Origin of the sequence: Halorubellus sp. JP-L1 (assembly GCF_011440375.1) — an archaeon.
GTDB lineage: Archaea > Halobacteriota > Halobacteria > Halobacteriales > Natrialbaceae > Halorubellus.
Genome location: NZ_JAAOIR010000004.1, coordinates 171,075 through 228,745 on the forward strand (window position 1 = coordinate 171,075; position 57,671 = coordinate 228,745).

The following is a 57,671-nucleotide window of genomic DNA, read 5'->3' on the forward strand; positions in this document are numbered from 1 at the left end:
CTCCAGTACCTCAGAGAGATCGACGAGACCGTCTCGATGAGCGACCTCGCCGAGGAGATCGCCGCCTGGGAGAACGGGAAGGAGGTGAGTCAGCTCTCGTCGAGCGAACGCAAACGCGTGTACGTCGGCCTCTACCAGTGCCACCTCCCGAAGATGGACAGCATGGGCGTCGTCGAGTTCAACAAGCCCCGTGGCCGTATCGAGCGCGGCCCGAACGCCGACGTCTTCGATCGATACCTGGAGACCGACGAGGAGGACGAAGGGCCGGCGTGGCATCGGATCCACGCGGCCACGGCCGCGGCGAGCGCCGTGGTCCTGGGCGTGGCACTGGCCGCGCAGACGATGGTCGCCGGCCCGCTCGTCGCGATGGCTGGCCTGCTCGTCGTCGCCGGGAACGCCGGCTGCTCGGCCGCTCACTACCAGTGGGCGCGTACGGCGGCCGACGACGACGACACCTGATCTCGGGGCGTTCGACCGACGTTGCTCCTTCACCGTTCCGACCGCCCGCAGCAACGCATAGCGGCCTGTGACGGTCGCTGACAGTCTGAAGGCGCTGCATAACAAACCGTGACTGGTGACTATCCGCGGCCAGAGCGGGGGTTCGCAGACGCCGCCGCGTGAAGATACATGAGAGGAACGACCACGAACGGACGAGGCGCTGCCACCGCATCGATGCGCGCGACCGTCGACGCAGCACGGAGGCGTCGATGACGGTCGCGGAGGTCGGCGAGAACGTGACCGTCGAACCGGGTGCGACCGTCGGGTACGAGTACGACGACGACGTCGGCCCGGCGGTCCTCCTCGGGGACGCGACGGTCAGGCACGGCACCATCGTGTACGCGGACACGGAACTGGGGTACGGACTGCAGACCGGCCACAACGCGCTGATTCGGGAGCGCTGCATCGTCGGCGACGACGTGCTCGTCGGGACGAACGCCGTCCTCGACGGACTCCTGACGGTGGGCTCGAACGTGAGCATCCAGACGGGCGTGTACGTCCCGCCCGAGACCGCGATCGGGGACGACGTGTTCCTCGGCCCGCAGGTGACGATGACGAACGACCCGTACCCGCTCCGTCGGGACGTCCCGCTCCAGGGGCCGACGGTCGAGGACGGCGCGTCCGTCGGCGCGAACGCGACGCTACTGCCCGACGTCACCGTGGGCGAGAACGCGTTCGTCGCCGCGGGCGCGGTCGTCACCGAAGACGTTCCGCCGGACACGCTCGCGGTCGGCGTGCCGGCGACGCATCGACCGCTCCCCGAGGAACTGGCGGCCCGGAACGTGGTGGCATGATCCCGGTCGCGAACCCGACGTTCGGAGAGGCCGAGCAGGAGGCGGTCGCGGACGTCCTCGAATCCGGGATGGTCGCGGACGGCCCGGAGGTGCGTCGGTTCGAGGACGAGTTCGCCGCCGCGTGCGACGCCGGGCACGCGGTCGCGACGTCGAACGGGACCACGGCGCTGGTCGCCGCGCTGAAGGCGCTCGGCGTCGGCGAGGGCGATGCGGTCGTGACGACGCCGTTCTCGTTCGTCGCGAGCGCGAACGCCATCCGACTGGTCGGCGCGACGCCGGTGTTCGCGGACGTGGACCCGGAGACGTACAACCTCGACGCGGACGCGACGCGTGCGGCCGTGCGCGAGGCGGACGCCGACGGTATCCTCGCGGTACACCTGTACGGCCTCCCGGCGGACCTGTCCGCGCTCGCGGACGTCGCCGAGGAGGAGGACGCCTTTCTCCTGGAGGACGCTGCGCAGGCCCACGGCGCGCGCTTCGATGGGTCGCCGGTCGGGTCGTTCGGCGACGCGGCCGCGTTCTCGTTCTACCCGACGAAGAACATGACGACCGGCGAGGGCGGGATGGTGGTGACGAACCGCGAGGGCGTCGCCGAGGCGGCCGCGAGTTACGTCAACCACGGCCGCGGGGGCGAGGGCGGGTACGCGCACCGCGAGGTCGGGTCGAACCATCGGATGACGAGCATCGCGGCGGCCATCGGTCGCGTCCAGCTGGAGCGACTGCCCGCGTGGGTCGAGGCCCGGCGGGAGAACGCCGCGGCGCTTTCGGCTGCAGTCAGTGGCGTCGACGGCATCCATGCGCCGGTCGAGCCGGACGGTCGACGGCACGCGTACCACCAGTACACCGTCAGGTGCGAGGACCGCGAGACGCTCGCCGACCACCTGGAGGCCGCGGGCGTCGGGACCGGCGTCTACTACCCGACGGCGATCCCGGACCTCGAGGCGTACGACGACTTCGACGCGGACGTCCCGGTCGCGCGAGAGCTCGCCGAATCCGTGCTGTCGCTCCCCGTGCATCCGAACCTCTCGGACGCGGACCTCCTGCAGGTGGTGGACGCGGTCCAGAGCGCCGAGGTCGAGGCGCGATAGCCCCGATGTGGCCGTGGGAGCACGCCGCCGTCGGGTACGTCTGTTACTCTATCGTGAGCCGGCTCCTCTCGGGAGAACCACCCGACGGCGACCCCGTACTCGCGCTCGCCGTCGGCACCCAGTTCCCGGACGTCGTCGACAAGACGCTATCGTGGGGGCTCGGCGTGTTCCCGACGGGGTACGCCGCCGGCCACTCCGTCCTCGTCTCCGTTCCCGTCGGCGTCGCGCTCGTCGCCGCAGCAGCCAGGGGGACACAGCGTCGGGTCGCCGTCGCGTTCGTCTTCGGGCACTGGTCGCACGTCGCCACCGACGTGCTCGTCACCCTCCGCGGCGGAGGCGACCCGGAGTGGGGGATCGCTCTGTGGCCGATCGTCGACCGCGAGCCCTACGGCGACGACCTCGGACTCGGACGTGGCCTCGTCTACTTCGCCGAGTACCTCGCGGACGTCGCGCGGAGCGACGTCCAGACCCTCCTCGTCGTTCACCTCGGGCTGACGGCGCTCACGGTCGCGCTCTGGCTCGTCGACGGCGCACCCGGCCTCCACGCACTCGGTGCCCGCGTGCGGTGGTTCGCGCGGACCGTCCGCAGTCGCTGACCGCGACCGTAGTAGCTCGATTCCTCGCCCATACGAACGGACTACTCGACGACAGTCAGCGACTGTCGAACGCACCGGAATCGGGGGCAAGCGGTGCCGTCCAGGGGTATGCGATTCATTACTAACCGCGTCGTGGTCCGTCTCCGAAGTAGCATGGAAGAATCTCCCGAACAGGTACAGCGGCCCATGGAGTTCACGTACGACTGGTACGCGGACTTCCTCTCGGACCTCCAAGCTGACGGCTACACCTGCAGGACGTTCCACGAAGACCTCGGCGACGGCGACGTGGTGCTCCGGCACGACGTCGACCTGTCCGTCGACGCTGCCGCCAGGATGGCGGCACTCGAGGCGGCCCAGAACGTCCAGTCGACGTACTTCTTCCTCCTGTCCTCGATGCTGTACAACCCGATGCGGGGGGACGCCCGGCGGACCATCCGGGATATCTCGTCGCTCGGCCACCAGGTCGGGCTGCACTTCAGTACGCACGAGTACTGGGGCGCGGACGAGGAGCCGTCGCGAGCCGAGCTCGAGGCGCGCGTCGCCGACGAACTCGAGACGTTCGAGACGGTCCTCGGCGAGTCGACGGACGTGGTGTCGTTCCACAAGCCGCCGTCGTGGGTGTTCGGCGAGTCCTACGACGGGTTCGAGAGCACGTACGCGCAGCGGTTCTTCGAGGACGTCGAGTACGTCGCGGACTCGCGGATGCGGTGGCGTGACGACCCGCCGGACGTCGCCGACTTCTCCGGTCCCGTCCAGGTGCTCTCGCATCCGGGGCTCTGGCGCGAGGACGACGGGACGTTCCGCGACCGGATCGGCGAGGCGGTGATGGAGTCCTGCCAGACCGCCGGTCGCGAAGCCGACCGCGAGTTCCTCGGGGGGCGGTGAGCATGTACCGGGACATGACCGTCGCCGTCGTCGTGCCGGCGTACAACGAGGAGGGGTTCGTCGGTGACGTCATCGACGACTTCCCCGGGTTCGTCGACCGCGCCTACGTGATCGACGACGGGTCGACGGACGGGACCTGGGACGAGATACTGACCCACACGGAACGGAAGAACGCCGAGCACGACGGGCACTACGACGACCTCGTCGTCCCGATCCAGCACGAGGAGAACCGCGGCGTCGGTGGCGCCATCAAGACCGGGTACGAGCACGCGCTCGAGGAGGGCGTGGACGCGACGGCGGTGCTGGGCGGCGACGACCAGATGGACCCCCACGAGCTAGAGAAGTACCTCGACCCGATCGCGGACGGCGTCGCCGGGTACGCGAAGGGGAACCGGTTCGTGCGTTCCGAGGACTGGATCCACATGCCGAAGTTCCGGCTGCTCGGGAACGTCGTGCTGTCGCTCCTCACGAAAATCTCGAGCGGTTACTGGGGATCGATGGACTCCCAGAACGGCTACACCGCGATCTCCCACGACGCCCTCGAGCGCACGGAGTTCGAGGGGATGTACGAGTACTACGGGTACTGCAACGACCTGCTCGCGCGACTGAACGCCGCGGACGTGGTGGTCGCGGACGTCCGCCGGAAGACGGAGTACGCGTACCAGGAGGGCTGGAAGAGCCACATCGACTACAAGGAGTACATTCCACGCGTGTCCGCGATGTTGTTCCGGACGTTCCTCTGGCGGCTCTACCGGAAGTACCTCGTCCGGGACTACGACCCGCTCGCGCCGCTGTACGGCGTCGGGATGGCTTCGATGGCCGGGGGCGTGGTCGGGTTCGTCAACTCGCTCGTCCGTCGCGACGGCGAGGACGCGGGGTCGTGGGCGGTCGCGACCGTCCTCGGCGCGCTCGCGTTCGTGTACGCGACGCTGCGGGACGCCGATGACAACGAGGAGAACGTGGTCGTCGTCGACCCGGAGGCAGATGCGGAATCGGACGAGGTGACGCAGTCCCGATCGGCGACGCAGTCGGTGCCGGCGGCCGCCGACGGCGGCACCGTCGCGTCCGGCGACGGTAGCGATACGATCGCGGACACCGGCGGGGAGTCGGTCGCGGACGCCGACGCGCTCCCGTTCGACGCCGTGACCGACGCCGCGACGGACGGCCGCGACGCGGCCGACCTGGACCTCGACGACGACGCGGCGCTGGCGGCCGCACTCGAGGACGCGAGCGACGCCGACCACCTCGCCGACGTCTCCCTCCAGGAGGTGCTCGACGCGGTCCCGGACGCCGCGGATGCGATCCCGGACGCCGAGGACGCCACGGTCGAGAACCTGAACCCGACCGACGGCGACCTCGGCTCGCTCGACGTCTACGACGGGACCGACGCTCGCGACGAGGAACCGAGTCGCGACGACGAGGGGGCGGACGATGTCTAGCGTGCGACCCGAGCACGGCGGCGACCGCGACCCGATCACGGTCGTGATGACGGGCGCGGGCGCGCCGGGGGCGTCCGGCATCGTCCGCAGTCTCCGCGGTGCGCCGGACCGCGAGGTCGAGGTCGTCGGCGTGGACATGGACGCGAACGCGTACGGGTTCGCGCTCGTCGACGACCACGACGTCGTCCCACCCGGCGACGACCCCGAGTTCGTCGAGGAGCTCGCCGCGGTCGTCGATCGCGTGGACGCGGACGTCGTGCTGCCGCTCGTGACTGCGGAGCTCCAGCCCCTCGCGGAGAACCGGGACCGCATCGACGCGACCGTGATGGTCTCCGAGGCCGAACGGCTCGCGGTCGCGAACGACAAGGCCGCGCTCTACGGGTTCCTCGGCGACGAGGGGTTCGCGTCCGCGCCCGAGTTCCGACTCGTCGAATCGCGCGAGGCGTTCGTCGACGCCGTCGGGGCGCTGGGGTACCCCGACGAGCCGGTGTGCTTCAAGCCGCCCGTCGGGAGCGGGAGTCGCGGGTTCCGCGTCCTCGACGAGCGCGGCGACGACCTCCAGCGGTTCCTGGAGGAGAAGCCAGACGTCGCGACGACGACGCTCGACGACGTCCTCCCGGTGCTCGACTCCGGGGATTCGTTCCCCGCGCTCGCGGTCATGGAGTACCTGCCCGGCGAGGAGTACAGCGTCGACGTGCTCGCGACGGACGACGGGGCGCACGCGGTGGTGCCGCGCTCCCGGTCGCGCACTCGCGCCGGCATCTCGTTCGAGGGCACCATCGAGCGCCGCGAGGACCTGATCGAGGAAGCCGCGGCGATCTGCGAGGGCCTGGGCCTCGAGTACAACGTGAACCTCCAGTTCAAGTACGCCGCCGACGGCACGCCGAAGGTCATCGAGATCAACCCGCGCGTCTCGGGGACGATCGTCCTCTGCGTCGGCGCCGGCGCGAACCTCCCCTACCTCGCCGTGACGCACGCGCTCGACGAACCGCTCCCCGAGGTGGACGTCGCATGGGGGACGAGCATGGTCAGGTACTGGGACGAGGTGTTCACGAGCCCTGACGGCGACCGCTACCACGTCGACCCGCCGGCGTTCCGACGAACGAACGGCGAGGTGTTCGACGAGACGCCGTCGCGATGACCGGGACCGCCGTCTGCTTCGACCTCGACGACACGCTCTTCGACTACCACGAGTACGCTCGCGCCGGCCTCCGGTCCGCGGCGACGCTCGTGGAGCGCCGCACCGGCCGGCGCGTCCACGACGACCTCGTCGACCTCTACTTCGACCAGTCGGTCGACGAGGGGACGTTCGACCTCCTCCTGGAGCGCTATCACCTCCCGCGATTGGACGTCGAGATGCTCGTCGAGGCGTTCCACGACTCGTCTGGCGAGCTCCCGCCGTACCCCGAGACGGAGGCGGTCCTGGACGCGCTCGGCGAGAACCATCGCCTGGGCGTCGTCACGGACGGCCGCGGCGGACACGGAAAGCTCGACAGGCTCGGCATGCGCGAGCACTTCGACGTCGTCGTCGTCACGCCGAACGGCGACCACTCCAAGGAGCACCGCGTCGTCTTCGAACGCGTCCTCGACGACCTCGGCGTCGCCCCCGGGGACGCGGCGTACGTCGGCGACGACCCGCGCGTCGACTTCCACCACCCGAACGACCTCGGGATGACGACCGTCCGCCTGCGCCGCGGCCGCTACGTAGACCTCGACGCCCCGACCGCCGCGCACGAGCCCGACCACGAGATCGACCACCTCGGCGACCTCCTCACCGACGTCCCCGCAATCGCCACGGAACCGCGACGCGCCGACTGACGGGCGCGCACGACTCGTCGACGCCTCTTCGTCGGACCACTCGAACCAGCGCCTCGGTAGCGACTCGCATCGCCCGGACGAGACTCGTAGCGACGTCTCTCGACTCTCGGCCGCGGCCGGCACCGTATCTCGACTGGAACGTACGGCGACGGCTGCTCGAGTCGCTCGCAACCAGGATGATGGAGTCGCTCGCAACCAGGATGATGGAGTCGCTGGCGACCGGGCTGATGGTGTCGGCCGGCGCTCCCGATTGGGACACGAGAGTCGCCGTCGAACGTGGCGGGCGAAAGAAGGGGAGGGCCGAGCGTCGTCGTGGACGACGGTGGGTCAGCGGCGGCGAGCGGCGACGAGCGCGGCGGCGAGGAGTGCGACGAGCGCGATCGCGACCGAGAACCCTGGCGTCGAGTCGGTGGGTTCGGTGGTCGATCCGTCGTCGTCGACAGCGGTCGTCGTTGGCTGCTCGGTGCTGGCGGCGGTCGTCGGGGCCGACGCCGTCGAGACGTTCAGGGTGCCCTGGTCGGTGCCGGCTATCGAGAGGTCGTACGTGCCGGCGTCCGCGACGGCGTGGGAGAGCGACACGTCGACGGACTCGCCGGCGGGGACGGTGACGGTCCTGGACGTGACGACCTCGCCGTCGAGCGAGAGCGTGGCGTCGTAGGACTGCTCGGCCGTTCCGTTGTTCGTGACGGTGACGGTGGACGTGATGCGGTCGCCCGTCTGAACGCTCGTGGAGCCGACGGCGACGTCGGCGACCGTCAGCTCGGGGTCCTCGACGACGAGCGCGAACGTCGACAGCTGGTCCGTGCCAGCGACGACGTGCCCGGGCGCACCGTCGACCGAGCGCTGTTCGAGCGCTTGCCACGAGCTACTCGCGTCGTCGAACCGGTACAGCGTCACGTCGTCCCCCGTCTTCGCGTACTCGAACACCACCGACTGGAGTTCGGTCGCGTCGAGCGACGACGTCACGTTCAGGTACCTGACGGCGCGCGCGTCGCTGTCGAGCGACGGCGTGCCCGCGGGCGGTCCCTCGAGGCGTTCGAGCGTCACGTCGAACGCGAGGTCGTGCGAGGGCGTGACGATTCCCCTGGTCGACCGGACCGTCACGGACTCCATCTGGTTCCCGGTTCCCGAGAGCAGCGAGGACTCGGGGAGGTCGAGGATGACCGGCGAGCCGGCGCGAGCGTCCGTGACGGACACTCGCATTCGGTCGGCGCCGTCGTTCGTCGAGACGTCGACGCTCGGCGGGTCGGGATCGCGGACGTCGACGTTGTCGACGCGTTCGTTCGAGACCACGACCTGGTACTCGCCCGGGTCCTCGAAGGTATGCACGAGCGTCACCGTCCGTTCGGAGAGCCGGTCGACGGTGATCGTCTTCTCGCCGAGCAACTCGCCCTTCGAGGTGAGGTACGCCGTGTACGATCCCTCGACGATGCCGTCGTTCCGCACGGTGAGGTTGAACGCGACCGGGTCACCGATCTCGACGTCGGTCCGGTTCGCGCTCCGGTCGACTGCCGAGACGTCGGGGCCGACCTCCAGTTGCGTGGAGCTCTCGCTCCCGGACGACTCTTTGGCGTTGGTCGCCTCGTACACGGTCTCGGCGACGTGCTTCATAGCGTCGTCGGCGTCGGTGTGCACGTCCATCCACTCGCCGCCGGTCATGTCGGCGTACGTCTTGAGTTCGTTCGTCGTGGAGTTGTCGCACGGCGGCGAGTGCAAGTGACAGCCGCTCGTGGCCGGGTCCGAGGGCGAGAGCGTGACGAACGTCATCCCGCTCAGTCGACCGATCGCTTGGCGACGCGCCGTGGCGTCGCTGTCGTCGTCCTCGTCGGTGACGAGCACGATCACGCGCTCGGCGTCGTCGCGGAACTCCATCTCCGTGGCCGTCAGGACGGCGTCGGACGCGCGTTCCTCGTCGCCGCTCGGCTCGAAGATCATCGCCCGCTCGATGGCGTCGAAGTCGTCGGTGAGCGGCTGGCGGACGCTCGCGCGCTTCGTGTACGTCACGAGCCCGAAGCGGGCGTCGACGCCGCGTTCGGTTAGCGACCGCTGGAACGTCCGCATCTCGTTGGCGAGCTTGTACCGTTCGTCGTTCATGCTCTGCGAGCGGTCGAAGACGAACACGACGTCGACCGCGTCCGACGCGGCCGTCGTCGATTCCGTCGAGTCGTTCGCGTCGATTGATACGTCCGGGCGGTCGTCGGTCTGTGCGTGCGTCGCGACTGTGGGATCGACGTCCGCCGGGGTCGGGCGGGCGTCGGCGGCGACGGCTGCTGCCGCGGCGAACGTCGAGGTGACGACGAGGACGGCGACGACGACGACCGCGAAGCGCGCAGGCAGCGACGTTCGAGCGAGTCCACGGGTGGACTCGCGACCGCGAGTCTGGTCGGATGACATGCACGTGGAAGACGCTCCCACAACCACGTTGTAACGGGTAACATACCGGTCAGGACGTGTCACAGAGCCGTCGATATGCCGCGCCTATCGGTCGGTATCGGTCACGGCGGGGTCTGTTGGGTTCGGCGCGGGTACCGTCGCTCTCCGGAGCGTCGTCGTGTGACCGTTCCACGCCGACGGCGACCGGCGAGCGGCTAGGCGACGAATAACTATGCGCGCAACGGCGGTGGGTCCGACAGGACGTCGACCGTCCCTGGCGGATCGTGGGTCGACGCCGTACAGGAAACGATGAGAGTACACGACACGCGCGGACGCGGTGGTCTGAACACACGCGGACGCAGTGGTCCGGACGCACGCGGACGCGGTGGTCCGTAGGGATGGCTGGCTTCGAGAACTTCACGGAGCGACTGGCGTCGATCGTGAGCGCGCGCGTCCTGAAGCTCGTGGTCACGTTCGTCTCCACGCCCATCGTCGTCCGCCTCCTCGAACCCTCCGGGTACGGGGACTACGCAGTCCTCCTGTCCGTGTTTGCCGTCTTCATCCTCCCCGTGAGCGCCGCGGTGACGGAGGGCGTCCAGAAGTACGTCGGCGAGGAGCGCGCGGACGAGGTGGACTGGCAGGAGCGCGTCGTCGCGTTCTACGCGATCTTCGGGGGCGTGCTCATCGTCGGCGCGGTGCTCGTCATGCTCGCGTTCACCGCCCTCGGTGGTGCGGCGTGGCTATTCGGGGACGCGTTCACGCTGTACTTCTACCTGCTCGCCGGGCACGTGTTCTTCGCGCAGTTCCGCGCGATCGGCTACCACGCCGTGCTCGGGTTCGGGAACGAGAAGGCGACCGCGACGTTCGACGTGGCGAAGAAGCTCTTGACGATGGTCGTCGGGATCGGACTCGTCCTCGCGCTCGGCGTGGGCGTCGAGGGAATGCTCGTCGGGCACGTCGTCGCGAACCTGATCATCGCAATCGCAGCCGGCGCGCTGGTCCTGCGAACGATCGACGTCACGCGGTTGTCGCTCCCGTCGCTCCGGGACCTCCCCCTCCGCGAGCTCGCGGCGTTCAACGCGATGAACATCGTCCTCGTTCTGCTCGTGCGGTCGATGGCGCACGTCGACGTCGTCATGCTCCGCGTCATCACCGAGTCGTCGACGACCGGGTTCTACAAGGCGGCGCTGAGTACGGCCGAGTACATCTGGATCGTCCCGATGGCGCTCCAGACCGTCCTCCTGCACTCCAGTTCCGGGCTCTGGAGCGAGAACCGGACCGACGAGATTACCGATATCGCGACCCGGATCACGCGGTACAACCTCCTGCTCGTGATCCTGCTGGCGATCGGGATGGCGACGCTCGTCGACCGGTTCGTCCCGCTTTACTTCGGGAACGAGTACACTGCGTCCATCGTCCCGTTGCTCGTCCTGCTCCCCGGCGTCGTCGGGTTCGCGGCCGCGCGCCCACTGCAGGCGATCGGACAGGGGTCCGGGCGGATGCGGACGCTCGTGCTCGCCGTCGGCGGTGCGGCCGCCCTGAACCTCGCCCTGAACGCCCTGCTCATCCCGACCTATGGAATGATCGGTGCGGCCGCGGCGACCAGCATCGGGTACGGGTCGATGTTCGGGTTCCTCACGTGGTCCGCGTACCGCCTCGGCTACGACCCGCTCGCCGACGTCCGCGCGGTCCGCATCGGTCTCACCGCCGCCCTCACCACGCCAGTCGTCTGGGGCGTCGACCAGCTCGTCGCCTCCGATATACTCGCGCTCTTCGTCGTCCCACCGATCGGGCTCGTCGCGTACCTCGTCGTCGCGGTGAACGTCCGCGCGATCGACGTTGACGAGATCCTGGCCATCGTCGACCGCGCCCCCCCGCGCATCGGGGGGCCCATCAGGACCGCGCTCGCGTGGGTCGACTGACAGCAAGACGGGACGGGGATCCCTATTCGATTGACAGCTAGCCGGACCGAACCCGTCCGTAATCGCTCTATTACATTGCCACATGCGGCCCTTGTCGAGAGCGATGACCACCGTACGTGGGTTCCGGCCGGGGGACGTCGACGCGTTCCTCTCCCTCATGGAGACCGTTTTCGGCCAGACACGGGATCGCGAGTGGTTCGAGTGGAAGTACGAGCTGAACCCGTACGCAGAGGCCCCCCACATCGTGGTGGCCGAGCGCGACGGCGACCTGGTCGGCGCCCGACCGTTCCTCCCCCTCGAGATGGCCGTGGGCGACGAGACCCATCTCGCGCTCGAACCCGTCGACGCGATGGTGCACCCCGACCACCGCCGCGAGGGCGTGTTCACGGCGATGACTCGGGAGGGGATCGACCGGTACGAGGCCGGCGAGCCGTCGTTCTTCTTCAACTTCCCGAACGAGGCGGTCGCGGCGGGGAGCCGCGAACTCGGCTGGGAGAAGGTCGAGGACCGCGTGACGTACTATCGGTTCGCGGACCTCCCGGAGGTCGCGGAGCGGAACGAACTCGGGACGGGCGTGCAGCTCGCGGCGTCCGCGGTGGAGCCGGCGAGTACGGGATACTACGCGCTCCGAGAGGCGCTCGCGCCCGTGTCGGACGCGACCCCGGTCCGGCGGGATTCAGGCGTCCACGCTGCCGAGTTTGCGGCGCTCGCCCGGCGGGACGTCCCGGATCGCATCCACGCCGTCCGCGACGAGACGTTCTACGAGTGGCGGTTCCAGAACCCGGACTGGGAGTACGAGGTGTACGTCGCCGAATCCCGTGAGCCGGCGGGGCTCGTCGTCGGAACGAACGGCGACGTCGTGAAGATCACTGACGTCGCACCCGTCGGTCGCCCGGGGCCCGAGGAGGTATTCGGGACGCTCCTCCGGGCCGTGCTCGACGACCACGACGACGCGGCGCTCCTGATCGCGCCGCCGCTGGCGACGGCTGACTACTCCGCGGGGACGTTCGGGTTCCACTCCGACCGGTCGTATCCCGTCAAGCACTTCGCGACGCCGACCCGGCACTTCGTGCGGTCGCTCACCGGCGAGTGGGAACTGAACGGTCATGACCTCACCGATCCCGCCGACTGGGCGCTCACGTTCGCCGAGCACGACACCAGTTGACGAACGACCGGGGATGGTCGAGAGCGAGACGGGTCAAGTCCGAGGATCGGGCCCAGTCCGCGAACTGGACCGTTCTACAAATCACGCGAAGTCGGCCTGCGCCTCGGGGACGGGGCCGGCGTCCACGACCTCGATCTCCTCGAGCGGGTACGTCGACTGCGGGGCGGCGGGGTCGAAGAGGCCGACGGTGGCGCCGACGACGCCGAACGACTTCGTGAGGAGGAACTGAACGGCTTCGCGAACGCCGAGTTTCCGCGCGACGATCGCGAACCCGAGCGTGGACGCGGCGAGCCACGCGAAGATACCGAACCCTGTGGCGAGCGAGAGCACGCCGAGGGTCGCCCACGCGACGAGCGCTGCCTTGTAGTGCTGGCGGCGGAGGAGCCGCAGGAGGACGCGCGGCGAGTCCGACGCGTACCGAATCGCTTGCCCGACGCCGTGATAGTAGCCGGCGCGCCAGCGCCTGAACGGCTCCGAGATCGGGTCGCCGAGCGGATGGACGGCGGAGACGTGAGGCAGTCGAACGAGCCGGTAGCCCGCGGCGGTCAGGCGATAGCCGACGTCGATGTCCTCGTAGGACTGGAGGTACGGCGCCCACCCGCCGATCGACTCGAGCGCGTCGCGGTCGTAGAGCATGACGCCACCGAGCTTGTCGACGACCATCGGCTCGGTCGCATTGGACTCGTTCAGCCACCCTTCGACGCCGGCGACGTCGTGCTCGCGGAGGTAGGAGACGGCGTGCCCGAGCCAGTCCTCGGTCAGCTTCATGTCCCCGTCGACGTGCAGGACGACGTCGCCCCGCGCGACCTGGTCGCCGACGTACCGGCCGGCGCCACAGGAGACGACGTGCTCGGCGGGGATGCGCAGGACCGTGACGGGGTACTGGCGGGCGATGTCGACGGTTTCGTCCGTCGACGCGGAGTCGACGAGGATGACCTCGAAGGGCGCGACGCCGTCGGCCGCGCGAAAGACCGACTCCAGGCAGGTCGCGATGCGGTCGGCCTCGTTCTTCGCGATGACGACCACTGAGAGCTCGGGGATATCACCGGGTTCGACGGCGTCCGTGGTGCGGGCTGCGTCTGTGGTGTAGTCTGTGCTCTTGGCGGGCCGGTCGTGGGAGTGAGTGCGGTCGGTCATCGTGGATTCAGTACTTCGTCTTGCAGGATCTGGCTCCCGATGCGGCGGGTGCCGTCAGGCGTGTGGACGGTCGTGTTCTGGACGAGGATCGACGAGCGGTTGGCGATGATTGGTTCCTGGTCGGCCGCGATGACGCAGTCCTTGATGACGCAGTCCTCGGCGTCGACGAGGCGGATGCCGCCACGGTCGTCGCCGCGCTGGTCGAACCTGCAGTTCTCGAACATGGCGCCGTCGCGACCGATGAGGTTCGCGCCCCACTCGCCGTTCGCGTTCCCGGTGACGGTGACGTTCTCGAAGACGAGCGGGTCGTTGTCGTCGGCGTTCGGCTCGAACGAGAAGATGGCGGGCGTCTCGGGCGTGTCGACGTGGAGGTCGGTGTTCCGGACGGTCGCGCCCTTGTTGTCGCCGTGGAAGACGACGGCGCCGAAGCTGTTCCCGGCGTGCGGGCCGAGCTGCACGCTGCAGTCCTCGACGAGGATGTCGCGGCGGTTCCGGAGGCGGATCCCGCGCGCGTTCACGTCGTCGCCGGGCGGGACGGTGTCGACGACCACGTCGACGTTCCGCGCGGTGGACCCCGTCGTCCCGAGGCGGACGCCCGAGATGTTGTTGTTCACGTACGAGCCGCCGACGGCGTGGACGGTCCCGTTGGGGGCGTCCGGGAGCCCTGGCGCGGACGCGTACAGACCGTTGTCGGAGAACCCGGCGGCGCGACAGTTCTCGAACGTCACCTCGCCGGCGTGTTTCTTCCCGACGTAGAGCCCGATGAGTCGGTTCCGTCCGATGTGCTCGATGTTCAGGTTCTTCACGAGACCGACGCCCTCCGGGTCCCTGACGTCGACGCGGAACAACGCGATCTGGGGCTCACAGCTCCCGGAGATGGAGACGTTCTGAACGGTCACGTCTCCGTCGGCGATGAACCGTATCTCGCCGCCGGCACCTGGCTTGCTGAAGTCGAAGTTGATGCCGTCGACGAGGCAGTTGGAGACGTTCTGGAACGTCAGGTACGTCTCCTGGTCGCAGTACCCGGGCTCCGGGACGAACGTCGGACGGCGGGTTGAGGCGGCCGCGATCGTGAAGTTGTCGCGGTCCTGCACGGTCATCGGTTCGAAGCGGTACGTCCCGGGTGGGAACGACAGGAGCGTGTCCCCGCTCGCGTATTCCTCGAGGAGTTCGTTGACCGGAACGGTCCCGGACGGGTCCGCGCCCACCTCCACTGCGTTGACCACGTTGTCGTGCCGGTCGACGTGCCGGACCTCCTGCTGGGCCGGCCCCTCCTGTGGGTCCTGGTCGTCGGGTACCTCCGTCGAGGGAGGTGACCCGTTCACGTTCTCCGCGGGCCCCGGCGAGGGGTCGTCCGACCGCGCCGAATCGGTCGCGTACTGGCCGACGCCGTATCCGAGGGCACCGACGCCGCCGACGACGCCGACTCGCTTCAGGAGCTGTCGGCGGTCCATCTCGAGCGTCGAGCCGTCGGTTCCCGCGTCGGGGTCGTCGTTACGCATCCGGGAAGCGTCCCGGCCCTCTCCCCGGGTGACGGGCGCGTTCGAGTGAGTATTCGACGAGCGAGCCCGTGAGGTCGGCGACGAGCGAGCCCGTGGTCCCGGTCTCGCCGGTCGACGGCCAACTGTCCCGCGACGCTGCACCCGCTTGCGTCGCTGCACGTTCGGGAGTCGCTGCCCGTTCGAATGTCGCGGGCCGTGTCCCGGTCGCTGGAACGAGACCGGGTTGGCGAGTCGAATCGAGGAGGAGGCTGTCGAGAGCGGTCACGAGAGGAACACTCTCCAGCGGCCGCTTTGTTATGCCATCCCTATCCCCGTACCGGAGGGCACAAACACTGGCATCCCCCGTGGCTGCGAGAGGGCGACTCGGCCCCCGTTACGCGTTCGCGAGTTCGATGCGAGCCGAGTCGGAATCCAGTCGTTGCGTCAGCAGGGAACTGAGTCGCGACCGGACTGGGGCGTCAGTTCGACCGCCAGCCGTCGTACCCCGGGATGACGTCCGAGAACGAGACGTTCGCGTCCTCGCCGTACGCGTTCGAGGAGAACGACATGTTCGTCCAGTCGGAGACGTTCTCCTGAACGATCGTCTGCCCGCCCTGGTCGGTCGGGCCGTCCGGGTCGGGCGCGTTCGGGTTCCAGAACCAGTTGTCAGTGATGACGGCCTGGTCCGGGACGTCCCGGATGTCGATCGCGTGGTTCAGGTTCCCGTCGTACTCGCGGTGGACGGTCTCTACGACGTTGTTGTGGATGTCGTAGACGCCGCCAGCAGGCGGGTGCACGTCGATGTTGTGCTGGACTTCGGTCGGCCCGAAGTGATTGTACCGGCACGTGTAGCTCCCGGTCCCCTGACTCATCGCGACCGAGTGGCGGTTGTAGTTGAAGTAGTTGTACTCGATGATCGGGTCGCCGTCCTCGACGCAGACGCCGTACCCGAGTCCGGACTTGTTGTTCTCGACGATGACGTTGTGGTGGACGTGCACGCGCGACCCGTCCTCCACGCCGATGCCGTCGTACGTGAACCCGGAGATGCGGTTGTTGTCCACCTCGCCGTCGCCAGTGGCCTTGATGCCGGTGCCGTCGGACGACCCGCTTTGGTCGTCACCGGGGTGTGCGCCGCGAAGGCGGATGCCCGTGAAGCGGCCGCTGCCGCGCAGGAAGAACGATTCGTCGAGGTCGTCCGAGGAGAGGAGACCGCCCGGGGAGTCGTCCACGCCACGGTTCGACGCGAGCGTGACGCCGGAGGGGACGTCGATGTCGCCCGAGGTGATGTCGATGCGCTCGTCGCCGGGCACGAACACGATCTCGCCCGAGCTCGCCGCGTTCAGGCCGTCCACGAGTTCGGACTCGTTGTGGACGACGATGTTCGCGTCCGAGCGCGTGACCGTCCGGTCGTAGCCGCTGCCACCGCCGAGGGGGCCGTTGTCCGCCGTCGAGTCGCTCCCGCCGTCGCTGCCGCCATCGCTCCCGCCGTCGCTGCTCCCGTCGTCGGTCGGCGGTTCCTCGCCGAGCATCTCGTACGTCGTCGTCTGCTGGCCGTTCAGGTAGACCGAGAACGTGCCTTCCATCGGACTGAAGTCCCGGGGTTCGCCCTCGAACTCGAAGGAGTCGCCGTAGCCGTTCCCGGTGAGGCCCGTGACCGTCCACGTGCCGTCGGCGTTCTGCGTGATCTTGTCGTTGCGCTTCTCGGCGGAGTTCTTCCCGTTGTCGAGATTCTTCGTGATCTCGCCGGAGGCGGTGAACTCGTACTCGACGCTCCCGTCGGCGGGCGTCGTGATCGTCAGCGTGTTCGAGGGAACCTCCTGGCCGGTGAGTTCCGTGACGGTCGTCTCGTTACCGTCGAGGTAGACGGTGTAAGAACCCGTTACCGGCGTGAACTCGAGCGGTTCGCCCTCGAACTCGAGGGTGTCACCGTAGCCGTTGCCGGTGAGGCCCGTGACCGTCCACGTGCCGTCGTCGTTCTGCGTCACGACGTCGTTGTCCTCGGCGGAGTTGTCGCCGTTGTCGAGGACCTTCGAGATCTCGCCAGACGCCGTGAACTCGTACTCGACGCTCCCGTCGGCGGGCGTCGTGATCTCGAGCATGTGCGTGGTCGTCGCCGTCGTCGTATCTTCGCTGTCGTCGCCGGTCGTGAGCTCGTCGACCGTCACCTGCTCGCCGTTGAGGACGAGCGTGAACGTGCCGCTGGTGGGGGAGAACGACCGTACGTCGCCCTGGAGGTCGAACGTGTCGCCGTAGCCGTTGCCGGTGAGGCCCGTGACCGTCCACGTGCCGTCGTCGTTCTGCGTGATTTCGTCGTTACCCTCCTCGGCGGAGCGCTTGCCGGCGTCGAGGACTCTCGACGGTTCCTCCGTGGTAACGAACTCGTACTCGACGCTCCCGTCTTCGGGCGTGAGGATCTCGAGGCGGTCGCCAGCTGTCGCGTCGTCGGTCTGGTCGTTGTAACTGATGCTTACCTGGACGTTGCCGTCGACCTGGAGGTTCGTTATCGTCCCCGCGAAGTCGTACGAGTCGGTGTCGCCCGCGACCGTCCCGGACGCTGCGGCGTCGGAGACGCCGTCGTCGCTCTCGAGGCTTCCGTCGCCCGCGGCCTGGATGGCCTCGCTGACACCGACCTTGTAGGACGCCTCGGTGCTGGCGTCGGTGCCGGTGAACGAGATCCGGTTCGGGTAGGACGCCGCGGCGCTCGCACCGGCCGCCGCCACCGTCGTCCCGACCGCCGTGACGCCCGCCAGCTGCATGAGTCGCCGCCTGCCGAGTCGCCGCGAGTGATTGTCCGAGTCGGTGCCGTTAACCTCTCCATTAGGGTCCGACATACCTGGGTATCCACGACTTACCCGATAAAGCGATTTTTACGGGTATGCCACCGTTAGGGGACCGGTGCTGACCGGTTCGGCTATATTTAGTTACCAGCTACCCGCAGCTATTCTCGCGGGGGTAACAGCCTCTTACCGGCGCTAATGCTCCGTTTACGGCCGAGTAACGGGTTCATACCGGCCGTCCGAGCCCCGTGTGGGTCTTTCGCATGGAGAGCTCGCGATCGGCTGGCCCGCACCGTTCGGTGGGGTGACACGAACTCGCTCGAGGGTAGGACGGTGTTATCACGATGGTATCGGCCGGATACCGAGGGAAACAGCGCACTCCGAGCCGGAACGCGCGTCCGACGACAGCGCGCCTGCACCGACGATGCGCACCGATCGGCGCAGCGACGCCGACGAACGCATAGCGGCGGCTGGGCCATCACCCGTCGATCGCCGCCGCGGCGTGCGGTACGCGCTCAATTACTTAGGCCGCGCCACTCGCTGTCGGTCACAATGGCGATGGACGAAGACGCGACGCGCACCACGACGACGGGCCGGAGCCATCCCGCTCGCGACCCGCCCGACTCGCCGGCCGTCCGCGAGCTGGCGACCGCACTCACGCCCGTCACCGCGGGAGATCTCCTTGCCGGCATCGTCGGGCAGGCGGGCGGGCGGGGACGGGACGCGTTCGTCGACGCGGTCAAGAGTCACCTCGGCGCGTCGTCCGCCGCGACGTACTGCTCGTACCGGCGCGCGCTCGGTGCCGCGTTCAGTCGCCTCCGCGAGCACGGCGGCGCGGACCGGTCGGTGCTCCTCCTCCCGGCGTTCTGCAGTTCGGACTTCGCGGACGCCGCCGACGGCGTCGGCCTCGACGTCCGCCGGTACGACGTCGACCCGCGGACGCTCGCCGCCGACCTCGAGTCGCTCCGGGCCGCCCTCGGCGAGGACGTCCTCGCCGTCGTCGCGGTGAACGTCCTCGGGTTCGGGTCCGACATGACCGCACTCGAATCGATCTGTACGGAATCCGACGCCGCGCTCGTCGAGGCGCTCGGGTACGCGCTCGGCGCCAGCTACGACGGGCGTCCGCTCGGGACGTTCGGTGACCTGTCGGTCGTTAACTTCCAGCAGGGCAAACCCATCCCGGTCGGCGGCGGGATGGTCCTCAGCCAGCGTTCGGACTGCTCGTTCTCGGACGCCGGCCGCGAGCAGAGTGCGCCGAACGTCGCCGCGCTCACCGGGTACGCCCTCTGCTCTCGTCCTCGACCGTACTACGCGTACTCGCGGATCGCTCCCGCACTCGCTCGCGTCCTCGGCGGGACCGACGAACTCACCACCCACCCCGGGTCGAAGTTCGACGTCGCCTACGGCGAGCACTCCCCGACGATGTCGGACTTCCAGGGCGCGATCGCGGGCCGGGTCTTCGACAGGCTCCCGGAGACCCGACGCGATCGCGCCGCGACCGCTCGCGCGTACGCCGACGCCTTCGAGGGGTACGAGCACGTCCGCGGCATCCAGCCCATCGATGGACTCGAAGGGCACCAATGGGTGCGGTATCCGCTGGTCGTCTCCTCGAACGAGCTCCGCGCGGAGATCAAGCGGACGCTCGCGAAGCACGGCGTCCAGGCGCCGCTGCTGTACAACTGGCCGAAAGTCCGCGGGCGCGAGTTCCCTGGCGCGCGAGCACTCCAGCGCCGCATCCTCCCACTGCCGACGCATCCGTTCGTCGACGACGACGACGTCCATCGGATCGTCGCAATCGTTCATCACGTCGCGCACGAGTACGAGAACCGCATTTGAGATCGCAGGAGCACCCGGTAGCGACAATCTGCATGTGGCACCACTGCCGTAGGTGACGCGTTACTATTGAGTCGGTTCGTCTTCGTCGAACCATGCAAGACGGAGACGCTACAGTGGGGTCCGCGGTCGTCCCGGCCGTGAACGCCGCGCACGCGGCGGTGGTGCTTCGATCGCTCGGTCGTCGTGGCGTGCACACGATTGCAGCGGCCGAGAACGAGCACTCGCCCGCGCTCTGGTCGCGGTTCTGCGACGAACGCGTGGCCGTCCCGCACCCAGGGACCGACGCGACCGGATACGCCGCCGCGCTCCTTTCGCTCGCCCGCCGGGACGACGTCGAGACCATCGTCCCGCTCCGGGAGGAGGACGTGTACGCGCTCTCGCATCGGGCCTCCGCGTTCGACGAGCACGTCGAGGTTCTGTGGCCGTCCTCGGAGTCCCTGACGGCCGTCCACGACCGCGTGCAGCTGTTCGACGCGGCCGAACGCGCCGGCGTCACCGTGCCGGACGCGTGCCTCCTGACGGACGTGGATAGCTGGGACGAGGAACGCATCGTGAAGGGCCGGTACGCGCTCCTCGGGAACGAGTACGACGACGACTTCCCCGAGCGTCGCGTGCAGACGCCGGCGAAGACGATGTTCCTACAGCCGGGCGAGCAACCTGACGTCCAGCGCATCGTCGACCAGATGGGGCACGTCCCGATCACGCAGACGTTCGTCGACGGAACCGAGTACTGCCTGCGGGCGCTCTATCACGACGGCGAACCGGTCGCCACCTCCCAGAAGCGCCTCCTTCGTGGCTACAAGTACTCTCGGGGGCCGAGCGTCTACCACGAGGCCGTCGACATCCCCGAGTTGGAGCGCGACGGTCTCGCGCTCCTCGACGAACTGGACTGGCATGGGATGGCGTCGGTCGGCTTCATCCGCGACGCCGACGGCGAGTTCAACCTCCTCGAAATCAACCCGCGGTACCCCGCGAGCCTGCCGATGGACCTCCACGCGGGCGTCGACTACCCGTGGTACCACTGGAACCTCGCGACGAACGAAGAGATACCCGGCGAGCCCGCGTACCGACCGGGCGAGTCCACGCACCTGGTCCGCGGGGAACTCGTACACCTCCACAGCGTCCTTCGCGAGGACAACCCGATAGTCGAGCGTCCGTCCGCGCTCGGGACCGTCGCCAGCATGGCGGCGTCGTTCGTCCAACACCCGACGTTCGACCAGCTCTCTCTCACCGACCCCGGTCCGTTCGTCCGTGATACCCTGAACGTCGCCAGCAATCTCCTCCACGCAAACAGGCCCCAGTTTCCGGCGTTCGGTCGGGGACACGAGGAGTAGAGTTCGTCTCGGCGCGAACCGGCAACGCGCAGCGACTACGCCGCCGCCGACCCGCCCGCTCAGGCCGTCACGCCCCCCGTCCCCTCCCTCGGTCGCCACGGTCCGATCCGTCTCTCCCTTCGCCCTTACCCGGTCCATCCTTACCCGGTCCACCCATACCCCTGCCTTTCTCGCCACCACCCTTCTTGCCACTACCCTTCCCTGGTCCGTCTTCCGGACCGCCAGTCCCGGGGCCACCGGGTCCGCCGTCGTCGGTTCCGTGTCCGCCGGACCCTGGTCCGCCGTTCCCGGAGACGTCCGGGCACTCGTACATCCCGACGTACCCGTCGGGGATGCAGCTCGCCGACTCGAACGCGGGCGTGCCCGGCGTGTTCGCGCACCGGTGCTCGTTGATAACGTAGCAAGACGGACTCTCGAGGCGGTCGGCCCACGGACTGTCCGTCCGGTTGTACGTGACGATGCCGAGGATCTTCTCGCCGTCGTCGACGGCGTACTTGAGGACAGGGCTGTCGCCGTACTGGCCGGGGACGCGCGTCGCGGCGTCGTGGGTCGCGTACTGCTCGCGGCACTCGGTCCCGCCACCCGGAAGGGCGACGACGACCTGCCAGACTGGTGGTTTCGAGCGCGACAGCGCCGCGCCGTCCGCCAGATCCCCCGGTGACGCGACGAGCCAGACCTCGCTACAGCCCTTGAACTCGACGATGCGTTGCTTCCAGGCGCGTGCAGAACTGGCGAGGCCGCCGACAGCAGTCGCCGCCGCTGCGGACCCGGCGGCCAGCGAGAGCAGTCGACGGCGCGTCGTCGACCCTGGCGAGCCCGGAGTCGAGTCCGCGATATCGGGGTCCGAGTCGGTCCCGTTCGTTCGCGAGTCGGTCTCGTCGGTCCGCGAGTCGTTCTCGTCCGACCCTTCGTCGGTCCCGTCGGTGTTCGAGTTGGTCATGTTGTTCACAGTTGGTGCCGGTCTCGGTACGAATGGTTATGGACTCCATATCGGACGGTTCTTCTGCTCACGTCCAGGATTTCGAACGCTTCCCGATCACCGTTGGAGGGCCGAAGGAAGGTAGCTGCAGCGACGGGGACGTTTCACGGGGCGTGCGTCGCGTCGTCCTCGAGGACGCGGTCGGCGACGTCGCCCATCGTTTCGACGTCGACGAGGCCCTGGTCGCGGCGGCGGCCGACGTGCTCGACGATCGCCCGGAGTCGGTCGCGCGCCGCGTCGTCGACGACGTTGTTCGGGTGCAGCCAAAGGTGACAGACGCCATCCTCGGTCGCGGCGCGGTCGACGAGCCAGTGCGCCTGGCGGACCACGGGGTCCGTCCAGACCGTCGAGAGGACGTCGCGCGCGACGCCCTCGAACCCGAACAGGTACAGCGACGGGGGAACGGCGACGAGTCCGTGCTCGTCGACGGTCGGCTCGACGAGCGGCAGGCGGTCCGGGTCCATCACGCCGCGGAGCTTGCCGGTGACGCGAGCCAGCCGCGATCGCGTGCCAGCGCCGGCTGCGCGGTACGTGCGGAAGCCGTGGTCCGCGAGGACGTCCCGGTGCCCGACGACGTTCCGCGGGAAGACGAACGCGTCGAGGTCGATGCCGTGGTCGGCGGCGACCGCGACCGCGCGCTCGACGTCGGCGTCGGCGGCAGTCCGGGACAGGTCGTCGTCGTCGAACAGGAGGTGCGCGAACGAGTGCGACCCGATCTCGTGGTCGGCGCGAGCGGCCGCGATCGCGTCGACGAGGTCGGGGCCGAATCGGAGGTCGGGCCGCTTCGCGTACGTCGTGCGTTCGAACGCGAACCAGTCATCGGGAGCGGACTGCGTCGCGTGCCGGCCATCGCAGTCCTCGAGGAAGAGGTGGCCGACGACCGCCCACGTCGCCGGGACCGAGTGCTCGTCGAACAGGTCGAGCAGCCACGTCCAGGCGTCGCGGGCGGCCTCGACGCGCTCGACGGGTGGGTCGTCGCGGTCGGCGAACCCCCACGCCAGTTCGGCATCGAGGGAGAACACGACCGAGCCCACGCTACCGACCTCCTCCCCGGAGCGAGTTCCGGCGGCGGCGAGTCACGACAGCGAGCCGTTCCTGATGGACGGACGACGGCATTCGGTGGGGAATCGACCGGGAGTGGGTTAGTTACGGACGTCATTCCGTTCGGCTGGGGCCGTCATCGCCACGGCTGCGTTCCAAGTGCGGAATCGCACGCAAGCGCGGGGTACAGACGGCATCTACTCCGACCAAGCGGAATATAACAATACGTCCACCAGCGAGATTTCGGGGTGTGATACATCGACGAAGACGAACGGATCGGAGCGAGCAACCGACGAGAGCGTACGTGCAGACGAAGGTAACACCCAGTTACCGGCAGTGTTCGCGACTCCTTACCGACGGAAGGCGACGGGCGTCGCGGACGCCCGGCCTCCGGGGGAAACGATGACGTCACGTCGCCGCGGCAAGGAGCCGATGGCGGCGGCCGTCGTCGGTGTCGGATCGATGGGTCGACAGCACGCTCGCGTCTACAGCGAACTGCCGGGCATCGACCTCGTTGGCGTCCACGACGCCGACGCCGAGAGCGCCGAGGACGTCGCTGACGCCTACGAGACCGAGTCGCTCTCGATGGCCGAGGTGCTCGACGCTGCGACGGTCGTCTCCGTCGCCGTGCCGACAGAACACCACTACGACGTGGTGAAGACGTGCCTGGAGAACGACGTGAACGTACTCGTTGAGAAGCCGTTCGTCACCGACCGCGAACAGGGAGAGGAGCTCGCGACGCTCGCGCGACAGCGCGGCCTCGTCCTCCAGGTCGGGCACATTGAGCGGTTCAATCCGGCGACGCGCGTCCTCAAGGACGTCGTCCCGGACCTCGACCTCGTGGCGTTCGACGTGCAGCGGCTCGGACCGCCGATCGACCGCGACATCGAGGACAGCGTCGTCCTGGACCTCATGGTACACGACCTCGACATCCTCCTGGCGCTCGTCGACTCGCCCGTCGAGGAGGTGACTGCGGCGGCGAACGGCCGCCAGTACGCCCTCGCGAACCTCGTGTTCGAGGACGGGACGGTCGCGTCGCTGACGGCGAGCCGGCGGACGCGACAGAAGATCCGCCAGCTGTCGGTGACCGCGGAGTCCTGTCGCGTGAACGTGGACTTCATCGATCAGGCGGTCGACATCCACCGGGAGTCGTTCCCGGAGTACGTCGAGTCGAACGGCGACATCCGGTACCGTCACGAGAGCGTCGTCGAGCAGCCGATGGTGGAAAACGGCGAGCCGCTGAAGGCCGAACTGGAGTCGTTCGTGACCGCGGTCCGCGAGGGGACGCCGGCGGAGGTGACGCCGGAGGACGCGCTGCGCGTCCAGGAGCTCGCCGAACGCATCGAGGCGATCGCGCTCGAGGAACGGCGGGAGGTGCGGGCGCGATGACGCCGGGAGGGGAGAGCTCGGTGCAGTCTGTCGGTGAACGCGGCCGGCCGGCGTACGATCCGTCGGCCTCGGACGAAGACCTCCGAGAGGCGTTCCTCGCCGGCGACGTCCCGGTCGCGGTGTACGGCCTCGGGAAGATGGGACTGCCGCTCGCGGCCGTGTACGCGGACGTCTGCGGTGCGGTGACGGGCGTGGACGTCGACGAGTCCGTCGTCGACACGGTCGGCGCAGGCGACTGTCACGTCGACCGGGAGCCGGGACTGGACGACCTCGTCGCGAACGTCGTCGACCGCGGTGCGTTGACGGCGTCGAGCGACCCGGTCGCGGCGGCGCGCGCGGCGAGCGTGCACGTCCTGATGGTGCCGACGCTCCTCGACGGCCACGAGCCGGACCTGTCGACGGTCGAGCAGGCCGTCGAGAGCATCGGCGCGGGCCTGTCGCCGGGCGACCTCGTCGTCGTCGAGTGCACGGTGCCGCCGCGGACGACTCGCGAGGTCGTGGTGCCGGCGCTCTCGAACGCGAGCGGGCTGGTGCCCGGCGAGTTCGGCGCGGCTGCGTGCCCGGAACGGACGTCGAGCGGGCGTGCGCTCGCGGACGTCAGGGGCACGCACCCGAAGGTCGTCGGTGGCGTGGACGCCGAGAGTACGCGCGCCGCTCGCGTCATCTACGGCGAGATCACGTCGAACGACGTGCTGACGACGTCGGACGCTGCGACCGCTGAAGCGGTGAAGGTCTTCGAGGGCGTGTACCGGGACGTGAACATCGCGGTCGCCAACCAGCTCGCGCGGTTCTCGCGAGCGATGGACCTCGACGTGAACGAGGCGATCGAGGTCGCGAACACGCAGCCGTACTGCGACATCCACACGCCCGGCCCGGGCGTCGGCGGGCACTGCATCCCCGTGTACCCGTACTTCCTCGCGGGCGCGTTCGACGTCGACGCGCCCCTCCTGCACGCCGCTCGCGGCGTGAACGACGAGATGCCCGCGCACGCGGTCGCGCTCCTCGAAGCGATGCTCGACGCGCATCCCCCCGAAAGCGAGCCGGGAACGGTTCTGGTGCTCGGGCTCGCGTACCGCGGGAACGTCGCCGAGCTCCGATACTCGCCAGGGCCGGTCGTGGCGAGCGAGCTCGCCGACGCCGGCCATCGCGTCCTCGCCGCGGACCCGCTCGTCGACGACTGGACGGCGTTCGAGGACGTCGAACGCGTGCCGACGGACGCCATCGCGTCGGAATCGGTGGACGCGGTCGCGGTGCTCGCCGGCCACGACGAGTTCCGCGACCTGGACTGGGCGGCGTTCGACGCGCCGATACTGGACGGGCGGTTCGTCGTCCCCGACGGCGTCGACGCGCCGGTCTACACCATCGGCGGGAGGTGGCCGTAGATGGCCCGAGCCGACCGCGGGACGACGACTGCCACCGACGACGCGACCGGCGAGGACGTGCCGATGGACGGCGACGCGAAGACGAGCGGCCCCCCGACCGGCGACGGCGCGACCGGCATCGACGCCGAAACCGGCGACGTCGCGCCGTCGGGGAGCGACGCGACGAGAACGGGCGGCGGAAAGCGAATCCTGTTCAACGTCGGACATCCGGCGCAAGTGCACCTGTTCCGGAACGCGATCGCGGAACTCCAGGCGCGCGGGCACGAGACGCTCGTCGCGTCCCGCCACAAGGAGGTGACCGTCGACCTGCTGGACGCGTACGACATCGAGCACGTACCGATGACCGAGCAAGCGGACTCCTTCGGCGGCCTGATGGTCGAGATGCTCCGGAACGAGCGACGGCTCCTCGGGCTCGCTCGCGAGTTCGAACCGGACGTCATCGTGAGCCGACTCGCCCCGCCGCCCGTGCACGTCTCGAAGCTCGTCGGGTGCAAGAACGTCATCGTCTGCGACACCCTGAAGGGATCGACGGCGATGCGCCGGATCAATCACGCGCTCACGCTCCGCTGGGTCGACCGCATCCTCGTTCCCGATCAGTTCGAGCTCGACGTCGACCCCCTGAAGCGTCGGCACCTCGCCATCCAGGAGCTCGCGTACCTCGACCCGGAGCACTTCGAGCCCGACCCGAGCGTGCTCGCGGACCACGGCATCGACCCGGAGGAGCCGTACTTCTTCCTTCGACTCGCCGGCTGGGACGCGTACCACGACGCCGGCCAGCAGGGGCTCTCGGTCGAGGGCATCCGGGAGCTCGTCGCCTTCCTCGAGGACCACGGGACCGTCTATCTGTCCGCCGAGAACGGGGTGCCCGATGACCTCGCGCACCTCACGCTCTCGACGCCTCCCGAGGACGTCCACCACGTCATGTACTACGCGGACCTCTACCTCGGCGACTCCGGGACGATGAGCGCCGAAGCAGCGATCCTCGGGACGCCCGCGATCCGGACGAACTCCTACGTCGGGAACACCGGCGAGATGGTGTACCGGACGCTCGGGGACTACGGCCTCCTGCACTCGATCGCGACGGAACGGGAGGCGATCGAGACCGCGAAAGCGCTCGCGGTCGACCCGCCGTCGGCCGACGAGATCGAACGCCGCCGAGAGCGCCTGTTCCGCGAGCAACTCGACGTCACGGGGACGATGGTCGACGAGATACTGGCAGTCGCCGGCGCGGAGGTGACCGACGATGCCTGAGGACGCCGACGGGACCGCGTGCGTTGAGCTGCCCGCGCACCTCGTCGAGCGCGTCGAGCGACGCCTCCAGTACACCCAGTACGACAGCGTCGACGAGTACGTCGCCGTCGCGCTGGACGGGCTGCTCCGCGAACTCGACGACGCGTCGGCGACGGTTCCGTCCGAAGAGGAGGTCGAGGACGTCGACTCCGGGGCGGTCGAGGACCGCCTCGAGAACCTCGGCTACCTCTAGTCTTCGGGCCGGGAACCTCGGCTATTTCTCGTCGTCGGGGCGTGTCTCCGTCGACGCGGGTTCGACGGCGTCGTTGCCGCAGTCTGGACAGAAGTCGTGTGCGGTCGCGTGCCGGGTTCCGCAATCGCGGCAGACGTACTCGACGCCGTCGTCGCGGTCCTCGCCGTCGTCGGCCATCGATTGCTTGACCTTCTCGACTTTCCGGCCGACCTCGTTGAAGAAACCCATTCGTTCTCCACGTAGACGGACGCGAGACCCAAAAACCTCGTGGCGCGAGCGCGGCGCGACCGAGGCGGCAGACGGCCTTCTCGGAACTGGCCTGCGGTGGTGTCAGCGGTCACCGGCGGTGGCGTCAGCGATCGGCGGCAGTGGTGTCAGAGGTCGGCGGCGGTGGCGACGGTGCGGGTCGCGCGGTCGAGGCGCGCGAGTTCGTCGAGGTGGTCGTCGTGCGTGCGGAGGGTTCGGGCCAGGCGGCGGCGCGTGGCGCCGTTGCCGGCGGACGCGTCCTCGGTCTCGCGCGGGTCGTTCAGGAGGTCGTAGAGGACCTCGTCGCCGTCGTCGTCGACGAACTTGAAGCGCTCGCCGCGGGCGGCCCGGTGCCTGCCGCCCTCGCTCGAGGCGACCGCGACGTCGCTGCTCGCCGCCATCGGGTCGAACGTCCCGGTGTCCGCAACGTCGTCGATGATGTCAGGGAGTGCAGCGAGCGAGGTCGGGCGGTCGACCGACGCGCGGACGTCAGCGCCGTGGACGACGAACGGGACGTGGACGTTCTCCTCGTACACGCACCGGTGGTGGTGGCCGTAGTTGCCGTGATCGCCGAACGACTCGCCGTGATCCGAATGGACGACCGTCACCGGGTCGTCGGCGGCGAGGTCCGTCGTGATGGCGTCGAGGAAGTCGTCCGCGGCGCGGACCGTGTCGCGGTAGCTGGCTCGCGTCGAGCGCGCGACCGCCTTCGGCATCGAGTCCTCGGTGCCGCGCATCGCACCCTGAGAGCGGGCGGTGTTGTAGTACATCCCGAGTGCGGAGCGTTCGACGCGATGCTTGCGCGTCGTCACGAACGGGAAGTGCGTGTCCATCAGGAACACCCAGAGGAAGTACGGTTCCTCGAGGTCGGCGACGCACTCGCGGACGTCGTCGTAGAACGAGTCCCACTGCGCGAAGAACGACGACCCGGTGACGAGGTGCTTTGCGAGCTCGAGCGCCTTCCGGTCGGGGCTCGGGCCGAACAGTCGCTCCGCGATGCGGTCGCGGAGTCGGGTGTCGTCGCCGTCGGAGATGTCGACGAAGTGATCGAATCCGCGGTCGAATCCCGATATGGTTGACGTCCACGGGTTCGGACTGAAGCCGGCGGTGTCGTAGCCGCGCCGGGAGAGGCGCTCGGGGATGGTCTCGTACCGCGAGACGTGCCGGTCGATGGCCGCCATCCGGCGCGTCCAGTGGTCGTCGGCGACGGTGGCGTCGAGCGAGTTCGGCGGGCGGTACTCGCCCGTGAACGCCACCGGCATCGAGGAGAACGTCTGCGGGCCGGGCGCGACGGCGTTGCGGAACGCGACGCCGTCGGCGGCGAGCGCGTCGAGCGTCGGCGTGAGGTCGTCGTCGTCGCCGAGGTGGCCGCAGTGGTCGGCTCGGAGGCTGTCGATCGACACGAGGACGACGTTCGGTCGTTGGTCACTCATGGGTGTGTGGCGCGAACCGTCGCCGGTCGCTGATACGTTCGTCCAGGCGCCAACGGGGCTTTGTTAGGCGGGGCCAACCCGACAGCGGTGAGTGCGATCCAGCGTCGTCGGTCGCCGTCGAGGAGGCGTTCGGCCGCCTGGGGAGGCGTTCGGCCGCCTGGGGAGGCGTTCGGCGACCTGGGGAGGCCCTCCGACGAACTGGAGAGGTGGTAGCGAGGACGCCACGCGGACGACGGTAGGACGAGGAGTGCAGCGGGCGGCCGGCCCGCCAGTTTCGAAGCAGTCTCGTCGCAGGACCGAGATGGCGGGATTCCTCCGCGAACGGCCGCCGAACCGGTAGGACGGGAATAACAAACAGCGCGCGAAGGCACCCCTCAGGAAACGGAGTCATCAATGAATCAGGGACCGGAGTCTGCAGCGAAACGGGGAACGGAATCGTCGATGCGCGTCCTCAAACTCGTCACGAACGACGAGGCGGAGTTCTTCAGGACTCAGGTCGAGTCCATCCGCCGACAGGGGGTCGACGTCGACGTGCTGCCCGTCCCAGGGCAGCGGGTCGCGACCGACGACCGGACGGAGTCCCGGTCGATCGCGAACTACCTCCGGTACTATCCGCAGGTCCTCAGGGCGTCGTTCGGCGACTACGACGTCCTCCACGCACATTACGGACTGACGGCGCCGGCGGCGATCGCGCAACCGAACCTGCCGGTGGTGGTGTCGTACTGGGGGTCCGACGTGATGGGGTCGATGCGGCCGGTCAGTCGATTCTGTTCGCGGTTCGCGGACGAGACGATCGTCGTGAGCGCGGAGATGGCAGAGATCGTCGGCGGCGACCCCCACGTCGTCCCACACGGCATCGACATGGACGTGTTCCGGCCGTTCGACGGGTCGGTCGCGCGCGACGTCGTCGGCTGGCGCCAGGATGCGAAGCACGTGCTGTTCCCGTACGCGAAGCAGCGACCGGTGAAGGACTACCCGCGCGCGGAGCGCGTCGTCGAGGCAGTTCGGGAGCGCTTCGCGCGCACGCCGTTGACAGTCGACGCCGGCCCGGGGGCGGCGTCGACGGGAGCAGGCATGGAGGTGGAGCTGCACTCGCTGCACGACGTCGCGCACCACCGGATGCCGCTGTACCTGAACGCCGCCGACGCCGTCCTGATGACCTCGAAGACGGAGGGGTCGCCAAACGCCGTGAAGGAGGCGCTGTCCTGTAACGTCCCGGTCGTGTCGACCGACGTCGGAGACGTCGCCGAACTCGTCGACGGCGTCGAGAACGCGAACGTCGCCGACACCGACGAGGGACTCGCCGACGCGCTCGCTGACGTGCTCGAACGCGGCGAACCGTCCACGGGGCGGACCGCCATCGAGCCGCTGTCCGTCGACCGGATCGCCGAACGCATCTGTGGGATCTACGACGAGGTGGTCGCTTGAACGCCCGCGGGAACCGCGGTCTCCGACCGCGTCCCCGTGGACGTATCGCCGATTACGCCGGGAGTATGCCGGACATAACAAACCACGTGTTGGCTGTAGTCGGCGCGAGAACAGTGCCGATGTCACTCGTTTCGTCAAACCGTCGAACCGACGCTGTGGCTGCGGATCGTCAGTTCACGGGGGTGAGAGCCCCGTGAGTCACCCGAACCAGCTCGGTGAGCGCCTCCTCGGAGCGGACGTCGACGTCCGCCTCGCGAAGGTCGGGGTCGTCGCGTCCGTCTTCCTCCTCGGCCTCCGGTTGCTCGCCGAACAAGTTTTCCTCGTCGTCATCCCCGTCGCCGTCGGCGTCGCGTGCACGACGTACCTCGCGACGCACGACCGCGTGATGCAGGAGGTCGCGCTCCCGCGACTGTCCCGGTCGATCGCCGGCTACCTGCCGGCGCTCGTCGTCGCCAGCACCGCACTCCTCGTTGCCGCGGTCAGACTCACGGGCGGCCGGTCGCTCCCCGTCCTACTGTTGACCGGCGGGATCGGTGCCATCCTCCTCGTCCAGATCCTCCTCGTCGAGGACGACGCCCTCCACCCGCCGGTCGTCCTGTTCGAGATCCTCGCCGTCGCGCTCGCCGTGCGCCTCGGCGCGCTGTTCGCGGTCCCCGGGTTCGTAGGCCAGGACATCTGGGTGCACGGCCCCATCTGGGTCGAGGGCGTCGCCGCGAGCGGGAGCCTCCAGCCGCTCGCCGAGAGCAAGTACCTGCTCGCGCCGCTGTACCACGCACTCGGGGCTCTCGGCGCACTGGTCACGGGGTCGGCACGAACCGGGATCTACCTCACCGTCGGCCTGGTCGTCCCGCTGTCCGCGCTGTTCGTGTACGGCATCGGGGCGCTGTTCGTGCCCGCGCGGTGGGCGCTCGCCGCGACCGCGCTGTACGCGTTCGCCGACCAGTTCGTCCGCTGGGGCATCCACCTCATCCCGACGAGCCTCGGTCTCGCGTTCTTCCTCGGCGTCCTGTACTGCACGCTCAAGGTCGTGTACACGGACGCAGACCGCTGGGCGTCCGCGCTCCTGGTCGCGTTCAGTCTCGCGGTGGTGTTCACGCACCAGGTATCGACCGCGATCATGCTCATCGTGCTCGCCGTCGCGGTCGCCGTCGGCGTCGCACTCGACGTCCTCTCGAGCGACGGGTGGCGGCAGAGCACGGTCGGGCTCGCGGTCGCGTTCGCGGTGTCGACCGTCGCAACCCTCACGTCGTGGTCGATGGCACCCTGGACGGGCGGGGGCGCCGAAGTCGGCGAGGGTGGATTCCTCGTGAAGATGCTGCGCGTGCTTCAGATCACGGTCCTCGAAGACGCCGGGTTCCTGAACCTCGAGAGCACGTCCGAACCGGCAGCTGGACCGACGGCCGCACCCCCGCCGACGTTCCTCGACACGCTCGTCCCGTACCTCGAGCTGACGGGTTTCATGCTCCTGCTTTCGGCCGCGGTCGTCGGCGGACTCGTGATGCTGCGCTGGCAGCGTCGCCGGGACGCGACCTTGATCCTCCTCCTCGCCGGCGCCGTCATGTTCGTGTTCACGTTCGGATTCAACGTCTTCGGGATCACCGTCTTCCTCCCCGGGCGTTGGATCGGGTTCCTCTACATCCCGCTCGCGCTCGTCGCCGCCGTCGGCCTGTTCCACGTGGCGTCGCACGCGCCACGGGGGGTGCTGGTCGCGGTCGTGCTCGTGTTCGCGTTCGCGTACCCGACGACGATGGCGGTCGCTGAGAAGGCAACGCTCGACGATCCCGCGTTCGAGGACCGGCACGCACGAGCGGCGTACACGGAGTCGGAGATCGCGGGGGCCGAGACCATACAGTCGGTGCTCCCGCCGGCGTCCGCCGACCGCGTCCGCACGGACTACCCGTACTGGCGGCTGTATCATCCGGAGTCGACGCCGCCAGCCGCCGTGCTGCAGGTGGATCGGACCGGGCCGGTGACGGACGACCCGATCGTGTATCGCACGTATCAGGGGACGGGTGCGGCGTCGTTCCACTACGGTGACGACCCCCCGTTCGCGTCGACGCAGGTACCGTACGACAAGTCGACGGTGTGTCCGGACGGCCGGAACTACGTGTACGCGAACGACGACGTCCTGCTGTGTACGACGCCGGCCGACGAGGAGGTGAGCGACGGATGAGCGACTGGCGCTGGACAGCCGACCTCGTACTCGCGCTCGGCCTCGCGGTGCTCGCGGTGGCGACGTTCGCGGTTGGCGCGGTCCCGTGGCCGATCCGGTGGGCCGTCGGCATCCCCTTGCTCGTGTTCGTTCCGGGGTACGCGCTCGTCGCTGCGACGTTCCCGGAGCGGGCGGTGGACGAGGGGACGTCGGACGGCGTGGAGTCGGGGACGCCGGGCTGGGCGGTACTGCTCGGCATCGCGGTGCTCGCGAGTGCGGTCGCGAGCGCGGTCGTCGCGACGGCGTTCGCGGCGGTCGGCGCGCTCTCGCTCCTGCCGGTCGCGGCGGTGCTCGTCGGCGTCACCGCGGTCGGCGCCGGCGTCGCCGCGCTCCGCCGGTCGCTGGTCGACCCGCAGTATCGCCGCGCGCCGCTGCGTACAGGTGTCTCGTCGACGGCGACGGCGTCGCTCCCGGGAACGAGACGGCAGAACCTCGCGCTCGCGGGCGCGGTCGTCGTGCTCGTCGCCGCGGCGGGACTGACCGCGGCGTTCCCGGCGACCGGCGAGGCGTACTCGGAGTTCTACGTCCTCCAGGAGGACGACTCCGGCGACCTCGTCGCGGAGGGCTACCCGAGCGAGGTCGTCGCCGGCGAGGGCCACACGTTCCACCTGGCCGTCGAGAACCGCGAGCAGCGGTCCGTGGACTACACGGTCGTCGTGGTCGCGCAGAACGTCTCGGACGGCGAGGTGATCGAGCAGCGACGCCTGGATACGGCGTCGGTGTCGCTCGAACACGGCCAGCGGCGCGTGCTCGCTCGGGACGTGGTCCCGGAGACGACCGGTGAGGACGTCCGCATCCGGTTCTTCCTCTACAAGGGCGACGTGCCGTCGACCGCGAGCGAGGCGTCCGCGGACACGACGCTCCAGGTCTGGACGGACGTCGTCGCGGGGAACTCGACCACTGCCGACGAGGATACGACCGCACGGACCGGAACCACGGCGAACGCGATCGCGCCTGCGACCCCCTCGGCCGCGACCGCGCTAGCGGCCCACCGACCGCGCTAGCGGCCCCACCGACCGCGACCGCGACCGTCGCCTCACCGACTGCGACGGAGTAGCGATCCACGGTTACGACCGTCGCGACGTGCGGACGAGGGAGACGTTCGCATTCAGGGGGGAATGTTTATCCGTCTAATACTCGTCATTACGTCATGAGTCGAGGAAACGCCCCTGAGAGCCGTTTCGAGGTTTGAAACCAGTATGTGCAATTCAGCGACGTCGAGTGCTGACGCCCTCAGCGGCATCGAACGCAGAGAACGTATAGGGTATAATACATGACAGGCGGATTCGGAGACGGAGACGAAGAGACGTTGGACGACGCGTTGATCGCACTCCACGACCCGGCGCGACGGGCGCTCCTGTACTCGCTCGCCGACGATAGCACCGTCCCAGTCGACCCGGACGCCGTCCTCGACGACGGAGAGGGACCACCGTCGTTCGACGAGATATCGCTCCGACACCGACACCTCCCGAAGCTCGAAGCGGCCGGGCTCGCCTCGTACGTCGAGGACGACGAGGTCGTCGAGCGAACCGAGCGATTCGAGGAACTCCGACCGCTCGTCGAGTCGCTCCGCGAGTACGAGTGCGGGGACGACGGTCGCTGAGCCGCAGTCGCTATCTGGCAGCCCTCGGAGAGTCGCTACCCGACGACTGGGGTCGATTCACTCGACGGTGACGCTCTTCGCGAGGTTCCGCGGTTTGTCGATGGGGCGGCCGAGGTCGTTCGCGGCGTGGTACGCGACGAGCTGGAGCTGGACGTTCGCGAGGATGGCGACCAGGTCCGGGTGCGTCGCGGGCACGGTCAGGACCTCGTCGGCGGCGTCCGCGAGCGCGTCGCTGGTGCGCGGACAGACGCCGACGACGGGGCCGCCGCGCGTCTGGACCTCGCGGACGTTGCTCGCGAGTTTCGCCTCGTTGTTCCCGTTACAGATCGCGAACACGGGCGTGTCGGCGGTGACGAGCGCGAGCGGGCCGTGCTTGAGTTCGCCCGCCGCGAACCCCTCGGCGTGCTCGTACGTGATCTCCTTGAACTTCAGCGCCGCCTCGAGCGCGACCGCGTACGCGCTCCCGCGACCGATGAAGAAGTGTCCGGACTCGTGCGCGTGCCGGGCGGCGACGTCCGCGGCCGTCGAGGACTCGAGGACCGCCTCGACGTGCTCGGGGAGGTCCGCGAGCGCGTCCAGTCGCGCGGCGTGGTCGGGCGTCGGCGACCCCGTGACGTCCCGCGCGATGCGTTCGCCGAGGCAGACGAGCGTCGCGACCTGCGAGGAGAACGTCTTCGTCGCCGCGACCCCGATCTCCGGGCCGGCCCGGATGAACAGCGCGTCGTCGCACTCGCGGGCCGCGGTCGACCCGACGACGTTCGTGAGGGCGAGCGTTCGAGCGCCCGCGTCCGCGGCCGCCTCCAGCGCTGCGAGCGTGTCCGCTGTTTCGCCGCTCTGCGTGATGCCGACGACGAGCGTGTCCTCGGGGACCGCGGGCGGGTGGGCGGCGTACTCGCTCGCGAGGAACGTCTGCGCGTCCACGTCCCAGTCCGCGAACAGGCTCTCGCCGTACAGGCCCGCGTGATAGGACGTCCCGCACGCGACGAAGTGCACGCGCGAAACTTCCGAGAACGACCCCGCGGGGAACTCCGAGAGGACGACGTCGTCGCCGTCGAGCCGTCCCTGGATGGTCTGCCGGAGCGACGTCGGCTGTTCGTGGATCTCCTTCAGCATGTAGTGGTCGTACTCGCCCTTCCCGGCGTCCTCGGCCGCCCAGTCGACGGCCTCGACGGGTCGAGAGACCTCGAAGCCGTCGGCGTCCGTGATGCGGTAGTCGTCCGCCGAGAGGACGGCGACGTCGCCGTCCTCCAGGTAGACGACGCGGCTCGTGAACTCGAGGAACGCGGGCACGTCGCTCGCGAGGTAGTTCGCGTCCTCGCCGATGCCGAGGACGAGCGGCGACCCGGTCCGCGTCGCGAACACGGTGTCGGCGTCCTCGTGGAGCATCGCGAGCGCGTAACTCCCCTCGAGTTCGTCGATCGCGGCGCGGAACGCGGTCTCGGAGTCGTCGCCGGCGTCGAGTCGCTCCTCGACGAGGTGCGGGACGACCTCGGTGTCGGTGTCGCTCCGGAACGTGTGCCCGCGCGCCTCGAGGTCGCGACGCAGCTCGGCGTGGTTCTCGACGATGCCGTTGTGGACGACCGCGACTCGCCCGGAGCAGTCGACGTGCGGGTGCGCGTTCTCGTTCGTCGGCGGGCCGTGCGTGCTCCAGCGCGTGTGCCCGATACCGACGTCGCCGACGATGCCGCTCCCGGCCATCGCGGCCTTGAGTTCCGAGACTTCGCCCTCGCGCTTCTGTATCTTCAGGCCGGTGCCGTTCTTGACGGCGATGCCGGCCGAGTCGTACCCGCGGTACTCGAGGTTCTCGAGACTACAGACGAGCGATTCCGAGGCGTCCTCGGTCCCGACTCTGGCGGTGATTCCACACATGAGCGATCAGCGTCCCCGCTCGTCGGCCCGCGAGCGGTGGCGCGATTCGGGCGCGTGGCGATCGTTGTGGGTCGGAGGGACGGGTGCGTGGCGGTCCTGGAGGGCCGTACGCGGGGTCTCGGTCGGATGGAAAGGTGAGCTTTGCATTCGTTGTCACAACCTTACTGGATACCGGGAGAATGGTTGAGACGGGCTTTGTTATGCATCAGTTGGATGCCGGAACCGACTCTCCGTCTCGGAGTAGCCGTCGTGTACTCGAAGACGGTCACGGTGGGAGATTCGCGACGCTATACGTCGACTGTTACCGTTTACCATTACCGCGTCCGGGGGCGGTCGGTGCCACGAGTTCGCTGCGTGGAGGGTAGCGGTGAGCGTCAGGAACTAGCGCTGATAGAACACGTCAACTGACGAAGTGGTCGCGGCCTGCCGTCCGTCGGTTGCGTCGACGATCGCGATCGGTCGGCCGCGTCATCGCGAACGCCGTCGCTCGCGGTTCGCGAGAACACGTCAGGGACGCGTCACCGCCAGTCGTCCAGGTCGACGACGACCCCTTCGTCCGCGACGACGAACGAGTCCTCCTCCATCATCGCGTCGTCGCTCGGCAAGAAGAGCAGCTGCCCGTACTGTTCGGCGAGGACGACCTCGACGTCGAACGGGCGGTAGCCCAGGTCCCGTTCGAGGTCGGGGTCGTCGTCGACGGCCTCCCACGTCCGCTCCAGGTCGGTCATCTCGACCACACCCCCGGAACCCACGAGTCGGTCATCGTCGACCGGGCCTCCGCCAGTGCGTCGAGGCAGTGCCTCGGGTCGTTCGTCCCGGTAACAGTACCTTACTTGATCGATCGGGCCACCCACAGGGGTCCGGGGCGGTACGAGATGTTTCGGCTGACACCATGGGTGAGTAGCGATGGACTAGGTGAATAGACCTTTCCACCAGTTCCCTGTCCGAAAGTACCGCTCGGTTACCATTCGGTTACGGATTGGCGTCGTCTGATGGCTAGTAGTCGACGTGTTCGCCACGAACCGTTTACCGAGCGCTGGCCGCACGCAGCGCGGTAATTCGACGTTATATCGATCCTCTCGACAGCCAGTCCGTCGGCACGCGACACCATTCGCAGGTTTCGGTCGGTCGAGATATCAGAGTGGAACGGTCGCGTGCGACGCGAGTAAAGCGAAGTTGTTCGTCGCGACGACGAGCGACACGACGGACGGCGTCCCGTAGCCGACGGCGCGCAGGGCCGCGACGCGACGCACCGTCGCACGGAACTGCGACCGAGACCGCACGATACGGACGGCACCCTCGGTGGTTGCGACCACGATCCCGACGGCGAGCGCCGAGACGAGGACGACCGTCGCGACCACGCCGATCCGTTCGAACAGCGCCCGAGCGACCGGATTCCGTTCCACGAGGACCGGCGCGAGCGAGAGTCCGACGACGGTCGACACCGCGTCGAGCGTCGACGTCGCCGCGACCGCCGCGATGCCCTGCCGGGCAGTAGGCCGAACCGCTCGATCCCCGCCGGGCTCCGTAGTATCGACGAGACTCACGTCCAGACAGTCGACACGACCCGGCTTTGTTACCGGAACAGTACTTCGGGTACGAACCGCGTACTCCCCCGTGCACGCCCTGACGGAACCGAGTCACGCCGCCACCGTGGCCGGGTGCGGTCGGTCCGGTGCGTCGCTCTCGGAACGGCACGATTAACTCGTGCCCGACCCAGGACCCGGTCGTGACCACGAGCCCGCACCCGACGACCGCGCACGCCTCCTGGGGTCGGCGATGACGGAGACGATACTCGTCGCGGGGACCGCGAGTCACGTCGGGAAGAGCACGGTCGTCGCCGGTCTCTGCCGGCGGCTCGCGAACCGCGGCGTCGACGTCGCGCCGTTCAAGGCCCAGAACATGAGCAACAACGCCCACGTCGCAGTGACGCCGGCGGGCGTCTGGGGCGAGATCGGCGTCAGCCAGCACGCGCAGGCACGTGCCGCCCGCGTCCCGCCGTCGACCGACCACAACCCGGTCCTCCTGAAGCCGCGCGGCGACGGCGAGAGCCAGGTCGTCGTCGACGGCGACCCAATCGGGCACTTCGCTGCCGGCGAGTACTACGACGAGCACTGGACGACCGCCCGGGAGGCCGCCCAGCGCGCACACGACCGCCTCGCTGACGCCCACGACGTCGTCGTCGCAGAGGGCGCGGGGAGCATCGCGGAGATCAACCTCCACGACCGCGACCTCGCGAACGTCGAGACCGCGCGCTTCGCTGACGCCTCGGTCGTCGTCGTCGGCGACGTCGAACGCGGCGGCGTGTTCGCGAGTCTCTACGGCACGCTCGAACTGATGCCCGAGGACGTCCGCGACCGCGTCGTCGGCCTCGTCGTCTCGAAGTTCCGCGGCGACCGGTCGATCCTCGACCCCGGCATCGAGGAACTGGAGGCGCGGACGGGCGTCCCCGTCCTCGGCGTCCTCCCCCACGACGACCCGGGACTCCCCGAGGAGGACAGCCTCGGCATCCCCGACGACGACGGCGACGAACCGTTCCCGGTCGACGGGGAACACGACGGCGTCCAGGCGTCCCAGACCGTGACCGTCGGCGTCGTCCGACTCCCACGGGTCTCGAACGTCACCGACTTCGAGCCGCTCGCGGCGACGCCCGGCGTCCGCGTCGCGTACCTCGATCCCGAGACCGCCGCCGACGGTGGCCTCGACGCCGTCGACGCGCTCGCCCTCCCCGGGACGAAGAACACCGTCGACGACCTCGCCGCGCTCCGCGACGCCGGATTCGAGGACGCACTCGCCGCGTTCGACGGCCCCGTCCTCGGCGTCTGCGGCGGCTACCAGATGCTCGGCGAACGCATCGCGAACGCCACCGTCGAGGGCACCGACGCGCCGAACGAACTCCCCGGGTTCGGGAGGCTCCCCGTCGAGACGCGGTTCTCCACGAGCAAGCGCGTCGACTCCGTCACGGTTCCCTTCGACGGCGGCGGCTTCCTCCACCCCGACTCCCGATCCAGGACGGACGCCCACCCTACCGCGTCCGGCTACGAGATACACATGGGTACCACGACCGTCGAAGACGACGTCCCACGACCGCTCGGGCCGGCGAGCGCCGCGACCGACTCCACGGTCGGCACCTACCTCCACGGACTCTTCGAGAACGACGCCGTCCGCGAAGCCTTCGTCACCGCAGTCTACGACCACGCCGGCCGGCCTCGACCCGAGCAGGATGACCGCCGCCACCACGACCCGTTCGACGACGCCGCCGACCTCGTCGCCCCACTCGATCCGCTCGCAGCCGACGCCGACTGGCTCCCCGATATCACCGAGTCGCCCAGGGGTCCCCGGTGAGACTGACTCGCTGCTCGTAATCGGACCGTACCGGCCTCGGCAACCAGTAACCGGCTCTTACTTCAGGTACTCGTACCCCCACTCGCGGAGGACGTCCGCGATCGCTTCGGGCTCGGCGGCCGCGACCATCGCCTCGCGAACGTCCAGCTTCTGGAGGTCCTTCTGTCGCATGTCGAGTTCGCCGGCGACTGCCTCGAGGATCTCGTCTTCCCGCGTGCTGTACTCTTCGCGGAGGAAGAACTGGTGGACGTTCTCGCGGTCCTCCTTCACGCGCGAGCGTCGGAGCACCCACGGGATGCCGTCGGCCTCGGCCTTCGACTGTTCGACGCCACTCGACGAACCCCCGGTATCGGCGCCGCTCGACGAACCCCCGGTATCGACGCCGCTCGCGGCCGCGTTTGAAGGACCCTCGTCACCGCTCGCCCCGGACAAATCCGTATAGCGCTCAGTGGTTGATGAACCCGATTCCTCGCTAGAATCCGCTTCGGACCCGTCTTCGACGCTCGACTCCGGGGGTTCGACCGTCGAATCGTCCGCGTCGCTCTCGTCCTCGTCCAGATCCGCGAACGGGTCGTCGCCACTTCCCTTCTTCATTGGAACTCGGCCTCCACGTGGCGCGCCAGGTCACGATACTGGTCGAGCGTGTCCTGCTCGCGGTCGTACCCGCGACGCCGACCCTTCTCTCCCTCCTTCCATCCCTCGTCGAGGACGCGGAACGCGGTCGCCTGGGACTCCCACATCTCCTGCATCAGACTCGACCGCTCGCCGAACACTGCCGGGACGTCGAACGGCGACGCCTCCAGCTCCGCGAGGTGCTCCTTCTGCGTGTTCGTCGCCTTGTACGCCACCGGGACGATGCCGAGCACGCCGACGTCGATCCCGACTTCGGCCTCCAGCCCCTCGGCGAGGTCCGTGAGCCCGTCGATCGAGAGTGCGCCCTTCCCGGAGAGCTCCACGGGCAGGAGGACGCTCCGCGTCGCGAAGATAGCGTTGTACAGGGCGTCGCCCTCGGTCGCCTGCGGGTCGCAGATGACGACGTCGTACTCTTCGGGCACGTCGTTCTCCTTCAGCAATCGGAGGAGCTGCTCGTTCCGCGGCCACTCGTAGTCGTCCTCGACGTGCATGTCCTCCTCGATCTCCGCGGCCTTCATCATGTTCTGCGTGAGGTTCGCGAGCATGTTGTGCGCGGGAAGGACGTCCACGCCCGCCTCGCCCGTATCGGTCCGAATGAGGTCCGTGAACTCGCCCTTTGGTCGTCCGATGAGGTGTCGGACGATGTTGTCCGCGCTCCCGTCCGAGCGGTCGTCGGCCACGTCGAACACGTAACTCAGCGATCCCTCCTGGGGGTCGAGGTCCACCACGAGCACGCGCTGCCCGCGTTCGGCGTGCGCAGCCGCCAAATTCGCCGCCGTCGTCGTCTTCCCCACCCCACCGGCCTCGCTGTACGTCGTGTACGTAATCATCTGGACTGTACGTACTGACCCATCCGTAATAAAACACAGTCCATGCACACAGACGATCCAACCAGCAACAATACCCAGTCAACACCCCCAGTGTAGTTGCCCAGACACACCACACAGCAACAACACGCAGTCAATATGGCCAGTAACACTGATCAGTGACACTGGACAGTAATACTCGGCAGTATTACTGAGCAAGAATGTTGAGCAGGCAGCCTGTGCAACCCATTTGATTGGACGAACTGGCCGGAGAGTGTACGTGGTGCGACTGGGCAGTCCGAGTGGCCACGATAGCTGCGTGGTGAAGATGTCGAGGAGAACAGTGCGGGCAGTGTTCGACAGCAGAGTGAACAATCTGAATGAAGGGTGCCGCTGGTCGGTCGGATCGAAGAGGTGTACGGACGCGCACTCCTGACAAGTGCAGCTGGTCGCTCTGTCTGGACGACATGGCTGGCCGGGGTGCCGGCCAAGTACGACTGGGGAGGGTCACGTTCCCGTGGACCCGAGTAGCGAGACCGACCGCACGCAAATGGGGCTCGGCAGCAAGCGTTCGACGTCTTATGGTCCGGCACGATGCAGGCCGGTGGGCGGGTTGGATGCTTGGAACACGAACGATCGCGACGAGTGACGGCCTGTCGGAAGATCGTTGACGCGTCCAGTGTCGAGGTCACGAGGCAAGGGGAGATACCAACGACCGTCGGTTCGAAGACACACACTCATCGACTGATGGAGTAAACGGCATTCCGATATACAATTCGTCTGGGGAGCGGGTCGCTGGGAGCGGCGAATCGATCGATCGGTCAGGAACCGTCGGCGTCGTCGAGGAGGCGGCCGTGGACGTCGATCTCGCCGTTGCGGACGCGCGTGCTCGAGATGCGGGTGCCGTCCTCGGCGACGATGAACGGCGGCGTGTGGATCTCGAGCGGTCGTTTCCCCTCGGCGGTGCGTTGCTGGTTGATCTCGTACGCGCGACGTTGGGACTTCGCTTCGGGCGAGGCGACGAGCGCGTCGACGTCGTCGCGGGTCGCGGCCGGACCTGCGGTGTCCTCGAGTCGAAGGATCTCGTAGGAGGCGGTGTAGGCGGCGGCGATCCGATCGAGTTCGGTGTCGAGTGCGTCCCGTCTGGCGTCGTAGGGACCGAGAAGTTCGACGTGCGATGGGTCGCTTCGCGTGCGTTCGGCGAGGTCGGTCGAGGTGAGGCCGACGACGACGTGGCCGTCGCCGTCGCCGACGTGGCTGGCGGTCTGGAACGCCTCGTGGAGGAGTGCGCGGTGGCCGTTGTGGATGGGCGTGAATGTGCCGCCGAGGACCGCGATGCGTTCGTCGTCGTCCATACCGGACGAACGCGGTCGACTGCCGTATGCGTAGGGGTCGCCTCGAAGGATCCAATCGTCAGTGACCGGCGTCGAGATACGTCAGTGCTTCCTCGTCGGTGACTTGCGCGAAGCGGTCGTAGAACTGGCCGACGGCCTGGAACCGTCGTGGGCGTTCGAGGCAGACGACGTCGTCGGCGTGCTCGGCGAGCGCGTCGACGGTGTCGGGCGGCCCAACCGGGATGGCGAGGACGACGCGCGTAGCGCCGCCGTTCGCGAGTTGCCGGAGGCAGGCGCGAACCGTCGACCCGGTTGCGACGCCGTCGTCGACGAGGACGACGCGCTTGCCCGCGACGTCCGGTTCAACGTCGCCGTCCCGGTAACGTGAGGCCTTCTCGCGGGCCTGTTCTGCCACGCGGTCTCGTTCGCGTTCGAAGTACGTTTCGTCCACGGTCCCGGAGCCGAGTGCGTGCTCGTTCCGCCAGACGCTCCCGTCGCTGGCGACCGCGCCGATGGCGTACTCGGGGTTGCCCGGTGCGCCGATCTTCTTCGCGACGACGACGTCGAGCGGCGCGTCGAGCGCGTCCGCGACGGCGCGACCGAGGGGGAGGCCGCCGCGGGGGATGGCGAGGACGACGTCTGCCTCGACGCCTCGGGCGAGGAGATCGGCGGCGAGTCGGTCGCCGGCGTCGGTTCGATCGCGGAATGGAGGGCCGTCCATGTGTCGTCCAATGGGATGTGACGACTTGGAACGTTCGTGCGAAAGCTCGCGTTTGAGCCGAGCACGGGAAGCATAGAAAGACGACAGAACGACTGGTCTCGACTCGCTCTGTCTCGACTCGCGCTGGGGTCGCTACGCGCCCGTGACGTTCGGGACGTCGACGCTCGCGAGTGCGGCGTCGACGACGTCTTCCTTCGTCGCACCCTGGATGTTGGCTTCGGGCGTGAGGACGATGCGGTGGCGCATGACGGGGTCGGCGACGAACTTGACGTCGTCCGGGGTGACGTAGTCGCGGCCGGCGATGACGGCGCGGGCGCGTGCGGCCTCGAAGAACCGCTGGATGCCGCGCGGGGAGACGCCGATCTCGGCGCGGTCGTCGTCGCGGGTTGCGCGCGCGACGTCGACGAGGTACTCGCGGACGTCGCCGTCGACGTGGACGCGCTCTGGGACGGCCTGGAGCGAGCGGACCTGTGCCTCGTCGACGGCGGCTTCGATCGTCGGCATCTGCGAGAAGCGGTTCGCGCGTCGGTCCACGAGTTCCAGTTCGCCGGCGCGGTCGGGGTACCCCATGGAGGTCTTGACGACGAACCGGTCGCGCTGGGCTTCCGGGAGCTCGAACGTCCCCTCCTGCTCAACGGGGTTCTGCGTCGCGATGACGAAGAACGGGTCGGGGAGCTCTCGGGTCTCGCCGTCGACGCTCACCTGCTTCTCGTCCATCGCCTCGAGGAGCGCGGCCTGGGTCTTCGGCGGGGCGCGGTTGATCTCGTCCGCGAGGACGACGTTCGCGAAGATCGGGCCTTCGTTGAACTGGAACTCCTGGGTGTGTTCGTTGTAGACGTGCGACCCCGTGATGTCGCTCGGGAGGAGGTCTGGCGTGAACTGGACGCGGTTGAAGGAGAGCCCGAGGGCGTGCGCGGCCCCCTGCGCGGTGAGGGTCTTGCCGGTCCCGGGGACGTCCTCGAGGAGGACGTGGCCGCGTGCGAGGACGCCCGTGAGGACGGTTTCGAGGAACGCGCGGTCGGTGATGACGGCCGCGGCGATGCGGTCGATGACGTCTCCGGCGTACTCGGCGGCTTCGGGGACCGACATGTCGTCCGATGGCATCGTGTCCCTATCGGTGGTAGGGTGGGTAAAGCGCTTTGGCGCCGTCGCGGGGGTGGCCGAGGATATCGCTGGAAGTCGCTCCGGGTCACTCGGAGCGCTGGCGGACCGTGAGGACGGGGACGGGGGCGGTCCGGACGGTCTTCTCGGCGACGCTCCCGAGGAGGACGCGGTCGGCGCCGCGACGGCCGGTCGTCCCCATCACGATCGCGTGCACGTCGTGGTCGTCGACGTGGGACGCGATCGCCGTCGCGGGCCGGCCGTCGGTGACGTGCGTGACGACGTCCGCGACGCCCAGGTCGGTGATGGTCGACGCGACGTCGTCGACGAGGGCTTCTGCGTGTTCGCGCGTTCGGTTCGAAGCGAGCACCGACCGCACGTCCGGACCGAGGCCTCCCGTGTCGACGACGGAGAGGACGTGCACGGTCGCGTCGACCGTGGCGGCGAGCGCAGCGGCGTGCTCGGCGGCGTGTTCTGCGCTCTCGCTCCCGTCGACGGGCACCAGTAGGTCCTCGTAGGGGAACGTGAGTTCCTCGTCGGCGCGAGCTCGCGCCGTGAGGACGGGGACCGGCGACAGTCGGACGACCTTCTCGGTGACGCTCCCGAGGAGGTACCGCTCGAGACCCGATCGGCCGTGGGTCGGCATCCCGACGAGGTCGTAGTCGTAGCGGTCGGCGTAGTCGACGATCGTCGCCGCGGGCGTCCCCTGGACGACGTCCGTCCGTGGGTCGAGGCCGAGCGACTGGAGGACGTCGACGGCGACGTCGACGGCTTCGCGGGCTTCCGCCTCGAGCGCGTCCACGACGGCGCCGTCGACGAGCGTGACGCTGTCGCGGCGAGTGTCGGCGACGGAGAGCACGGTGACGTCCGCGCCGAGCGCCGTCGCCAGTTCTCCAACGTGGTAGCAGACGGCGGTCTCGCTCGTGTCCGTCGTGACGGGGAGGAGTATCGAGTCGTACATGCCTGACAGTTCGGTGGGCCACCCAATAGGGCTTGCTCCGGTCGAGGTGGCCAGTCGTCTCCGACCCGGGCCGTCCGCCGGGGTGAGGGGGACGGGTGGACTCCCTCACTTCGGCGGCCGGAGCCGATAGTACCGCCGGTTCAGGTCGTACATGTATCCCTCCTGCATCGATCGGAGGACGGCGTAGGCGATGGTGCCGACGATGGGCGGGAGGAGGAACGTCACGTCGAAGAGGAAACTCGGATCGAGCAGGCCACTGATGAGGTTCTTGATGGAGTATACGCTCATCGTGAACGCGAACGTCACGCCGGCCATCCCGACTGCGGCCCAGAACGGCTGCTCGACGGGCCGTCGCGCACTCCCCTTGTTCAGGAATGGGACGATCGCGATGATGCCGACGACGACGATGTTCGCGACGACGCCGTACGTTCGATCGGCCAACAGTTTCGACCCGCCCAGCAGCGACAGCTCGGGGTTCAGCGGCCCGAGCTTCAGCAGGCCAAACGACCAGTAGAGGTACCAGTCCGGGAGTATGACCGCGGGCGTGTCGTTCCCGTTCGCCGGCGGCCCGATGTGCGGCGGGAGCGTCGCAGCGAGGAAGAGGATCGTCCCGGCGAAGAACGCGGCCAGCGAGAGGTTTCGGATCATCTCGTGGGGCCACGCCGGGAACGCGAGCACGTCCCGTTCGACGTAGTCGGACTCCTGACGGAGGTCCTGATCCTCGCGCCTCGAGCGCTCGAAGTACTCGTACGTCAACCGAGAGAGGCCCTGCGTCCGAGTCTTGCGCTCTCGCCACGTCGGCGTCTCGTCGTCGGGCGCGACGACGCCGGTACCGTCAGCCCGGAGATCGCCACCGTCGATACTGTCTGTGCCCGTTCCGTCGGCGGCGTGTTCGGCACTTTCGGAGCTAGCTGCGCTCTCGGTACTGTCTGCATCTGCTGTCATGTGGGGACCAACCGGTCTGGACTGCTCGCGGGATTTCAAAAGGTATGTGGCGCGATTCCCGAGACCGACCCAATCGAGGCAATATTTTATGTATCTCCGCTAACGTCTGGGGGGTGGTTCGCGAGCGGGGGCCAGGGCGAACGCGTCCGGCACCAGTCCTTTGTGGGTGCTGCGAGAATCCCTATCGATGGCAGTCGCGCTGGAGTCTCGGTGGGCGAGGCGGTACGTCGCGATAGCGGTCGCCGCGCTGGTCGCGGCGCACGCCGCGGCGCTCTTCGAGTTCCCGGACCGGACGGTCGTCGTCCTGGTCCTGTACGGGTTCGTCCTGCACGTCGTGTTTGGGAAGGCGTACTCGCTGGTCCCGACGTACTTCGACCGCGAGCTCGCGGTGCCGCGGGCGATGGTCGTCCAGTTACCCCTGACCGCGGGGGGCGTCCTGGGACTCGCGCTCGAGTCGCTTCCCGGCGTTCCGTCGATAGTCGAGCGCGCCGGTGCGGTGGCGTGGGCGCTGGGCGTCCTCGCGTTCGTCGGCGCGCTGGCGTGGACGGTCCGCGGGAATCCGACGGGCGCGGAGACGGCGACGGGCGAGGGGAAGTCCCACCTCGCAGGGCTGGACCGCGTCGCGAACGCGTTCGTCCCCGTCGTCGGCGTCTACCTCCTCGCCGGGACGTACGCGACCCTCGTCGTCGCTGGCGTCGCGCCCGCGGTCGCGGTCGACGTCCTGCCGGTCTTCGACCGGTATCCACCGCGGGCGACGCACCTGCTCGCGGCGGGGACGGCGACGCTCCTCGTGTTCGCACTCGGCGCCAGGTTGTTCCCGCGATTCCTCGTCGTCGACCCGCCGCGGCGAGCGCTCGCGCTCGCGCTCGGGACGGGCGCGCTCGCCCCGGTCGTGCTCGCCGCCGGCGTTCCGGCGGACGACCTCCTCCCGGTCGGGGCAGTCCTGCAAACCACGGCCGTCGGGACGTACGCGGTCGCGTTCGCGGCGATGTACTGGCGCTCGGAGCGATCCCGCGTCGCGTTCGACGGCGTCCTCGTTGGCGCGCTCGCGGGCGTGGCGGTCGTCGCCATCGGCGCGCACTTCGCGTTCGTCGACGTCACCGGCGGCCTCGTCCGCGCGCACCAGCGGCTCGCGCTCCTGGGGTTCCTCGGCCTGACCGTCGTCGGCGTCACCCTCCAGTTCTACCCGCCGACCGTCGGCCGCTGGCCGTACTGCTCGAACCGGACCGCGCGCGTCGCCATCGGCGCGCTCGCCGTCGGCGTCGCCCTGCAGGCGATCGGGGCGATCGAATCGACGCCAGCGCTCGCGACCGCCGGCGCCGGCCTCGGCCTCGCGGGCAGCCTCGTATACGCCTACGTGCTCGCGGGTGCATTCGCGACGCGGTAGCCCCATCCCCGCGCGCAGTCGATTCAGTCCACGGTGACGGTTTCGAATCGCGACACAGTGAGCAGTCGATTCAGTCCACGGTGACGGTTTCGAATCGCGACACAGTGAGCAGTCGGTTCAGTCCACGGTGACGGTATCGAATCGACGAATCGCGTACCGGACCGAGGCGAAGGGCGCGAGTGCGAGGACGGGGAGTGCGCCGGTGGCGAGAAGGCCGAGGGTGTTGGCGGAGACGCCGTACCCGAAGGGGAGCAGCCAGGAAAGGATGCCGGCGACGACCGCCTCGACGGCGGGCTCGTAGAGGATGGCGGCAGTGGCGGCGACGAGCAGGAGGTACAGCGAGTACGCGAGGAACCCGACGAGGCTCGGGACGACTGCCTTCGTGGAGCGCGTGACGTTCACGGCCTCGTAGCGGGGGAACGCCATGCCGATGCCGACCGCGAACAGGCTGCCGACGAGGACGGCGATGGGCGTGGCGGCGACGACGGCGACGACGCGCTCGGCCGCGAGCGGGGAGAGGACGGCGAGTGCGGCGACGAGCCCGGTCCCGAGCGGGACGGTGACGAGGACGCCGGCGACGACGTGCGCGGCGACGAACTGGCGGCCGCTGACGTGCGAGAGGACGGTCGCGGGGAGCGCCGAGCCCTGGTCGCCGAGCGGGTTGAGCGTGAAGACGACCGCGCCCGCCCAGGCGACGAACACGAGCGCGCCGACGGGGGCGAACGCGGGGACCTCGCCGGTCTGGACGATCTCGGCGAGGAACCCGACGACGAACAGGAGCGGGTACGCGACGTAGAGGAGTTTGAGCGGGGCGCGTGCGGCGCGCTTCCACGCGAGCGCTGTGATCGCGGCGGTCGGGCGGCCGACGACGCTTCCGAGGGCGTCCTCGACGCGGAGCAGGAGGCCGTCGTCGTGGCGGTCGGTGGCGGGGTCGACGTCGGCGTCGTCGTCCTCGGTGCCGGCGAGGACGGGGTCGGCGAACCAGTGGCGGTCCGCGACGTGCGTCGAGACGACGACGCTCGCGGCCCCGAGGAGGGGGACGAGCGCGAGGACGGTGGCGGCCTCGACGAGGCTCGAGTCGGCGGGCGTGCCGAGGAGGAGGACGTCCGCGAACCACGCCGGTGGACTCGCCTGCATCGGCTCGAAGATGGTGAGGACGACGTTCCCGAGTACGTCCGAGAGGACGAGCGCCATGTACGCGGCGAACGCGAGGACGACGAGCGCGCCCTTGTGGCGGGCGACGAACTCGATGCGCGTGACGACGTGCCGTACGGCGATTCCGAGCGGGTACGCGACGGCGACCGCGGACGCAGTCGCGGCGACGGCGACGAGCGGCGCGGTCGCGAGGAGCGCGACCGTTCCGGACCCGACGCTGTAGCCGGTGGCGACGGCGACGAGGAGCGGGAGGGTGTACGAGAGCGCGAGCACGAACTCGGAGAGCAACATGCCGAGGACGGCGTCGCGCGTCGGGACGACGGAGAGGAGGCCGACGTCGTTGTCGAGCGACCCGCGCGTGCCGACGGTACGCATGGCGACGATGCCGGCGAGGAATAGCCAGAGGAGCGCGATCCCGCCGCGTGCGATCGCGAGCATCGAGAAGTCTATGGGGAGCTCCGCGCCGAAGCCGAGCTCGCGCCCGAACAGGTACGCGCCGTAGCCGGCACCGCCGCCGAACGCGACGACGACGAAGCAGTACGCGAGGACCTGGGACTTGCGGTCGACGGACGTGCGGAGCACCCGTCGGAGGTCCACGCGCCCAATGGTGAGGCCGTGCCGGAGCGTCCGGCGGACGACGCCGCGTTCCCCGCCGCGACCGCCCGTCGAGCCCACGCTGGCGGGAGCGGTGCCGCCGTCGGTCGCGGTCGCCACCGCCGGTGACGCGTCGCCGGGGTCGTCGCCCCCGTCCGCACGCGTCACGCCATCACCTCGTCCTCGGCGTCGGTCAGTTCCTCGTCGTGGTCCGCGGTGAGCTGGAGGAACGCGTCCTCGAGCGTGCTGGATTCGGTGCGTTCGGCGCGCGCCTTCAGTTCGTCTGGCGACCCTTCGGCGACGAGTCCGCCGTCGTGGAGGACGCCGACGCGGTCCGCGAGTTCGTCGACGACGCTCAGGATGTGCGTCGAGAGGAAGATGGTGACGTCGCGGTCGGCGAGTTCCGCAACGAGGTCCTTGACGGTGCGTGCCGCTCGGGGGTCGAGCCCGCTCGTGGGTTCGTCGAGGAAGATGACGTCGGGGTCGTGAACGATCGCCTGAACGAGGCCGAGTTTCTGCCGCATGCCCTTCGAGTAGCCCTCGACGCGGCGGTCGGCGGCGTCGGCGAGCCCGAACCGGTCGAGGTACGACTCGATCTTCTCGTCGGCGTCGCGTCGCGGGATGTCGTGGAGGGCGGCGACGTACCGGAGGTTCTCGCGAGCGGTAAGTTCCTCGAAGACGGGCGGGCTCTCGGGGAGGTAGCCGACGTGCTCGATGACGGCCTCGCGGTCGGCGACCGAGTCACCCGCGACGAACGCTTCGCCCGAGGAGGGACGGGTGAGCGTGGTGAGCATCCGCATCGTCGTAGTCTTCCCGGAGCCGTTCGGGCCGAGGAACCCGTAGACGACGCCGCTGGGGATGGCGAGGTCGAGGTCGGTGACGGCGTCGACGTCGCCGTACGTCTTCGCCAGCGATCGCGTCTCGATGGCGAGCGGGCGGTCGCGGGAATCCTGGGGACCTGTGGACATACCGATATCTACGCGAGACGGGTCCTTAAAGAATGACGGGTGGATTGCACGTCGAGTCGCGCCCGACGAAGCGTCACCGGGGCTACCAGTGCTCGACGACGACGTCCATGCAGCCGCCGTCGGCCTTCAGTTCGGGATAGGAGTAGTGGTCGGGGACGACGTCGGTGACGTCGACCTCGGTCATGTTCGCGGGCGGGGTGCCGTCGACGCCGGTCTCGCCGACGGCGGCGTTGAGTTCGCCGAGCGAGTACGCCCACTCGAGGACGCTGTCGTCGGTCTTGTAGCAATTGAGGACGGTCTCGGCGGCGTCGGCGAGACCGGGGCCATACTCGCCGTCGACGGCGAGGGCCTCGTTGTCGGCTGCGCCGCCGACGAGCACGAGGCTCTCGACGACGTCACTGTGCCCCCACGCGCTCAGGTTCTTGGCGGCCTCGCAGACGACCTGTGCGCCGAGGGAGTGCGCGACGACGCGGACGGGGCGGCCGTCCTCTGCCTGCCAGTCGAGGAGGAAGTTCGCGAGCTTCGGGCCGTTTTCGGCGGCGATCTCCTGGGCCTCGTACCAGCCGTCGTCGACGCCTCCGCCCTTGTCCGCGTCCCACGTGTAGACGGCACCGGTCGGGTCGTACCCTTGCTCGACGAGCGCCTCCTCGGCGGTGTACGCGCCGTCGATGTCGCCGTCGTCGTCGTCCTCGGTCCGCCAACCGTGGACGAACAGCATTAGTTCGTCGCCGTCGTCGTACGTCTCCCAGTCGCCGCGGGAGTCGTAGCTGTAGGTGCCTTCGACGCGTTCGACGGCGCCGTACCAGTTGATCTCGAAGTGGTCGCGGGTGGAGACGCCGGGGTAGTCCGTTGGGGCGTCCAGTTCGTCGTTGCCGTCGCCGCCGGCACTGGCGATGCCCGTGCCCGCGACGGCCGTGGTCGTCGCTGCTGCGCCCGTGAGGAAGGTACGTCGACGCATACCATAGCAGACGGTAATCGCCGACAGATAAGTCATTCGGAACCTTTATGAACGACAATTATGTTTAATCGGGCCAAGACGCGAGCAGGCCCCGAGAGAGGGCACGCGACCCCGAAGCGGCTACAGCGCTCGTTCGACCTGGGCCTTCGTCTCCGCGATGCTCCCGGAGTTGTCGACGACGACGTGGTCGACCTCGAGGGGGTCGAACCGGTCGCGGTAGTGCTCGTAGATGGAGACGTCGGCGTCGCTGGCATCGTCCTCCCGTTCGCGAATGCGCTCGCGGACGACGTCGTCGGCGGCCTCGACCTTGAGGACGACGCAGTCGACGCCGTGCTCGCGAGCGAGGTCGTAGGCTGGTTCGCGGAACTCGCGCTCGCGGTACGTGCCGTCGAGGACGACGTGGTCGTCAGCGGCGAGGGCGGCGTCCGCGCGGTCGCGCACGGCCCGGTAGACGGCGTCGGTCTCGGCATCCGTGTACTCTGGCTCGTCGAAGAGTTCCTTGCGGACGACGTCGGTGCGGATGCGGACGGCATCGAGGCGATCGACGACGTCGCCGGCGACGGTCGTCTTGCCGGCGCCGGGGAGGCCACAGACTACGACGAGCATCCGTCGAATGTGGTGGCCGCGTGTTGTCGCCGCACGGTCCGCGGGGCGGCGCGTCGGTGCGCGTGAGGCGCCCGTTCCGAGGTCATCTGATGGCGTATCGTCCCCGCTTGGTCACCATAAAGCTGTAGAATCGCGGCGAGTGCAGGCGAACGGTGTGCACGTTCGTGGACGACCGAGCGTGGGAGTGCGTCGTCCGAGGCGAGGACGGCCGGGTTCCGGCTACGCACGGGCGATGGCGACGCCGCGAACGAGCGGCGCGGCGGGCGGGACGCCGCGATGGCGTTCGACCGTGCGGACGTCGAGGCCGTCGTGGCCGCGGTAGGTCGCTTCGAGGTCGCGGTCGAGGTGACAGCCGGCGGCGAGACGCGTCCACGCGGGGTCGACGAGCGACTGGACGCGACCGAGCGCGCCGTCGGCCGCGACGTGCTCGAGGAACCGGAACTGTCCGCCGGGGCGGAGGACGCGAGCGACCTCGTCGAGCGCGGCGTCGAGATCCGGGATGGTGCACCCGACGAGCGCGGAGACCACGGCGTCGAAGTGGTCGTCGGGATAGGGGAGCGATTCGCCACGGCCGCCGACGACGGTCGCATCGAGGCCAGCATCGCGGGCCGCATCTCGGGCGCGCGCTCGCATGTGGGAGTCCGGGTCGAGAAGGTGGACGTCGAGGTCGCCGCCCCGACGGCGGGCGGCGTCCCTCGCCGCGACGAAGTACGGAACGGTCGCGCCCGTTCCCGCACCGAGGTCGAGGACGCGGCCCTCGAGGTCGTTCGTGAGGTAGCGCCGATGCGGGGCGAAGACGGTGGCCTCGGCGAGTGCGGTCGCGGGGTCGTAGACCGCGGCGAACAGCGGGTGGTCGTGTGCTGCCACGGGACCCGTTTCGAGCGCGCGCACCTTGAGTGTCGGCGTTCGACGAACCGATGGACGGACCGGTTGCGGTCCGACACGGGCCAGTCGCAGTCCGACACGGGCCAGTCGCGATCCGTCGCCGACCGTCGCGGACTCGTCTCGCCAGTGAGAAAGAGCGTATGGAGGAGAGTCAGCAACGTGGAGAAACGGCGATGCGTGGGGACCTGCCGTCGTCCGGTGCGCGTTGGAGTGCGGTCAGATGGAGGCGGACTCGAACTGTTCGACGTACTGGTTCTCCCAGTCGCGGCGGTCCTCGAGTTCGCGGCGGCCGCGTCGGGTGAGCGTGTAGTAGTTCGTGCGGCGGTCGAGTTCGCCCTTCTCGACGAGGCCCTTGTCGACGAGGGTGTCGAGGTTCGGGTAGAGGCGGCCGTGGTGAATCTCGGATTCGTAGTACTTCTCGAGTTCTTCCTTGATTGCGAGGCCGTGCGGGTCGTCGAGGCCCGCTATCGTGTACAGCAGGTCCCGCTGGAAGCCGGTCAGGTCGTGCATGTGGTACATTCTGGACCCGTGTTGGTTTGAGTGTTTTGACCTATCGCCGCCGTTCGGAACGGTAATCAGCAATCTCCACCGGATGGCGTCGTTGTATCAAAACCCTGGCAACGGTTGAGTCGAAGGGAGTTCGACTCGCGTTCGGTGCGCGATTCGTGTTGCCTCGTCGTCAGATGCGGCGGGAGGTGTCGCGGGACGTCCCGACGCGAACAGAGTTCAATCTACTGTCACCCAAGGTCTAATGTCGAACCCCGAGATATGAGCCTGCATCTACTGACCCGCACTCGCGGGGTATCACCATGACCACGAACACCGAGCCAGGCGACGCCGGCGGGGGCGGTGGGCGACGCGTGGGGCAGGTCGTCGTGGTCGGCGTCTGCGTGCTGTCGCTGGTGCTCGCTGGCGCCATCGCGCCCTCGCTCGGGTCGCCGTTCGAGGACGGCCCCGCGGTGAACGCGTCCGACGTCGCGGGCGAGGACGTGGCACGAGCGCTCCAGAACGGATCGGGCGAAAGCGTGCCGCGGAACGCGAGCCAGGACGCGAGCGAGCGAGCGAAAAGTGCGTCGGAGTCGTCCCCGAGCGCCGTCGGGTCGCCGAACCAGAACGCCGTCGGTGGGTCCGAACCGCTCTCGAACTTCAGCGAGCAATCCGACGGCATCCAGTTCGTCGTGCAGGCGCCGGAAAATACGTACTATCGCGTGGGCGCGTACCAATCCTTCGACGGCTTCGGGTGGTCGCGGTCGGGCGACCGGACGGCGTTCTCGGGCGCCGTTCCGGGGGCGACGCCGCCCGGATCGAAGCTGACGGCGCGAGTGACGCTGAACACGTCAGCGTACGCAGTCCCGGTCCCATGGAAGCCCAGAGCGGTCGACGGCTCAGTGCCGCTGTCGGTCCGCGAGACCGGCGGGATCGTCCCGCACGAGTCGCTGCGGTCGAACGACTCGTTCACGGTGACGGCGGTGCAGCCGACGCGGGACCCGTCGGTCCTCGCGGAGAGCGGGTACGACTATCCGCGACGGATCGAGGACGCGTACCTCGACGTGGACGAGAACGTCTCCTCCCGCGTGGAGTCGCTCGCGACCCGGGTCACGGCGGACGAGGCGAATCCCTACGCGGAGGCGCGCGCCATCGAGTCTTGGCTGGAGGCGAACAAGGAGTACTCGCTGAACGCGACGACGGATCCCTCCGAGCCGGTGACGCACCAGTTCCTGTTCGAGATGGGCGCGGGGTACTGCCAGTACTTCGCGTCGAGCATGGCCGTGATGTTGCGCTCGCAGGGGATTCCGGCGCGGTACGTCGTCGGGTACGCGCCGGGGACGCCCGTCGGTGAGGAAACGTACGCGGTGACGGGGTCGAAGGCGCACGCGTGGGTGGAGGCGTACTTCGAGGGCGTTGGCTGGGTGCGGTTCGACCCGACGCCGGCGTCGAGCCGCGAGGACGCCGACCGCCGGGTCGCGAACGAGACGCAGGTCCAGCAGTCGTTCCAGTCGTCGAACCTCAGCGAGTCGGTGAACGGGAGCGACTTCGAGCCGACGGGGAGCGTCCCGGGTGAGGACGCGACCGGGGCAACCGGAGAGAACGCCACCGAGACCGGCGGCGACGGTGACGGCGGCGGTGGAGACGAAAGCGGTGGCAGTGAGGATGGTGACGGTAGCGGTGGAGACGGTGACGGTGGGGACGATAGCGGCGAGGACGACGACGGCGGGGACGAGAGTGGGGACGATAGCGACGAGGACGACGACGGTGGGTCCGGGGACGACCCGGCGGAGTCGCCGGAGGCGTCGTCGGTGAACGTCTCGCTGAATCGGACGGCCGCACCGGGCGTGGACGTGACGGTGACGGTGACGCGAGGCGGTGAGCCCGTGTCGTTCGCGACGGTGTACTTCGACGACGAGTACGTCGGGCGGACGAACCACGACGGGGAGGTGGTGGGGACGATACCGTACACGCGGAACCTGACGGTCCGCGTCGAGGACGTGAACGAATCGACGCGTGCGTCGGTCGCGGTGTCGGCCCCGCCGGGACGTAAATCGAGTGCTCGCGCGGGCGGGCAGGCGCTGTCGGACGTCCGCTTCGCCGCCGATCCGGTCCCGAGTACGGCGTTCGGCCCGCCGGACAACGAGACGAACGAGACGACGAAGCGCTTCGAGGTCGCCGCGGAGATGACGTTCGCGCTCGCCGACGAGGCGGTCCCGGGCGAGTCCGCGTGGCTCCAGGTCAGTATCGAGGGCCGGCCAGTGGCCGACGCGCGAGTGGCGGTCGACGGCGAGTCGATGGGGACGACGAACGCGACGGGATGGGTTCGCGTGACGTTCCCGGCGAACGCGACGCGAGCGAACGTCTCCGCGAAGCGTGGCGAGGTGCGCGACGAGACGACCGTCGATCTGCTGACGGAGGCGACGGTGCGGGCGTCCGGGAGCGCGGTCCCGGGCGCGGACCTGCGGGTGACGGCGACGTTCGACGACGACGCGCTTTCGGACGCGGTCGTGTCCGTGAACGGCGACCGGGTGACGCGCACGGACGAAGCGGGGATGGCGACCGTGACGGTGCCGACGGACGCGAGCGACGACGTGACCGTAGCCGTCGAGCGGGGCGTCGTCTCGGGGTCAACGACGAAGTCGCTGGTGACGGACGCGACGATCGAGTTCGACGACCCGCCGTCGCCGGGGGCGTCGGTCGAGGTGCTCGTGACGGCGGCGAACGAGTCCGTCGAGGGCGCGACCGTGCGCGTCGCGGGCGAGCGAGCGGGCGAGACGGACCGGTCGGGGCTCGCGAAGGCGTCGATCCCGGGGGACGCGACGGGGACGCTGAACGTCTCGGCGACGCTCGGCGCGCTGTCGGCGACGCGCGAGGTCGACCTCTACGAGCCGAACGTGACGGTGACGCCAGCGTACCTCGTCGCGCTCCCGGGGGCGCCGGCGACGGTGAACGTCTCCGACGCCGGCCGGCCGGTCGCGGGCGCGAGCGTCGCGGTGGGCGAATCCCGGAACTGGACGGACGCGAACGGGACGGTCGAGGTCGGGGTGCCGATGCGGAACGCGGTGACGGTCGAGGCGTCGACGCTCGGTGCGACGGCGTCGACGCGACTGGACTGGTTGTTCGCGAACCTCCTGGCGGTGGTCCTCGTCGGGGCGGCGGTGGTCGTGGTCGGCCTCGGGTCGGTGTTCAGTGGGGGTCGACTGGGTCGAGTCGCACGGGGCGCGCGACGGCTGCTGCGTCGCGTCGGGCACGCGGCGATGAACGCGCTGTTCGTGCTCGCCGGGCGCGTCGACGACTTCGTGTCGTGGCTCCCGACGGTCCCGGGACTGCTCCGGGAGTTCCTCGAAGAACTGATCGGGACGCCGGTGCGGACGGCGCGCGCCCTCGCCGCGCGACTCCGGGCGTGGCTGTACGCGGTCGCGACGGGACTCGTCGCGTGGCTCGCCGGCCTCCCGGCGTGGGTCCGTGGGCTCTTCGCGGACGACGCCGTCGAGGACGAGGATGGGGGAGACGCGGCTCCGGGTTCGACGGCGGCGAGGGGGGGTCCAGAGGAGGAGTCGGCGCTGCTGTCGCTGACGGAGGCGTGGCGCGTGCTCGTCTCGATCGTCTCTCCGTCGCGAGTGTCGAAGCGCACGCCCGCGGAGATCGGCCGGATGGCCGTGCAGATGGGGCTCCCGGACGGGCCGGTGGAGACGCTGACGGCGACGTACCAGCGGGCGGTGTACGGCGCGAGCAAACCGGGCGACGACGAGGTGGCGGCGGCGAGCGACGCCGCGCGGTCGCTCGAGTCGACGGCGGGCGAGGGCGGTGCGGCGGCCGCCTCGAAGGACGATGCGACGGCGGCTTCGAGGGACGACGCGGCGGCCGCGGGGGGTGATGGCGCGTGACGCTCCGCTGGCCGACGGTCCGCGAGGTCGTCGGTGGCGCCGGTGCGTTCGCGCTCGCGCTCGGCGTGCTCGCGTCGTTCGCGCCGGACGTCCTCCCGGTGGCCGTGACGGACGCGGCCGCGACACTGGAGCGAGTGGTCGAGCCGTGGGTGGTCGTCCTCGCACTCTCCGTGACGGTGTTCCTGTACGCGCTCTACCGGTTCTGGCGCGTCGACGTCGAGTCCGTGGAGCGCCTCGTCGACGCCGATGACGGCGCGGCGTCGCCCCCGGACGTCGTGGACGGCGTGGACGTCGACGTCGACGCGGACCGCCCCGGGCGCGGGTTCGACTACGCGCTGGCGCGGACGGTCGCGCAGCTCGAGGCGGACCCGAACGCGGACGCGTGGAAGGCCGACCGGGTCCGAGAGGACCTGGAGTCGGCCGTGGTCGCGGTGCTGACCGGCGACGGCCTGACCGAGGATGCGGTCTCGGAGGCGGTCGAGGCGGGGACGTGGACCGACGACCGCGTCGCCGCGGCCTTCCTCGGCGGCCGGGACGCCCCCGGCGTCTCGCTGTGGCGTCGCGTGTACGCGTGGCTCTACCCGGCGCGAGCGTTCCGTCGGCGCGTCGAGCGCGTCGTCGACGAGATCGAGCGACAGGCCGACGCGGACCTGGTGGCAGTCGAACGGGAGTCGATGGAGAACGCGCG

General features: G+C 69.1%; 48 protein-coding genes (2 of these 48 cut by a window edge). 24 read left to right on the top strand and 24 right to left on the bottom strand.

The window, feature by feature from the left end; genetic code table 11:
• The 8 genes from G9C85_RS16245 to G9C85_RS16280 form a co-directional block, all read left to right on the top strand.
• A protein-coding gene (locus G9C85_RS16245; protein ID WP_166041934.1) for a hypothetical protein crosses the window boundary here: on the top strand, nucleotides 1-459 show its 3' portion. 162 nt of this gene lie to the left of the window's left edge; 459 of the gene's 621 nt are visible here — the last part of the coding sequence; its start codon lies beyond the left edge, outside the window; its stop codon occupies nucleotides 457-459.
• A 248-nt stretch (nucleotides 460-707) separates the two neighbouring features.
• Nucleotides 708-1,292, top strand: coding sequence for an N-acetyltransferase (locus G9C85_RS16250; RefSeq protein WP_166041936.1), 585 nt, complete (start codon nucleotides 708-710; stop codon nucleotides 1,290-1,292).
• A complete protein-coding gene (locus G9C85_RS16255; protein ID WP_166041937.1) occupies nucleotides 1,289-2,380 on the top strand; it encodes a DegT/DnrJ/EryC1/StrS aminotransferase family protein in 1,092 nt (363 codons plus the stop codon). Before G9C85_RS16250 ends, G9C85_RS16255 begins: the two co-directional genes overlap by 4 nt.
• 5 nt (nucleotides 2,381-2,385) lie before the next feature.
• Entirely contained in the window at nucleotides 2,386-2,976 is a 591-nt protein-coding gene (locus G9C85_RS16260) for a metal-dependent hydrolase (protein WP_166041939.1), read from the top strand.
• Between the two features lie 153 nt (nucleotides 2,977-3,129).
• Nucleotides 3,130-3,861 (top strand): hypothetical protein, encoded by a 732-nt coding sequence (locus G9C85_RS16265; protein ID WP_166041940.1) that lies wholly within the window; start codon nucleotides 3,130-3,132, stop codon nucleotides 3,859-3,861.
• Between the two features lie 2 nt (nucleotides 3,862-3,863).
• On the top strand, nucleotides 3,864-5,300 hold the full coding sequence (locus G9C85_RS16270) for a glycosyltransferase family 2 protein (protein ID WP_205254398.1): 1,437 nt from the start codon (nucleotides 3,864-3,866) through the stop codon (nucleotides 5,298-5,300).
• Nucleotides 5,293-6,441: an ATP-grasp domain-containing protein gene (locus G9C85_RS16275; protein ID WP_166041942.1), complete on the top strand. Its 1,149-nt coding sequence runs from the start codon at nucleotides 5,293-5,295 to the stop codon at nucleotides 6,439-6,441. The genes G9C85_RS16270 and G9C85_RS16275 overlap by 8 nt, the downstream gene beginning before the upstream one ends.
• A complete protein-coding gene (locus tag G9C85_RS16280) occupies nucleotides 6,438-7,118 on the top strand; it encodes an HAD family hydrolase (protein ID WP_166041943.1) in 681 nt (226 codons plus the stop codon). Before G9C85_RS16275 ends, G9C85_RS16280 begins: the two co-directional genes overlap by 4 nt.
• A 327-nt stretch (nucleotides 7,119-7,445) precedes the next feature.
• On the opposite strand, the gene G9C85_RS16285 is transcribed toward G9C85_RS16280, so the two are convergent.
• The gene (locus G9C85_RS16285) at nucleotides 7,446-9,512 is read right to left on the bottom strand and encodes a vWA domain-containing protein (protein ID WP_166041945.1); all 2,067 of its coding nucleotides are present in this window, start codon (nucleotides 9,510-9,512) and stop codon (nucleotides 7,446-7,448) included.
• Nucleotides 9,513-9,889: 377 nt separating this feature from the next.
• On the opposite strand from G9C85_RS16285, the gene G9C85_RS16290 reads away from it, so the two are divergent.
• Nucleotides 9,890-11,413: a polysaccharide biosynthesis C-terminal domain-containing protein gene (locus G9C85_RS16290; protein ID WP_166041946.1), complete on the top strand. Its 1,524-nt coding sequence runs from the start codon at nucleotides 9,890-9,892 to the stop codon at nucleotides 11,411-11,413.
• A gap of 103 nt (nucleotides 11,414-11,516) precedes the next feature.
• Nucleotides 11,517-12,578 carry a GNAT family N-acetyltransferase gene (locus G9C85_RS16295; protein ID WP_166041948.1) on the top strand — a complete coding sequence of 354 codons (1,062 nt, stop codon included), beginning with the start codon at nucleotides 11,517-11,519 and terminating at the stop codon, nucleotides 12,576-12,578.
• 81 nt (nucleotides 12,579-12,659) lie between these two features.
• Here G9C85_RS16295 and G9C85_RS16300 read toward each other — a convergent pair whose 3' ends face one another.
• The 3 genes from G9C85_RS16300 to G9C85_RS16310 form a co-directional block, all read right to left on the bottom strand.
• Nucleotides 12,660-13,715 carry a glycosyltransferase family 2 protein gene (locus tag G9C85_RS16300; protein ID WP_166041949.1) on the bottom strand — a complete coding sequence of 352 codons (1,056 nt, stop codon included), beginning with the start codon at nucleotides 13,713-13,715 and terminating at the stop codon, nucleotides 12,660-12,662.
• Nucleotides 13,712-15,217, bottom strand: a complete 1,506-nt coding sequence (locus G9C85_RS16305; RefSeq protein WP_166041951.1) for a right-handed parallel beta-helix repeat-containing protein — start codon at nucleotides 15,215-15,217, stop codon at nucleotides 13,712-13,714. The genes G9C85_RS16300 and G9C85_RS16305 overlap by 4 nt, the downstream gene beginning before the upstream one ends.
• A 458-nt stretch (nucleotides 15,218-15,675) precedes the next feature.
• On the bottom strand, nucleotides 15,676-18,027 hold the full coding sequence (locus G9C85_RS16310) for a right-handed parallel beta-helix repeat-containing protein (protein WP_166041952.1): 2,352 nt from the start codon (nucleotides 18,025-18,027) through the stop codon (nucleotides 15,676-15,678).
• A gap of 498 nt (nucleotides 18,028-18,525) precedes the next feature.
• Here G9C85_RS16310 and G9C85_RS16315 point away from each other — a divergent pair, with 498 nt between their 5' ends.
• Both G9C85_RS16315 and G9C85_RS16320 read left to right on the top strand, forming a co-directional pair.
• A complete protein-coding gene (locus G9C85_RS16315) occupies nucleotides 18,526-19,809 on the top strand; it encodes a DegT/DnrJ/EryC1/StrS family aminotransferase (protein WP_166041954.1) in 1,284 nt (427 codons plus the stop codon).
• Nucleotides 19,810-19,901: 92 nt separating this feature from the next.
• Nucleotides 19,902-21,143: a carboxylate--amine ligase gene (locus G9C85_RS16320; protein WP_193570790.1), complete on the top strand. Its 1,242-nt coding sequence runs from the start codon at nucleotides 19,902-19,904 to the stop codon at nucleotides 21,141-21,143.
• Nucleotides 21,144-21,210: 67 nt separating this feature from the next.
• Here G9C85_RS16320 and G9C85_RS16325 read toward each other — a convergent pair whose 3' ends face one another.
• Nucleotides 21,211-22,083, bottom strand: coding sequence for a hypothetical protein (locus G9C85_RS16325; protein WP_166041956.1), 873 nt, complete (start codon nucleotides 22,081-22,083; stop codon nucleotides 21,211-21,213).
• Nucleotides 22,084-22,226: 143 nt separating this feature from the next.
• The gene (locus G9C85_RS16330) at nucleotides 22,227-23,156 is read right to left on the bottom strand and encodes a polysaccharide deacetylase family protein (RefSeq protein WP_166041958.1); all 930 of its coding nucleotides are present in this window, start codon (nucleotides 23,154-23,156) and stop codon (nucleotides 22,227-22,229) included.
• A 409-nt stretch (nucleotides 23,157-23,565) separates the two neighbouring features.
• On the opposite strand from G9C85_RS16330, the gene G9C85_RS16335 reads away from it, so the two are divergent.
• Genes G9C85_RS16335 through G9C85_RS16350 form a run of 4 tightly spaced genes read left to right on the top strand, consistent with a single transcriptional unit; the run spans nucleotide 23,566 to nucleotide 27,417 of the window.
• On the top strand, nucleotides 23,566-24,552 hold the full coding sequence (locus tag G9C85_RS16335; protein WP_166041960.1) for a Gfo/Idh/MocA family protein: 987 nt from the start codon (nucleotides 23,566-23,568) through the stop codon (nucleotides 24,550-24,552).
• 20 nt (nucleotides 24,553-24,572) lie between these two features.
• Nucleotides 24,573-25,934, top strand: a complete 1,362-nt coding sequence (locus G9C85_RS16340) for a nucleotide sugar dehydrogenase (protein WP_369680834.1) — start codon at nucleotides 24,573-24,575, stop codon at nucleotides 25,932-25,934.
• A complete protein-coding gene (locus G9C85_RS16345) occupies nucleotides 25,935-27,185 on the top strand; it encodes a DUF354 domain-containing protein (protein ID WP_166041964.1) in 1,251 nt (416 codons plus the stop codon).
• On the top strand, nucleotides 27,178-27,417 hold the full coding sequence (locus tag G9C85_RS16350) for a hypothetical protein (protein WP_166041966.1): 240 nt from the start codon (nucleotides 27,178-27,180) through the stop codon (nucleotides 27,415-27,417). The genes G9C85_RS16345 and G9C85_RS16350 overlap by 8 nt, the downstream gene beginning before the upstream one ends.
• 21 nt (nucleotides 27,418-27,438) lie before the next feature.
• Here the strand turns inward: G9C85_RS16350 and G9C85_RS16355 are convergent, their stop codons facing one another.
• Nucleotides 27,439-27,645 (bottom strand): hypothetical protein, encoded by a 207-nt coding sequence (locus G9C85_RS16355; protein ID WP_166041968.1) that lies wholly within the window; start codon nucleotides 27,643-27,645, stop codon nucleotides 27,439-27,441.
• Nucleotides 27,646-27,791: 146 nt separating this feature from the next.
• Nucleotides 27,792-29,096, bottom strand: coding sequence for a sulfatase-like hydrolase/transferase (locus tag G9C85_RS16360; RefSeq protein ID WP_166041970.1), 1,305 nt, complete (start codon nucleotides 29,094-29,096; stop codon nucleotides 27,792-27,794).
• Nucleotides 29,097-29,537: 441 nt separating this feature from the next.
• Between G9C85_RS16360 and G9C85_RS16365 the strand changes: the two genes are divergently transcribed.
• From G9C85_RS16365 to G9C85_RS16380, 4 genes are all read left to right on the top strand, one after another.
• On the top strand, nucleotides 29,538-30,524 hold the full coding sequence (locus G9C85_RS16365; protein ID WP_166042193.1) for a glycosyltransferase: 987 nt from the start codon (nucleotides 29,538-29,540) through the stop codon (nucleotides 30,522-30,524).
• A gap of 193 nt (nucleotides 30,525-30,717) precedes the next feature.
• Nucleotides 30,718-32,697 carry a glycosyltransferase family 39 protein gene (locus G9C85_RS16370; protein WP_166041972.1) on the top strand — a complete coding sequence of 660 codons (1,980 nt, stop codon included), beginning with the start codon at nucleotides 30,718-30,720 and terminating at the stop codon, nucleotides 32,695-32,697.
• Nucleotides 32,694-33,740, top strand: a complete 1,047-nt coding sequence (locus G9C85_RS16375; RefSeq protein WP_166041974.1) for a DUF1616 domain-containing protein — start codon at nucleotides 32,694-32,696, stop codon at nucleotides 33,738-33,740. The genes G9C85_RS16370 and G9C85_RS16375 overlap by 4 nt, the downstream gene beginning before the upstream one ends.
• Nucleotides 33,741-34,009: 269 nt before the next feature.
• Entirely contained in the window at nucleotides 34,010-34,339 is a 330-nt protein-coding gene (locus G9C85_RS16380) for a hypothetical protein (RefSeq protein ID WP_166041976.1), read from the top strand.
• Nucleotides 34,340-34,396: 57 nt separating this feature from the next.
• On the opposite strand, the gene glmS is transcribed toward G9C85_RS16380, so the two are convergent.
• The 3 genes from glmS to G9C85_RS16395 form a co-directional block, all read right to left on the bottom strand.
• Complete coding sequence (glmS, locus tag G9C85_RS16385) at nucleotides 34,397-36,208, bottom strand: glutamine--fructose-6-phosphate transaminase (isomerizing) (RefSeq protein ID WP_166041978.1); 1,812 nt, start codon at nucleotides 36,206-36,208, stop codon at nucleotides 34,397-34,399.
• Nucleotides 36,209-36,726: 518 nt separating this feature from the next.
• Nucleotides 36,727-36,936: a hypothetical protein gene (locus G9C85_RS16390; RefSeq protein ID WP_166041980.1), complete on the bottom strand. Its 210-nt coding sequence runs from the start codon at nucleotides 36,934-36,936 to the stop codon at nucleotides 36,727-36,729.
• Nucleotides 36,937-37,344: 408 nt separating this feature from the next.
• Entirely contained in the window at nucleotides 37,345-37,755 is a 411-nt protein-coding gene (locus G9C85_RS16395; RefSeq protein WP_166041982.1) for a DUF5658 family protein, read from the bottom strand.
• Nucleotides 37,756-37,987: 232 nt separating this feature from the next.
• Between G9C85_RS16395 and G9C85_RS16400 the strand changes: the two genes are divergently transcribed.
• The gene (locus tag G9C85_RS16400; RefSeq protein ID WP_166042194.1) at nucleotides 37,988-39,553 is read left to right on the top strand and encodes a cobyric acid synthase; all 1,566 of its coding nucleotides are present in this window, start codon (nucleotides 37,988-37,990) and stop codon (nucleotides 39,551-39,553) included.
• Nucleotides 39,554-39,610: 57 nt separating this feature from the next.
• On the opposite strand, the gene G9C85_RS16405 is transcribed toward G9C85_RS16400, so the two are convergent.
• The 7 genes from G9C85_RS16405 to G9C85_RS16435 all read right to left on the bottom strand — a co-directional run bounded on the left by G9C85_RS16405 (nucleotide 39,611) and on the right by G9C85_RS16435 (nucleotide 46,054).
• Nucleotides 39,611-40,147, bottom strand: a complete 537-nt coding sequence (locus G9C85_RS16405) for a hypothetical protein (RefSeq protein WP_166041984.1) — start codon at nucleotides 40,145-40,147, stop codon at nucleotides 39,611-39,613.
• Nucleotides 40,144-41,016, bottom strand: coding sequence for a ParA family protein (locus tag G9C85_RS16410; RefSeq protein WP_166041986.1), 873 nt, complete (start codon nucleotides 41,014-41,016; stop codon nucleotides 40,144-40,146). Before G9C85_RS16410 ends, G9C85_RS16405 begins: the two co-directional genes overlap by 4 nt.
• A gap of 797 nt (nucleotides 41,017-41,813) precedes the next feature.
• The gene (locus G9C85_RS16415) at nucleotides 41,814-42,347 is read right to left on the bottom strand and encodes a phosphopantetheine adenylyltransferase (RefSeq protein WP_166041988.1); all 534 of its coding nucleotides are present in this window, start codon (nucleotides 42,345-42,347) and stop codon (nucleotides 41,814-41,816) included.
• Between the two features lie 58 nt (nucleotides 42,348-42,405).
• Nucleotides 42,406-43,047, bottom strand: a complete 642-nt coding sequence (locus G9C85_RS16420; RefSeq protein ID WP_166041990.1) for a phosphoribosyltransferase — start codon at nucleotides 43,045-43,047, stop codon at nucleotides 42,406-42,408.
• Nucleotides 43,048-43,179: 132 nt separating this feature from the next.
• Nucleotides 43,180-44,151 (bottom strand): AAA family ATPase, encoded by a 972-nt coding sequence (locus G9C85_RS16425; RefSeq protein ID WP_369680835.1) that lies wholly within the window; start codon nucleotides 44,149-44,151, stop codon nucleotides 43,180-43,182.
• Between the two features lie 85 nt (nucleotides 44,152-44,236).
• The gene (locus G9C85_RS16430) at nucleotides 44,237-45,109 is read right to left on the bottom strand and encodes a universal stress protein (protein WP_166041992.1); all 873 of its coding nucleotides are present in this window, start codon (nucleotides 45,107-45,109) and stop codon (nucleotides 44,237-44,239) included.
• Between the two features lie 105 nt (nucleotides 45,110-45,214).
• Nucleotides 45,215-46,054 (bottom strand): cytochrome bc complex cytochrome b subunit, encoded by an 840-nt coding sequence (locus G9C85_RS16435; protein ID WP_166041994.1) that lies wholly within the window; start codon nucleotides 46,052-46,054, stop codon nucleotides 45,215-45,217.
• A gap of 187 nt (nucleotides 46,055-46,241) precedes the next feature.
• Between G9C85_RS16435 and G9C85_RS16440 the strand changes: the two genes are divergently transcribed.
• On the top strand, nucleotides 46,242-47,441 hold the full coding sequence (locus G9C85_RS16440; protein WP_166041996.1) for a hypothetical protein: 1,200 nt from the start codon (nucleotides 46,242-46,244) through the stop codon (nucleotides 47,439-47,441).
• A 117-nt stretch (nucleotides 47,442-47,558) separates the two neighbouring features.
• Here G9C85_RS16440 and G9C85_RS16445 read toward each other — a convergent pair whose 3' ends face one another.
• From G9C85_RS16445 to G9C85_RS16470, 6 genes are all read right to left on the bottom strand, one after another.
• Nucleotides 47,559-49,358 carry a hypothetical protein gene (locus G9C85_RS16445; protein ID WP_166041998.1) on the bottom strand — a complete coding sequence of 600 codons (1,800 nt, stop codon included), beginning with the start codon at nucleotides 49,356-49,358 and terminating at the stop codon, nucleotides 47,559-47,561.
• Nucleotides 49,355-50,158, bottom strand: a complete 804-nt coding sequence (locus G9C85_RS16450; protein ID WP_166041999.1) for an ABC transporter ATP-binding protein — start codon at nucleotides 50,156-50,158, stop codon at nucleotides 49,355-49,357. The genes G9C85_RS16445 and G9C85_RS16450 overlap by 4 nt, the downstream gene beginning before the upstream one ends.
• Before the next feature lie 82 nt (nucleotides 50,159-50,240).
• The gene (locus G9C85_RS16455; protein WP_166042001.1) at nucleotides 50,241-51,116 is read right to left on the bottom strand and encodes a DUF726 domain-containing protein; all 876 of its coding nucleotides are present in this window, start codon (nucleotides 51,114-51,116) and stop codon (nucleotides 50,241-50,243) included.
• A 120-nt stretch (nucleotides 51,117-51,236) separates the two neighbouring features.
• The gene (locus tag G9C85_RS16460) at nucleotides 51,237-51,722 is read right to left on the bottom strand and encodes an AAA family ATPase (protein ID WP_166042003.1); all 486 of its coding nucleotides are present in this window, start codon (nucleotides 51,720-51,722) and stop codon (nucleotides 51,237-51,239) included.
• Between the two features lie 219 nt (nucleotides 51,723-51,941).
• Nucleotides 51,942-52,589: a class I SAM-dependent methyltransferase gene (locus tag G9C85_RS16465; RefSeq protein ID WP_369680836.1), complete on the bottom strand. Its 648-nt coding sequence runs from the start codon at nucleotides 52,587-52,589 to the stop codon at nucleotides 51,942-51,944.
• A gap of 234 nt (nucleotides 52,590-52,823) precedes the next feature.
• On the bottom strand, nucleotides 52,824-53,117 hold the full coding sequence (locus G9C85_RS16470; protein WP_166042006.1) for a PadR family transcriptional regulator: 294 nt from the start codon (nucleotides 53,115-53,117) through the stop codon (nucleotides 52,824-52,826).
• A 299-nt stretch (nucleotides 53,118-53,416) separates the two neighbouring features.
• Between G9C85_RS16470 and G9C85_RS16475 the strand changes: the two genes are divergently transcribed.
• On the top strand, nucleotides 53,417-56,983 hold the full coding sequence (locus G9C85_RS16475) for a transglutaminase domain-containing protein (RefSeq protein WP_166042008.1): 3,567 nt from the start codon (nucleotides 53,417-53,419) through the stop codon (nucleotides 56,981-56,983).
• Nucleotides 56,980-57,671: the 5' portion of a hypothetical protein gene (locus tag G9C85_RS16480; RefSeq protein WP_166042010.1), read on the top strand. The gene runs 58 nt beyond the window's last position; 692 of the gene's 750 nt are visible here — the first part of the coding sequence; its start codon is at nucleotides 56,980-56,982; its stop codon lies beyond the right edge, outside the window. The genes G9C85_RS16475 and G9C85_RS16480 overlap by 4 nt, the downstream gene beginning before the upstream one ends.

Coding starts and splice junctions, on each gene's coding strand:
- G9C85_RS16250 (WP_166041936.1), top strand. CDS start 708: ATGACGGTCGCGGAGGTCGGCGAGAACGTGACCGTCGAACCGGGTGCG.
- G9C85_RS16255 (WP_166041937.1), top strand. CDS start 1,289: ATGATCCCGGTCGCGAACCCGACGTTCGGAGAGGCCGAGCAGGAGGCG.
- G9C85_RS16260 (WP_166041939.1), top strand. CDS start 2,386: ATGTGGCCGTGGGAGCACGCCGCCGTCGGGTACGTCTGTTACTCTATC.
- G9C85_RS16265 (WP_166041940.1), top strand. CDS start 3,130: ATGGAAGAATCTCCCGAACAGGTACAGCGGCCCATGGAGTTCACGTAC.
- G9C85_RS16270 (WP_205254398.1), top strand. CDS start 3,864: ATGTACCGGGACATGACCGTCGCCGTCGTCGTGCCGGCGTACAACGAG.
- G9C85_RS16275 (WP_166041942.1), top strand. CDS start 5,293: ATGTCTAGCGTGCGACCCGAGCACGGCGGCGACCGCGACCCGATCACG.
- G9C85_RS16280 (WP_166041943.1), top strand. CDS start 6,438: ATGACCGGGACCGCCGTCTGCTTCGACCTCGACGACACGCTCTTCGAC.
- G9C85_RS16285 (WP_166041945.1), bottom strand. CDS start 9,512: ATGTCATCCGACCAGACTCGCGGTCGCGAGTCCACCCGTGGACTCGCT.
- G9C85_RS16290 (WP_166041946.1), top strand. CDS start 9,890: ATGGCTGGCTTCGAGAACTTCACGGAGCGACTGGCGTCGATCGTGAGC.
- G9C85_RS16295 (WP_166041948.1), top strand. CDS start 11,517: ATGACCACCGTACGTGGGTTCCGGCCGGGGGACGTCGACGCGTTCCTC.
- G9C85_RS16300 (WP_166041949.1), bottom strand. CDS start 13,715: ATGACCGACCGCACTCACTCCCACGACCGGCCCGCCAAGAGCACAGAC.
- G9C85_RS16305 (WP_166041951.1), bottom strand. CDS start 15,217: ATGCGTAACGACGACCCCGACGCGGGAACCGACGGCTCGACGCTCGAG.
- G9C85_RS16310 (WP_166041952.1), bottom strand. CDS start 18,027: ATGTCGGACCCTAATGGAGAGGTTAACGGCACCGACTCGGACAATCAC.
- G9C85_RS16315 (WP_166041954.1), top strand. CDS start 18,526: ATGGCGATGGACGAAGACGCGACGCGCACCACGACGACGGGCCGGAGC.
- G9C85_RS16320 (WP_193570790.1), top strand. CDS start 19,902: ATGCAAGACGGAGACGCTACAGTGGGGTCCGCGGTCGTCCCGGCCGTG.
- G9C85_RS16325 (WP_166041956.1), bottom strand. CDS start 22,083: ATGACCAACTCGAACACCGACGGGACCGACGAAGGGTCGGACGAGAAC.
- G9C85_RS16335 (WP_166041960.1), top strand. CDS start 23,566: ATGACGTCACGTCGCCGCGGCAAGGAGCCGATGGCGGCGGCCGTCGTC.
- G9C85_RS16345 (WP_166041964.1), top strand. CDS start 25,935: ATGGCCCGAGCCGACCGCGGGACGACGACTGCCACCGACGACGCGACC.
- G9C85_RS16350 (WP_166041966.1), top strand. CDS start 27,178: ATGCCTGAGGACGCCGACGGGACCGCGTGCGTTGAGCTGCCCGCGCAC.
- G9C85_RS16355 (WP_166041968.1), bottom strand. CDS start 27,645: ATGGGTTTCTTCAACGAGGTCGGCCGGAAAGTCGAGAAGGTCAAGCAA.
- G9C85_RS16360 (WP_166041970.1), bottom strand. CDS start 29,096: ATGAGTGACCAACGACCGAACGTCGTCCTCGTGTCGATCGACAGCCTC.
- G9C85_RS16365 (WP_166042193.1), top strand. CDS start 29,538: ATGCGCGTCCTCAAACTCGTCACGAACGACGAGGCGGAGTTCTTCAGG.
- G9C85_RS16375 (WP_166041974.1), top strand. CDS start 32,694: ATGAGCGACTGGCGCTGGACAGCCGACCTCGTACTCGCGCTCGGCCTC.
- G9C85_RS16380 (WP_166041976.1), top strand. CDS start 34,010: ATGACAGGCGGATTCGGAGACGGAGACGAAGAGACGTTGGACGACGCG.
- glmS (WP_166041978.1), bottom strand. CDS start 36,208: ATGTGTGGAATCACCGCCAGAGTCGGGACCGAGGACGCCTCGGAATCG.
- G9C85_RS16390 (WP_166041980.1), bottom strand. CDS start 36,936: ATGACCGACCTGGAGCGGACGTGGGAGGCCGTCGACGACGACCCCGAC.
- G9C85_RS16400 (WP_166042194.1), top strand. CDS start 37,988: ATGACGGAGACGATACTCGTCGCGGGGACCGCGAGTCACGTCGGGAAG.
- G9C85_RS16405 (WP_166041984.1), bottom strand. CDS start 40,147: ATGAAGAAGGGAAGTGGCGACGACCCGTTCGCGGATCTGGACGAGGAC.
- G9C85_RS16410 (WP_166041986.1), bottom strand. CDS start 41,016: ATGATTACGTACACGACGTACAGCGAGGCCGGTGGGGTGGGGAAGACG.
- G9C85_RS16415 (WP_166041988.1), bottom strand. CDS start 42,347: ATGGACGACGACGAACGCATCGCGGTCCTCGGCGGCACATTCACGCCC.
- G9C85_RS16420 (WP_166041990.1), bottom strand. CDS start 43,047: ATGGACGGCCCTCCATTCCGCGATCGAACCGACGCCGGCGACCGACTC.
- G9C85_RS16425 (WP_369680835.1), bottom strand. CDS start 44,151: ATGCCATCGGACGACATGTCGGTCCCCGAAGCCGCCGAGTACGCCGGA.
- G9C85_RS16430 (WP_166041992.1), bottom strand. CDS start 45,109: ATGTACGACTCGATACTCCTCCCCGTCACGACGGACACGAGCGAGACC.
- G9C85_RS16435 (WP_166041994.1), bottom strand. CDS start 46,054: ATGACAGCAGATGCAGACAGTACCGAGAGCGCAGCTAGCTCCGAAAGT.
- G9C85_RS16440 (WP_166041996.1), top strand. CDS start 46,242: ATGGCAGTCGCGCTGGAGTCTCGGTGGGCGAGGCGGTACGTCGCGATA.
- G9C85_RS16450 (WP_166041999.1), bottom strand. CDS start 50,158: ATGTCCACAGGTCCCCAGGATTCCCGCGACCGCCCGCTCGCCATCGAG.
- G9C85_RS16455 (WP_166042001.1), bottom strand. CDS start 51,116: ATGCGTCGACGTACCTTCCTCACGGGCGCAGCAGCGACGACCACGGCC.
- G9C85_RS16460 (WP_166042003.1), bottom strand. CDS start 51,722: ATGCTCGTCGTAGTCTGTGGCCTCCCCGGCGCCGGCAAGACGACCGTC.
- G9C85_RS16470 (WP_166042006.1), bottom strand. CDS start 53,117: ATGCACGACCTGACCGGCTTCCAGCGGGACCTGCTGTACACGATAGCG.
- G9C85_RS16475 (WP_166042008.1), top strand. CDS start 53,417: ATGACCACGAACACCGAGCCAGGCGACGCCGGCGGGGGCGGTGGGCGA.